At 29.7% G+C, this 57671-nt stretch carries 48 protein-coding genes and 1 riboswitch (1 of these 49 running past the window's edge); of the genes, 9 read left to right on the top strand and 39 right to left on the bottom strand.

All coding sequences use genetic code 11. The features are described from left to right. From FGK85_RS02970 to ribD, 3 genes are all read right to left on the bottom strand, one after another. On the bottom strand, positions 1 to 365 hold the 5' end (the start) of the coding sequence (locus tag FGK85_RS02970) for a bifunctional 3,4-dihydroxy-2-butanone-4-phosphate synthase/GTP cyclohydrolase II (RefSeq protein WP_138203617.1). 835 nt of this gene lie to the left of the window's left edge; 365 of the gene's 1200 nt are visible here — the first part of the coding sequence; its start codon is at positions 363 to 365; its stop codon lies beyond the left edge, outside the window. 67 nt (positions 366 to 432) lie between these two features. Beyond that, a complete protein-coding gene (gene ribE / locus FGK85_RS02965; protein ID WP_138203615.1) occupies positions 433 to 1083 on the bottom strand; it encodes a riboflavin synthase in 651 nt (216 codons plus the stop codon). A gap of 137 nt (positions 1084 to 1220) precedes the next feature. After that, entirely contained in the window at positions 1221 to 2327 is a 1107-nt protein-coding gene (gene ribD, locus FGK85_RS02960) for a bifunctional diaminohydroxyphosphoribosylaminopyrimidine deaminase/5-amino-6-(5-phosphoribosylamino)uracil reductase RibD (RefSeq protein WP_138203613.1), read from the bottom strand. A 265-nt stretch (positions 2328 to 2592) separates the two neighbouring features. Then, positions 2593 to 2706, bottom strand: a riboswitch (FMN riboswitch). Positions 2707 to 2925: 219 nt separating this feature from the next. Between ribD and FGK85_RS02955 the strand changes: the two genes are divergently transcribed. Genes FGK85_RS02955 through FGK85_RS02945 form a run of 3 tightly spaced genes read left to right on the top strand, consistent with a single transcriptional unit; the run spans position 2926 to position 4001 of the window. Beyond that, positions 2926 to 3129 (top strand): spore coat associated protein CotJA, encoded by a 204-nt coding sequence (locus FGK85_RS02955; protein WP_035292850.1) that lies wholly within the window; start codon positions 2926 to 2928, stop codon positions 3127 to 3129. An 11-nt stretch (positions 3130 to 3140) separates the two neighbouring features. Beyond that, positions 3141 to 3416 carry a spore coat protein CotJB gene (locus tag FGK85_RS02950; protein WP_138203611.1) on the top strand — a complete coding sequence of 92 codons (276 nt, stop codon included), beginning with the start codon at positions 3141 to 3143 and terminating at the stop codon, positions 3414 to 3416. 12 nt (positions 3417 to 3428) lie between these two features. Continuing rightward, positions 3429 to 4001, top strand: coding sequence for a manganese catalase family protein (locus FGK85_RS02945; protein WP_138203609.1), 573 nt, complete (start codon positions 3429 to 3431; stop codon positions 3999 to 4001). A 146-nt stretch (positions 4002 to 4147) separates the two neighbouring features. Here the strand turns inward: FGK85_RS02945 and FGK85_RS02940 are convergent, their stop codons facing one another. From FGK85_RS02940 to FGK85_RS02925, 4 genes are all read right to left on the bottom strand, one after another. After that, positions 4148 to 5584, bottom strand: coding sequence for a spore germination protein (locus FGK85_RS02940; protein ID WP_138203607.1), 1437 nt, complete (start codon positions 5582 to 5584; stop codon positions 4148 to 4150). 5 nt (positions 5585 to 5589) lie between these two features. Further along, positions 5590 to 6738: a Ger(x)C family spore germination protein gene (locus tag FGK85_RS02935; protein ID WP_138203605.1), complete on the bottom strand. Its 1149-nt coding sequence runs from the start codon at positions 6736 to 6738 to the stop codon at positions 5590 to 5592. Then, positions 6725 to 7810, bottom strand: a complete 1086-nt coding sequence (locus tag FGK85_RS02930) for a GerAB/ArcD/ProY family transporter (protein WP_138203603.1) — start codon at positions 7808 to 7810, stop codon at positions 6725 to 6727. The genes FGK85_RS02935 and FGK85_RS02930 overlap by 14 nt, the downstream gene beginning before the upstream one ends. A gap of 88 nt (positions 7811 to 7898) precedes the next feature. Beyond that, a complete protein-coding gene (locus FGK85_RS02925; protein WP_138203601.1) occupies positions 7899 to 8612 on the bottom strand; it encodes an adenosylcobinamide amidohydrolase in 714 nt (237 codons plus the stop codon). A 299-nt stretch (positions 8613 to 8911) separates the two neighbouring features. On the opposite strand from FGK85_RS02925, the gene FGK85_RS02920 reads away from it, so the two are divergent. Continuing rightward, positions 8912 to 9829 carry a DMT family transporter gene (locus FGK85_RS02920; protein WP_243122787.1) on the top strand — a complete coding sequence of 306 codons (918 nt, stop codon included), beginning with the start codon at positions 8912 to 8914 and terminating at the stop codon, positions 9827 to 9829. 304 nt (positions 9830 to 10133) lie between these two features. Here FGK85_RS02920 and FGK85_RS02915 read toward each other — a convergent pair whose 3' ends face one another. The 3 genes from FGK85_RS02915 to FGK85_RS02905 form a co-directional block, all read right to left on the bottom strand. After that, positions 10134 to 10889, bottom strand: a complete 756-nt coding sequence (locus FGK85_RS02915) for a TIGR03915 family putative DNA repair protein (RefSeq protein WP_138203599.1) — start codon at positions 10887 to 10889, stop codon at positions 10134 to 10136. Positions 10890 to 10951: 62 nt separating this feature from the next. Further along, entirely contained in the window at positions 10952 to 12256 is a 1305-nt protein-coding gene (locus FGK85_RS02910) for a putative DNA modification/repair radical SAM protein (protein ID WP_138203597.1), read from the bottom strand. Positions 12257 to 12474: 218 nt separating this feature from the next. Then, a complete protein-coding gene (locus tag FGK85_RS02905; protein ID WP_138203595.1) occupies positions 12475 to 13260 on the bottom strand; it encodes a nitroreductase family protein in 786 nt (261 codons plus the stop codon). Between the two features lie 446 nt (positions 13261 to 13706). Here FGK85_RS02905 and helD point away from each other — a divergent pair, with 446 nt between their 5' ends. Next, entirely contained in the window at positions 13707 to 15989 is a 2283-nt protein-coding gene (helD, locus tag FGK85_RS02900; RefSeq protein WP_138203593.1) for an RNA polymerase recycling motor HelD, read from the top strand. A 113-nt stretch (positions 15990 to 16102) separates the two neighbouring features. Here helD and FGK85_RS02895 read toward each other — a convergent pair whose 3' ends face one another. The 13 genes from FGK85_RS02895 to FGK85_RS02835 all read right to left on the bottom strand — a co-directional run bounded on the left by FGK85_RS02895 (position 16103) and on the right by FGK85_RS02835 (position 37453). Continuing rightward, on the bottom strand, positions 16103 to 17806 hold the full coding sequence (locus FGK85_RS02895; RefSeq protein ID WP_138203591.1) for an AAA family ATPase: 1704 nt from the start codon (positions 17804 to 17806) through the stop codon (positions 16103 to 16105). A 164-nt stretch (positions 17807 to 17970) separates the two neighbouring features. Next, positions 17971 to 18678: an ABC transporter permease subunit gene (locus FGK85_RS02890; protein WP_171011311.1), complete on the bottom strand. Its 708-nt coding sequence runs from the start codon at positions 18676 to 18678 to the stop codon at positions 17971 to 17973. 212 nt (positions 18679 to 18890) lie between these two features. Beyond that, a complete protein-coding gene (locus FGK85_RS02885; protein ID WP_102399382.1) occupies positions 18891 to 20066 on the bottom strand; it encodes an ABC transporter permease in 1176 nt (391 codons plus the stop codon). 1 nt (position 20067) lies between these two features. Next, complete coding sequence (locus tag FGK85_RS02880; RefSeq protein WP_102399381.1) at positions 20068 to 20985, bottom strand: ABC transporter ATP-binding protein; 918 nt, start codon at positions 20983 to 20985, stop codon at positions 20068 to 20070. Positions 20986 to 21153: 168 nt separating this feature from the next. Continuing rightward, positions 21154 to 23670: an ABC transporter permease gene (locus tag FGK85_RS02875; RefSeq protein ID WP_171011310.1), complete on the bottom strand. Its 2517-nt coding sequence runs from the start codon at positions 23668 to 23670 to the stop codon at positions 21154 to 21156. A 203-nt stretch (positions 23671 to 23873) separates the two neighbouring features. Then, positions 23874 to 26399, bottom strand: coding sequence for an ABC transporter permease (locus tag FGK85_RS02870; protein WP_171011309.1), 2526 nt, complete (start codon positions 26397 to 26399; stop codon positions 23874 to 23876). A 165-nt stretch (positions 26400 to 26564) separates the two neighbouring features. Continuing rightward, on the bottom strand, positions 26565 to 29081 hold the full coding sequence (locus FGK85_RS02865) for an ABC transporter permease (protein ID WP_171011308.1): 2517 nt from the start codon (positions 29079 to 29081) through the stop codon (positions 26565 to 26567). Positions 29082 to 29230: 149 nt separating this feature from the next. Then, positions 29231 to 31729 carry an ABC transporter permease gene (locus FGK85_RS02860; RefSeq protein ID WP_171011307.1) on the bottom strand — a complete coding sequence of 833 codons (2499 nt, stop codon included), beginning with the start codon at positions 31727 to 31729 and terminating at the stop codon, positions 29231 to 29233. 527 nt (positions 31730 to 32256) lie between these two features. Then, complete coding sequence (locus tag FGK85_RS02855) at positions 32257 to 32442, bottom strand: hypothetical protein (RefSeq protein WP_102399375.1); 186 nt, start codon at positions 32440 to 32442, stop codon at positions 32257 to 32259. A gap of 78 nt (positions 32443 to 32520) precedes the next feature. Next, positions 32521 to 32814, bottom strand: a complete 294-nt coding sequence (locus FGK85_RS02850; protein ID WP_171011306.1) for a CXXX repeat peptide modification system protein — start codon at positions 32812 to 32814, stop codon at positions 32521 to 32523. 20 nt (positions 32815 to 32834) lie between these two features. Then, positions 32835 to 34964, bottom strand: a complete 2130-nt coding sequence (locus FGK85_RS02845) for a radical SAM peptide maturase, CXXX-repeat target family (RefSeq protein WP_138203581.1) — start codon at positions 34962 to 34964, stop codon at positions 32835 to 32837. Between the two features lie 25 nt (positions 34965 to 34989). Then, positions 34990 to 35640, bottom strand: a complete 651-nt coding sequence (locus FGK85_RS02840) for a S8 family serine peptidase (RefSeq protein ID WP_102399372.1) — start codon at positions 35638 to 35640, stop codon at positions 34990 to 34992. After that, the gene (locus tag FGK85_RS02835) at positions 35630 to 37453 is read right to left on the bottom strand and encodes an ABC transporter ATP-binding protein (RefSeq protein WP_171011305.1); all 1824 of its coding nucleotides are present in this window, start codon (positions 37451 to 37453) and stop codon (positions 35630 to 35632) included. Before FGK85_RS02835 ends, FGK85_RS02840 begins: the two co-directional genes overlap by 11 nt. Positions 37454 to 37688: 235 nt before the next feature. Here FGK85_RS02835 and FGK85_RS02830 point away from each other — a divergent pair, with 235 nt between their 5' ends. The 4 genes from FGK85_RS02830 (at position 37689) to nadC (ending at position 41782) form a co-directional block, all read left to right on the top strand. Next, positions 37689 to 38372: an ABC transporter ATP-binding protein gene (locus FGK85_RS02830; protein ID WP_102399370.1), complete on the top strand. Its 684-nt coding sequence runs from the start codon at positions 37689 to 37691 to the stop codon at positions 38370 to 38372. A gap of 368 nt (positions 38373 to 38740) precedes the next feature. Next, on the top strand, positions 38741 to 39652 hold the full coding sequence (gene nadA, locus FGK85_RS02825; RefSeq protein WP_138203577.1) for a quinolinate synthase NadA: 912 nt from the start codon (positions 38741 to 38743) through the stop codon (positions 39650 to 39652). A gap of 5 nt (positions 39653 to 39657) precedes the next feature. Next, positions 39658 to 40965, top strand: a complete 1308-nt coding sequence (locus FGK85_RS02820; RefSeq protein ID WP_138203575.1) for an L-aspartate oxidase — start codon at positions 39658 to 39660, stop codon at positions 40963 to 40965. Continuing rightward, complete coding sequence (gene nadC / locus FGK85_RS02815) at positions 40946 to 41782, top strand: carboxylating nicotinate-nucleotide diphosphorylase (protein ID WP_138203625.1); 837 nt, start codon at positions 40946 to 40948, stop codon at positions 41780 to 41782. The genes FGK85_RS02820 and nadC overlap by 20 nt, the downstream gene beginning before the upstream one ends. Before the next feature lie 99 nt (positions 41783 to 41881). On the opposite strand, the gene FGK85_RS02810 is transcribed toward nadC, so the two are convergent. The 16 genes from FGK85_RS02810 to FGK85_RS02735 all read right to left on the bottom strand — a co-directional run bounded on the left by FGK85_RS02810 (position 41882) and on the right by FGK85_RS02735 (position 57458). Next, positions 41882 to 42331, bottom strand: coding sequence for a DUF134 domain-containing protein (locus tag FGK85_RS02810; protein WP_138203573.1), 450 nt, complete (start codon positions 42329 to 42331; stop codon positions 41882 to 41884). Positions 42332 to 42352: 21 nt separating this feature from the next. Beyond that, positions 42353 to 42709: a NifB/NifX family molybdenum-iron cluster-binding protein gene (locus FGK85_RS02805; RefSeq protein ID WP_138203571.1), complete on the bottom strand. Its 357-nt coding sequence runs from the start codon at positions 42707 to 42709 to the stop codon at positions 42353 to 42355. 12 nt (positions 42710 to 42721) lie between these two features. After that, a complete protein-coding gene (locus FGK85_RS02800; RefSeq protein WP_138203569.1) occupies positions 42722 to 43570 on the bottom strand; it encodes an ATP-binding protein in 849 nt (282 codons plus the stop codon). Beyond that, positions 43561 to 44391, bottom strand: a complete 831-nt coding sequence (locus tag FGK85_RS02795; RefSeq protein ID WP_138203567.1) for an ATP-binding protein — start codon at positions 44389 to 44391, stop codon at positions 43561 to 43563. The genes FGK85_RS02800 and FGK85_RS02795 overlap by 10 nt, the downstream gene beginning before the upstream one ends. Position 44392: 1 nt before the next feature. Continuing rightward, entirely contained in the window at positions 44393 to 44776 is a 384-nt protein-coding gene (locus FGK85_RS02790; RefSeq protein ID WP_138203565.1) for a NifB/NifX family molybdenum-iron cluster-binding protein, read from the bottom strand. Positions 44777 to 45176: 400 nt separating this feature from the next. After that, complete coding sequence (locus FGK85_RS02785; RefSeq protein ID WP_138203563.1) at positions 45177 to 45755, bottom strand: amidohydrolase family protein; 579 nt, start codon at positions 45753 to 45755, stop codon at positions 45177 to 45179. Between the two features lie 246 nt (positions 45756 to 46001). After that, the gene (locus FGK85_RS02780) at positions 46002 to 47390 is read right to left on the bottom strand and encodes a zinc ribbon domain-containing protein (RefSeq protein ID WP_138203561.1); all 1389 of its coding nucleotides are present in this window, start codon (positions 47388 to 47390) and stop codon (positions 46002 to 46004) included. A 780-nt stretch (positions 47391 to 48170) separates the two neighbouring features. Then, a complete protein-coding gene (locus FGK85_RS02775; RefSeq protein WP_138203559.1) occupies positions 48171 to 49037 on the bottom strand; it encodes an amidohydrolase family protein in 867 nt (288 codons plus the stop codon). Positions 49038 to 49126: 89 nt separating this feature from the next. After that, positions 49127 to 49840: an isochorismatase family protein gene (locus tag FGK85_RS02770; protein ID WP_138203557.1), complete on the bottom strand. Its 714-nt coding sequence runs from the start codon at positions 49838 to 49840 to the stop codon at positions 49127 to 49129. A gap of 343 nt (positions 49841 to 50183) precedes the next feature. Then, a complete protein-coding gene (locus FGK85_RS02765; RefSeq protein WP_138203555.1) occupies positions 50184 to 51599 on the bottom strand; it encodes a sigma-54 interaction domain-containing protein in 1416 nt (471 codons plus the stop codon). Between the two features lie 33 nt (positions 51600 to 51632). After that, on the bottom strand, positions 51633 to 52430 hold the full coding sequence (locus tag FGK85_RS02760; RefSeq protein ID WP_138203553.1) for an ABC transporter permease subunit: 798 nt from the start codon (positions 52428 to 52430) through the stop codon (positions 51633 to 51635). Positions 52431 to 52465: 35 nt separating this feature from the next. Beyond that, the gene (locus FGK85_RS02755; protein ID WP_138203551.1) at positions 52466 to 53260 is read right to left on the bottom strand and encodes an ABC transporter permease subunit; all 795 of its coding nucleotides are present in this window, start codon (positions 53258 to 53260) and stop codon (positions 52466 to 52468) included. 4 nt (positions 53261 to 53264) lie between these two features. Then, positions 53265 to 54149: an ABC transporter ATP-binding protein gene (locus FGK85_RS02750; RefSeq protein WP_138203549.1), complete on the bottom strand. Its 885-nt coding sequence runs from the start codon at positions 54147 to 54149 to the stop codon at positions 53265 to 53267. Positions 54150 to 54362: 213 nt separating this feature from the next. Continuing rightward, entirely contained in the window at positions 54363 to 55073 is a 711-nt protein-coding gene (locus tag FGK85_RS02745; RefSeq protein WP_138203547.1) for a pseudouridine synthase, read from the bottom strand. A 287-nt stretch (positions 55074 to 55360) separates the two neighbouring features. Beyond that, on the bottom strand, positions 55361 to 56398 hold the full coding sequence (locus FGK85_RS02740; protein WP_138203545.1) for a magnesium chelatase ATPase subunit I: 1038 nt from the start codon (positions 56396 to 56398) through the stop codon (positions 55361 to 55363). 181 nt (positions 56399 to 56579) lie between these two features. Continuing rightward, positions 56580 to 57458 (bottom strand): vWA domain-containing protein, encoded by an 879-nt coding sequence (locus FGK85_RS02735; RefSeq protein WP_243122786.1) that lies wholly within the window; start codon positions 57456 to 57458, stop codon positions 56580 to 56582. Positions 57459 to 57671 lie beyond the last annotated feature (213 nt).

Genomic DNA, 57671 nt, shown 5'->3' with positions numbered 1-57671 from the left:
TTAAAATCCTCTGAGTTTGCCCCTGTATCTACTAATTTTTTTATAGTTTCCGCTCTTTCATAGGCAGAAATTCCTGTAGATGCTCCCTTAAAATCCACAGACACAGTAAAAGCTGTCTCCTTAGGGTCTGTATTGTTTTGTACCATTGGACTTATCTTAAGCTCTTTAAGTCTCTCCCTAAGCATAGGCACACATATAAGACCTCTGCCGTATTTAGCCATAAAGTTTATACTTTCCCCTGTAACCTTATCTGCAACCATAAGTAGATCTCCTTCATTTTCCCTATTCTCATCATCTACTACTACCACCATTTTTCCTTCTTTTATGTCTTCTATAGCTTCCTCAATAGTATTGAATTTAAACACTTATAACACCCCTTTGTAGTTAATAATTGATAATTTATATTTATTAATAGTTTTAAAATCTAACCTTTTAATAAAATCCATTTTCTTTAAGAAAATCTAAACTAATGTCCTTTTTCTTATCCACAGCCTTATTAAAATTCATGAACTTTTCCACATATTTTCCCACTAAATCACATTCTATGTTAATTTCCTCTCCAACCTTTTTACTTGAAAGAGTAGTTTCTTCTTTTGTGTGTGGAATTATAGAAACCTTAAATACGTCCTCATCCACATAAGCCACAGTTAAGCTTATTCCATCTAGCGCTACAGACCCTTTTGTCATCACATACTTTAATATTTCTTTAGACGCTCCTATGCTTATCCACAGAGCATTATCCTCACTTACAAATTCCTTTATAACTCCAGTGCCATCTATATGCCCACTGACCATATGCCCTCCAAATCTATTTCCTACTTTTAAAGCCCTTTCCAAATTTACTTTTGTACCCTTATTAAGATACTTTAAATTAGTTCTTCTAATGGTTTCAGGCATTACATCTACAGAAAAATTCTCCTTATTAAATTCTGTTACTGTAAGACAAACTCCATTAGTGCTTATACTATCCCCTATCTTTACATCTTCTAAAATCCTTTTACTTTTAATCCTTATAGAAGCAGACTTTTCCCCCTTTTTTATGCCCTCAACCTGTCCAATTTCTTCTATTATTCCTGTAAACAACAGCTATTCACCCCTCTCTTAACATAATTACATGAAAGCCACTATATTTTATGTACTAGTTAGTAGTCCATCTATTTTAGATAAAGTTATTCTATCTATGACACGTATTTTCATTTATTCACCATCATATTCATCTATTATTTACATAGCTTATTATTAATTAATGCCTCTATTAAAATATCTCCTGAAATATTTTTAACCTCTATCTTCCCTAACTCAATACACTCTTTCATAAACTCTACTCCATCACCTTCTACAGGAGTTTTTGCATCTGTTCCTCCTATTATTTTAGGAGCTATGAAACACATAAGCTTATCTACAATCCCTTCCCTTAAAGCACTGTAGTTTAAAGTACCTCCCCCTTCTAAAAGCACACTGTCAATTCCCATTTTCCCTAGTTTATTCATTAAATATTTAAGATCTACTTTTCCATCCTTTCCAGGAGTTTTTATAACTTGAACCCCCTTTTGGGCTAGAGCCATTAACTTTTTATCCTCTACCTCTTGCCCCACAGCCACCACAGTTTTAGCAGCAGAATTTACATTAATCACTTTAGACTCTAATGGTATTCTTCCATGGCTATCTACTATTACCCTCATAGCATCCTTACCACTACCATTATTTAATCTAGTAGTTAACGATGGGTTATCCGCAAGTACAGTTCCTATGCCCACCATTATAGCTGATACTCTATGCCTTAATTTGTGAACATACTCTCTAGATATTTCATTTGAAATCCACTTAGAATCCCCAGTTTTACAGGCTATTTTTCCATCTAAAGTCATGGCAGTTTTCATTATGCAAAAGGGATTTTTAGTAGTTATATATTTTATAAATATCTCATTTACCTTTCTTATTTCATTCTCTAATATACCTACTTCAACTTCTATTCCAGCCTTTTTTAATATGTCTATTCCTCTTCCACATACCAATTCATTAGGATCCTTCATGCCTATAATCACTTTTTTTATACCTTTTTTTACAATTTCATTTGCACAGGGCGGTGTCTTTCCATAGTGAGAGCAAGGTTCTAAAGTAACATACATCTCTGAACCTTTAGGATCTTCATGACAGTTTTTAAAGGCATTTACCTCAGCATGTGGTCCTCCATAAAATTCGTGATAGCCCTCACCTATAATTTTACCTTCCTTAACTATCACTGCTCCCACTAAAGGATTTGGATTTGTACATCCAGCGCCTTTTTTTGAAAGTTCAATGGCTCTCTTCATATATTCTATTTTCAAAAAATCACCTCTTTTAAAACACTGTTGGTAAAATCAAAGGGATGTTTCCACTAGGAGAAGTGGAATTTAAGAATTGTAAACAATTACAATATGATTGACGCTAAAGTCCTTAATCAAATTCAACTAAGTTTCATTCAAGATATGAAATCTTATTAGTTAAATCTCATGGACATTATAAAAACCCTGAAGATAATATATCCTCAGGGTTTAAAATCGCACTAAATAAATCCAATTAAAGAGATGCCATGTAAAGCTATAAAGCATATCTTTCCTTCTCCCATCCAGACTATACTGTCGGTCTTGGAATTTCACCAAGTCAGTCAAAAGACTCGCGGACTTTACCGCCGGTGGGGAATTTCGCCCCGCCCTGAAGGTTTCACCATATTAATTTAAATAAAGTATAACACTGCTATTTTTTCATGTCAATGTATTTTACATTAACTTTTTACATCATGTTTCCTACTTTGTACACTATTTTTCTGCCCCATATGATTTACTTACAACAATATTATAGCTGCTATATACCCAAATAAAATGTTCACAGATATATCTATATATGAATAGTATATATTGTAAATAATAACTGAGGTGGAGGAATATGTATCAATCATTCAATCCATGTATGGACTATATGCCTAATCCAATGGTTAATCCCTATGCTAATATGAAAAAAATAAGGCTAACCAGAGCTTTTATACCTGATCAACCTTATATTTCCTTGTTTCCATTGGATGAAGCCCTAAAAAAGGGAACTTTATTCCCTAATCTTTATATACCTTACCCAATAAAATCTAAGGAATAGGAGGAATTATAATGGCTAAAATGTGTTATGACGACAATGACCGCAGTAAAATGATGAAAAAAATTAAAGAATTAGAATTTGCAGCTGTAGAATTAAATTTATATTTAGATAATCATCCTAACAATCAAAGAGCTCTAAATGACTATAATATGACTACAGATATGTTAATGGATATGAAAGAAACCTATGAAGTAAAATACGGTCCATTAACCAACTTTGGTTATGCCAAAAGTACTCCTTCTTGGAAATGGGTAGAAGAACCATGGCCATGGGAAATAGGGGAATAAGGGGGTTGTCGTATGTGGATATATGAAAAAAAATTAGAGTATCCTGTTAAAATAAAATCTAAAGATTTAAAAATGGCTAAATTTCTTGTAACTCAATATGGTGGACCAGATGGAGAATTAAGCGCTGCTATAAGATATTTAAATCAGCGATACACCATGCCAACAGGAAAAACTAAAGGTTTATTAACAGATATAGGTACAGAAGAACTAGCTCACGTAGAAATCATTTGCGCTATGGTATATCAATTGACTAAAGATGCAACTCCAGATGAATTAAGGGAAGCTGGCTTAGGTGCACATTATGCACAACATGATAATGCTTTATTCCCATCAGATGCTAATGGAATACCTTGGACTGCTGCCTATATTCAAGCCCTAGGGGATCCCGTAACAGATATACATGAGGACATGGCCGCAGAACAAAAGGCTCGTGCAACATATGAGCATCTTATAGATCTTACAGATGACCAAGACGTAAAAGATGTTCTTAAGTTCCTATGGGCAAGAGAAATCGTACACTATCAAAGATTTGGTGAAGCATTAGTGGACGTATACGACTATATAGATAGTAAAAAATTCTTTTAGATCTATAATATATGGAGTAACGTTACTAAAGGTTGCCAGTATATTTATCTCGCGTAACAACAATATATATAAGAATGTATCTTAATGTTAATAAAGGTTGTTGGTGTAGCCAGCAACCTTTCAGTGTTTTTGTAATAAACCATATTTTATTGTCTAGTTTTATCTTTATTTTTTAAGAATTCTGGTCTTTCTCTTTCTAGTCTTATATCACTTAAAAGATAATTTTTTATATCCTTTAAATTAATAGGAGCTGCTGGTGAAGTATAAGGAATACCAAAACTATTATTAGAAGATATAGTTAGCATAATTATTGTTAAAGATACAACAAATCCTACTAACCCAAGTATTCCTGTTATTATAATCATAAAGAATTTCAATATACGTATAGGATATGTAATGCTATAATCTGGTGATATGAATGAAGTTATAGTAGATAATGATACAATTATTACTGTAAGGGCACTTACTAATCCCGCTGAAACCGCTGCTTGACCTATAACTATTGTTCCTACAATACTTATAGCAGACCCTATTTGTTTTGGCAGTCTTAGGCTAGACTCTTTTAATATTTCTGTCACTAATTCCATAATAGTTATCTCTAAAACAGCATTTACAGGTACTGTTATTCGTGAGGCTGCTAACACTAGTATATATTGAGGCGGAAGAATATCTGGATGAAAACTAATTATAGCTATATAAAGAGGTGATAGGATTAATGACATTAAAAAAGAACTAATCCTTAAAAATTTGAGAAATAGAGACATATATATATTTTCATAATAATCATCTTCTGGCTTTAAAAACTCTGGCAAAGTCTGCGGCATTATTAAAGCGATATTACTTCCTTCAACAATTATACAAATCTTACCTCTGAGTATTTCTCCACAGGCAGCATCAGATCTTTCTACCAAACCTACTTTAGGAAATAAATTTTTAGATTTTCCACACAAAAACTTTTGTATATATCCAGATTCAACTATACCATCTACATTTATTTCATTTAGGCTTTCAGTTATCTGGTTTACATATAGCTCATTTGCTACATCTTTTAAATAAATAATAGCTAGACTAGTCTTTGTCCTTTTACCTATAATAGAACTTTTTATTATTAAAGAAGAATCCTTTATTCTGTATCTTATTAAAGATATATTTGAATCAAAATTTTCTGTAAATGCATCTTTAGGTCCTCTTAATACATTTTGTAATTGCGGAGATTCTATGCCTCTTTTTTCAACTTTGTAAGTATTAGCTACAATATACTTTTCCTCATTATCTAAAATTATTATAGAATTTCCCTTTACCACATAGTCTATTAATTTATCTTTTCCACTATTTATAAATATATCATCTAGATATATCACTGAATCAGCTATATCTTCTATGTTAACCTTAGAATTTTTATATTGAATTATGGGTTTTATTATATCTACAGATAATCTCTCTCTATCTGTAATTTGTGGTATATATATTATAAATATTTTACTGCTGGATATAGTTATTTCTCTTACCTTTATTCCTATTTTATCTTTATATTCATTTTTTATATTGTCTATAAAATCATTCCAGCTACAATTATTTTTCACATATATCACCTGCCTTTACTAAGAGCATTTATATCCTTAAGATTTTTATTTACTATATTTGTAACTACATTTATATTAATTTTTGCATTGGGATATTTCTTCAACCAATTTATATTTTTATATTCATTTGGATTTTGTGCCTTAGCATACCTTGCAAAATCAAATATGTCACATTGGTATTCCTTTTGACTTTTATTTAAAATTTTTCTAACTTGTGACTTTATGTCTCTGGCTATATCTATTTCAAAATTCTTAATATCATCATTATTTATAATTTCATTATAATATTGATATTGTAATTTTAGATCAAAATTTAAATCTATATTTATAATAACTTGTTTATTATCACTCATTTCAATACTTATTTTTCTATTTTTTAAATTAGAAATAAAAGAAATAGTATTTTTATCATCCTTATGTATAGTAGTTTCTTCTGTATATATTGTTGGTTTTCCTACTAAAAATATTAATCCCTTAAATAAATCATGATCTTTCTTTCTATACAATACATCTATTAATTTAGCATCCTTCATTATGGCAGCCCCAATACATTCTAAAGAATTATCTTCTACCCCAAAATATGGCATTGCAAATCCAATGTCTTTAAATTGCAGATCAGATATCATATCTCCAACCCTTGTATACATTATATTTCCTGTTTTAAACAAAGAATTTATAATATGTTCTATTAAAAAACCTGCAGATATATCATTTTTTATATTAGTTTGAAATATTTCATAAGGATTTCCTCTACATACCACCGCCAGCACAGTTTTCCTATAATCATAAGTTTCATTTATTCTATTTAAATAAGGCTCAATACCTTCTTTTGCATAATTTTCCCCAAAAACAACCACCCTAGTAGCTCCTAAAAATGTACCATAGGGTCTCTTAGCTTCAAATTCATCTCTAGTTTTTTCAAAATTTTCTCCTTCTGCCATATCTAAATGAATATCGCTTATAGCAGCTTTTCCATCTCCACCATCCCTTGCGTATAATTTGGCCAATTCTGTAGCAAACTGTATTTTATCATATATTTTATCTACACCTATAGATATGACTATGCTTCTCTTATCTATATCATCATAATCCCAGCATCCACTTAATAAAAATGGAAATATTAGCAGTAAAAATAAAATCTTATACTTTCTCATTGTTTTTCACCTTCGTGATAATTAATAATATAGTTGGTATAATCATCGAACACAAAATCCCCAAAAAACCAATGTATTTTATACTAACTGTTACCTGTTCAAAAGTCACGGGTAATTGAGTAATTATAAAAGAAATTCCTATTATAATTAATGCTGTAAAATTTGAATTCTTTGCTTTAAAAAATTTAACTGTAAACAAATTTAGTCCGTACATATAAACAAAAATCGTACAAAAAATACTTAAAATCCATAAAATTATAAATAAACCATCTAGTCTTCTAAAGAATTCTAATCTTTGTATTTCTATCCTTCTTATAGTTGCTATCACTGCATCATTATATTGTACTATATCATTTTCACTCATAACTGAAATACTGGACTCCACGATTAATATATACATAAGACCTATAAATCCTAACATCTGTATTGCCTTTTTAGTAAGCTCTTTATTTTTTTCTTTATTCAATGGTATAAATAAAAATATCTCTACCCCTAAAAAAGGAACCTGAAAACTCAGTCCGGCTTTTAAATATCTTCCAAGTTCTTTAACATTAAATATAGGCATAACATTATAACTCTTCCCTTGTGTTAATATAAGCACATGTAGAACTATTATTGATACAATCACTATAATTCCATAGGTTTGGCAAATAGATACAATTCCCCTTCCGCCCCTTATCAGTGCATAATAAGCTGTTGCAAGGAAAGCTAAACATAAAAACCATATAGGAGTTCTAAGTAATATATTCTTTTCTATCACTTGGCTAGTTGCTCTTACTATTAAACTTGGTACTAATAAAAAATATATCATGTATATCAAATTTATAGTTTTACCTAGAAATTTGCCTATCAAAAATTCATCATATTGAGGCAATATTTTATTATTATGCAAAAAAGCTAATTTTATATTTATTGACACAACAATCATTGCAATAATTGTTGTAATAATTAAACTAAACCATCCTCCAGTTCCCGCTTTTTCAGCCATAACTTTAGGCAAGTCAAGTACTCCATATCCAACCACTGCCCCAAATATTAAAAATACTATTTGCCTATTGCTTAAATCCCACATGCTAATTTCTCCTTTATATTATAGTTATATTATTAACCAATAATATAAAACTTATGTTATAGCATATTGTGTGATTTATAACTAAATTTTAAACATCAAAATAAATCTTCATCAACTTATCTATAGATGCATTAATAGCATTGTACACCGCTGTAGCTAACATCTCTCCAAATAATACATGCTTGCCACAATATCTTATTTGTCGACCTTGTCCATTAAATACAACCACTGAATCAGTGCCTGTACCCGTAGCTATTTTATCACTTACAGGACTTATTACACTTAAATCTTGCATAGCAGCTGCCTTTGCTTCTGTTATCATCATAATACACTCCACCATGGCTTCCTTTGTTAAATTTGCATTGGTTCCAAATATTATATTTATAGTTCCCGGCTTTAGCACAGTTTCATCAAAGTATGGCCAATCAGCCTTATCTCCAGCTCTTCTAGCATTAGAAAGTCCTAAAGTTACAAAACATTGAATCTGAACATCATCTTTTTCTATAAAATATTCCGCAAAGGATTCCATTTTAGCCGCAGTCATCATACCTACATGCTCACCATTCCAATTATGCTCTTGTATGTATTTTTCTATAGTTACTTCTGGTGGTAAAAACTCTCCCCCCTCATCACTTTCATTTTTAGGTACCCTTAAATTAAGTATTCCCTCAGCATAAGTATGTCCACCATTTAAAACTGCTGAACTTAAAATCTCTACTGATGATGGAAATTTTATATGTACATAATCATCTGTTACTTCTAAAGTTAGATTTCCCATGCGTTTGTTTACATTACTACCCATCTTTATCCCCCTATATATGTAAAATTTATTATTAACTTATATGAATCTCTAATTTAGATACTGTATTAACCCTATATAATTATTAACTGGTATTACCAAAGTGTATTTATACAGTTAATATTATAACCTCCTATTAATATAGTGGTAAAGTTTATACGTTAAACATATTCAGATATCCACAAATTCCAATTTAAAGTCCAGTTATATAAATAACCTCGTTTACAAATATAACTATATAGGTATTATTATTCACATCTGATATAATGTATCTATATATTTAGGAAAAAGGAGAGATTTTTTTGAGAAAAACAAAAGATAATTTACTAACCAATACATTTGTAGTAATGGGGCTTGCTTTAATAGCTTGCTTCTTATGGGGAAGTGCATTTCCTTCCATAAAAATAGGCTATAAACTTTTTCACATAGCTAAAGATGACACCTATGGTAAACTTCTATTTGCAGGATATAGATTTTTCATAGCATCACTTATGATTTTTTTATTTTGCTTTGTGTCTAAATACTCTATAAAAGTCAACAAGAAAAACTTTTACAGACTATTGCTTCTAGGTATAATTCAAACCTTTATTCAGTATATTTTCTTTTATCTAGGACTTTCTAACACTACTGGAGTAAAAGGTTCCATAATATCTTCTTCAAATACGTTTTTTAGCGTAATTATTGCACACTTTTTCTATACAGAAGATAAAATGACTTGGAAGAAAATACTTGGTGTAATTTTAGGCTTCTTAGGAGTAATTATTGTAAATTTCCAAAGCGGTGCTTTTTCTGGTGGATTTAAATTTTCTGGTGAGGGCTTTGTTTTAATCTCTAGTTTATTTGGAGCCTTTGCGGGAATTTACACAAAAAAATTAGCAAAGGATATACCACCTTTTGCTGTTTCTGGATATCAGTTATTTACAGGCTCTATTGTCCTTATTTTAGTGGGACTTTCAGGTGGAACACATAACGTAACCTTCACTCCCGTTGGAAGTGTTCTGCTTTTATACATGGCATTTATATCTGCCGCAGCCTTTTCCATTTGGTCCTTATTGTTAAAATATAATGGAGTAGGAAAAGTTTCTGTTTATAAATTTTCAATCCCACTATTTGGAGTATTTTTATCCTACTTCTTACTTAAAGAAAGTTTCTCCGGCTCAAATGTGCTTTTAGCTGTTGTATTGGTTTCTTTAGGAATATATTTAATCAATAAAAAGTAATGAACATTCAAAAGAAATATTCTATACTACAGAGATAAACAACAAAAGTTTATGTACTTTATACATTATTTACAATTAAAATCTAGTACTCATGATTATCCCACAAAAAGTATAATATTACTTGAATTATGAAATTTCTCTGGAATGACTTGCATAAGAAGCGAAGGAACTATTTAAATTTATTGTTCCGAGCTCTCATGGAAGTCATGGAGGAGAATTTTCATAATTCCACCACATTGTACCCTTTTATGGTTTAATCATACTCATGATATATCATCTACAATTAAATTTGACATTATATCCTTTATAGTAAACTATCTTCTGTCTCGATTATATATTTCCAGTACCTTTTAGGCATACTTCTCTTTTGAAGTCTTAGGTTTCTTCTATTTTCAATATTGGTACTTTTAAAGTATTCCTTCCAAAGATTTTCGTAAACACTATCACCTGTACACTTTAATATGTTCTCTCCCTGCTCTATAGTCAAAGGAGTTATTACCCATTTTTCATTTTTATATAAGGAAACTATCTCTCTTTTTCTATCCTGTATCATAAATTGTTCACCTGAAAGTCTTTTGGCAAAATGAGGAGTTATAAGTTGAAGTATATTGTGATCAGGTTCCATAGCCCCATAATATACACCATTTCCAAGCTGCCTAAATCTTAAAAACCCCAGCATTCTATGTTTCTCATCCATAACCTTTTTACAAATTCTATGCATGCTTATTACCACTTCATTATGCAAATGTAAATCCACATCTTTTCCTATTTTAAAACCCATTTTTATATATCTATAAATTAATGTAGATGTGCCTTCTATCTCTGATAAAAAAACATAATACATAATGCGTAGGGCATCTTTAGATATCTTTTTTTCTATGGCATTATAAACCTTTAAATATTTTTCCTCTTCACTATCTATATACCTGGGCTCATATAAAAAACTAGGCGCAAATTCATCCTCAGCAAATATTTCTTCCGGTCTTTCTTTTCTATAATAAGCCTCGTATATTGCCGTAAGTAGCCCTATAAAACTTCCGTCATATACATAACAAACCATAAAATACCTCCTATAGCCTTTTTAAAAGTAAGTGGTAAACATTTTCCCCTATAGCTTCCAATCTATAGCTGACCAGTTATTTTACTATAGTCATTTATCACACTATTATCCTGTAATAATCTATCAAAAAATGAAAGTTGGTAATAATTCCCGTCATTCACATTTTTCTTAGGAATAATTATGTTTTGCCTTATACTCTCCTCTTTAAAACTACAGCTTCCACAATATTTTCCTTCACAAGTTATGAAATATTTTGCCCTTTTTAAAACCACACCTATTTTCTTTAAATCCTCAACTTTTATAGAATGAACCCGCCTTATGGACAATATTCTATTTACAGACCTAACTCCAATACCTGGAATCCTCAAGAGCATTTCCCTTGGTGCTTTATTAATTTCTATTGGAAATAACTCTAGATGTCTTAACGCCCAATCTGTTTTAGGATCTAATTGTAAATCAAAGTTTGGTTTTTTATCATCTAAAAGTTCTTTTGCAGAAAATCCATAAAATCTTAAAAGCCAATCTGCTTGATATAACCTATGCTCCCTTAAAGTTGGGGGAGTGTCTACCTTAGTTATTTTCTTACCATTTCCCACAGGTATATATGCAGAATAGTACACTCTTTTCAAATCAAAATTTTTATATAATCCCTCTGACAACTTCATTATTTGAAAATCACTTTCTGGCGTGGCTCCAATTATAAGCTGACTACTTTGACCTGCTGGAACAAAATTAGGCGTTCTTTTGTAAATTTTTTTCTCATGTTTAATAATTGCAATATTACTTTTTATAAGACTCATAGGCTTTAAAATTTTCTCTTTATTTTTCTGTGGCGCCAAAAGTTTTAAACTTTCACTGGAGGGCAGCTCAATATTTACACTCATTCTATCTGCAAAGGTACCTGCCCTTTTTATCAAAGCCTCATCTGCTCCAGGTATAGCCTTTAAGTGAATATATCCATTAAAATTATGAACATTTCTAAGAGACTCTACTACCTTTATTAAAAGCTCCATAGTGTAGTTGGCATTCTTATATACTGCAGAACTTAAAAATAGCCCTTCTATATAATTTCTTTTATAAAAATTAATTGTTAAGTCTACTACCTCCTCTGGAGTAAAAGCTGCCCTTGGCACATCGTTTGACGCTCTATTTATACAATATGCACAGTCGTATGAACAATAATTTGTAAGAAGTATTTTTAAAAGAGAAATACATCTGCCGTCTGGCGTAAAACTATGACATATGCCACTGTAACTGGCATTTCCAATGCCACCTTTTTTATTCCTTCTATTGCTGCCACTGGAAGAGCAAGATACATCATATTTGGCCGCAGCAGATAATATACTGAGCTTTTCAAACACATCCATATAAAACACCCCACACAATTAATACTGTATATTTTGTTAAAATTTCACATTTAACTTATAAGTATATGATATCAAACATAAGTTCTTATGTAAATAGGTAAAATAAAAAAAATCTCCATTTTTAAAAGTGGAGATTTCATTTCATATATTTAACACATTTCCTCAATTCGTAATATTATCTCATGTGTGATTTTTTTACAAATTAAGTTTTTTGTCAACTAATTTTCTATTTTATGCGTATCCCAAAATTTCAATGCAGCTTCAACAGATCTGTTCATCTCTTTCATAAAATTTGACCCAGATTTCCTTCCATAAATTAGCTGTCCAAAATTATCAGCATTAAATTTATTTCCCTTAACCACAAACTTTTCATTTTCTCTATACATTTCTTTAAATTCTTCTCTGTTTAATCTTTTATATTCCTCATCAAATACAATGTACTTTTTATCAAATCTTGGCTTTATTATTTTTTTAGCATCTTCTTCATAATAGCCTAATGCAAGCATGCATATAGGGAAAGTATAGTCTGGAAGATTTAATATCTCTCTATGCTTTTCATAGTTCTCCATAACATCTCCTATGTAGCAAGACCCTATACTCAAAGCTTCTGCAGTTATTACTGCATTCTGTGCTGCTATTAATGCATCAGAACAGCCTAGTAAAAAGTCTCCCTTTCCTGGCGCTGTATAGTCCATATTATTCTTACGACAATATTCCTCTACTCCGCTGGCCTCATAATAATCATACTGTCTTTGCAAATCTGCAAGAAATATAAGTACTACTGGTGCTGAAGCTATAAATGGCTGATTGTCACAAGTTTTGCTTAAAATCTCCTTTTTATCTTTATCCTTAATTACAAGTATAGAATAAAACATCATGTTTCCAGCAGTTGGAGCTCTCATGGCACTCTCTAATACTTCATTTAAATGTTCTTCCCTTATTTCTTTTTTGTCATATTTTCTAAGAGATGTCCTGTTTTTTATTACACTTAAAACTTCGTTCATAAATACACCCCCAAATTTATTTTTTAAAATAAAAAAAGGCTCTAAAAAATCAATAAACTTTTCAGAAACCTCATTCATATACATAATCATTTACTCTACGTACCTTTATCAAATTCTCTATTGAATTTCATTCTATAAGTGGTACTTTAAACCATATTATATAGTACATCTTCTAAATTATTTTAGGGTATTTATGCCCTATGCTATATTATTTCACTTAAAATTTATATATATACTATATAAAAAAACCGTAAGATTGTCAAGGAAATTTTAGAAATTTCTCAAAATAATGAGTTTTTTCATTTATATATCTTTTGTCACTATACTATGTGTTCTTATTTATTTCCCTTTTAATCTATATTCTAATATAATAGAATATGCCTTGTTAATACCCAACACTAAAATTCTCAGTTCCAAAAAATTTTAGTAAATTGGAGGATACTATTATGCCTGCTTTTGAACATCCAGATTATAAAAATGAGTGTAAAAGACTAGATACAACTCTTAATTACTTAAAAAACTTTGATGAGATTATAAATACACAAAAGGAAAGAATTGATGAAGCTGTTGAATACAGTAAAAGCCATTATAACTCAGACAATGCCGAGCAGTTCAATGAGCTTGTTATAAATGAAGCTCTTCAAGTTAGCATGAAATCTAGACTTAAAAATATAAGTAGAAGTCTTTCTAAGCCTTATTTTGCTAGAGTAGATTTCACTGAAGAAGGTCTAGACAAAATGGGTAATTACTATATAGGTAAGATGTCTCTTTTAGATGAAAAAACCGGAGAATTTTTAATTGTGGATTGGCGTTCACCTGTGGCTAATCTTTACTATGAAGGCAGACTGGGAGAAGCCAGCTATATTTGTCCCGATGGTGACATACATGGAGATATATCTCTAAAAAGACAATACACCATAGAAAATGCTTGTCTTAAAGAAATTTTTGATATAGACATAACAACCAATGACGACTTTCTTCAAGCTGCTCTTGGCTCTAATAAAGACAATAGACTAAAGGATATTGTATCCACAATCCAATCAGAACAAAATCAGGTTATTAGAGCAGATATGTGGAAACCGCTTATAGTACAAGGGGCCGCTGGTGGTGGAAAAACTACTATAGCTCTACATAGGATTGCCTATCTTATGTATAACTATGAAAAAACATTAAAACCAGAAAACTTTATGATAATAGCTCCAAATAGATTTTTTCTAAGTTATATATCAGAAGTTTTGCCAGAGCTTGGAGTAGAGAATGTAACACAAACCACCTTTGAAGACTTTGCCTTTAACGTGATAGGGAAAAATATAGGTAAAAAACCTAAATTAAATTCACCTCATGAAAAACTGTCCACCATAATAGAAAATTACTCAGATAAAAAATCTAAAGAAAATAATAACATTATTGAAGCTTCATGTTTTAAATCTTCATTAGAATTTAAAGAGCTTCTAAATAAATATTTAAAATATATAGAATACCACTATATCCCTAAAGAAGATTTCAAAGTGCATGACTTTGTACTTTTCTCCTACAAAGAAATTCAAAAACTCTTTCTAAGAGATTATAGTTATCTTCCTTTTTCCAAAAGAATTGATGAAATAAAAAAGAGCATGATAAATAAAGTAAAATATCAAAGGGATAAAATATTAGATCGTGTGGATAGGGAGTATGAATGTAAACTAGACAAAGTACGAGCTTCCATGGGTGATTGCCCAGAGAGAAGAGCACAAATAATTGACATTATAGATGAGCGAGATAATCTTCTTTTAAACATCAAAAAAGGACTTAAGACTGTAATAAAAGATTATACTTCAAAAATTCCTAAAAGATCTGTATGGCAATACTATGAAAATTTCTTAATAAATTTATCTAAATTAAATACCGATGAATCTAAGTGCAAACTTATAGATTACATAAAAGATTACTCCCTTGAAAACTTAAAGAATAAGAATATAGAAGTGGAAGACTTATCACCGCTAATGTACATCTCCATATCGGTATATGGTCTCAGTGAAAAAATAAATTTAAGGCACATTGTAATTGATGAAGCACAAGACTTTAGTTTATTTCAACTTTATGTACTTAAGAAAATAGTAAATAGCAGCTCCTTTACAATACTTGGGGACCTATGCCAAGGTATATATAGCTACAGGGGAATCCATGATTGGAACGATGTAGCAAAGTATATATTTACGGATGAAAATTCAAGCCATCTTTGCCTAGAGCAAAGTTACAGAACCACCATTGAAATAATGAATGCTGCCAGTGAAGTTATTGGAGGACTAAATGATCCTCGCCTTCCGAAGGCCAAGCCTGTAATACGTCATGGTGATGAGGTTAAGGTTTTTGAAAAAGACTCTCTTTCAGATATCGCCAAGGATATTGATAATAAAATAATTAAAATGCTCCAAAGTGAATATAAATCCATGGCTATAATATGCAAAACATTAGATGAATGTATGAAACTAAAATCCCTATTAAAAGAAAAGAAAAATGTTTCTGTAATAACCGGCAAAGAAAAGGATTATCCCGGCGGAGTAGTATTAATTCCTTGCTATCTTGCAAAAGGCTTGGAATTTGATGTGGTGGTAATTGCTAATGCATCAAAGGATATGTACACAGAAAGTGAATTAGATGTAAAACTTCTTTACGTGGCCATGACCAGACCCCTACACGAACTTTACATTTATTCTCTTGGGGAAAAGACTAAAATACTGCCAATTTAAAAACAAAGGCTATTACATTAAGTATCTTACATACAATATGGTTGTTCCATAAATTAAAGTACCGAACAACCTATTGTAGTATTTACTTTATAATGTACTAGCCTTTTATTATTCTAAATTTCCTCTTCCACATAAACATCCTTTTTACCAACAACAACTATCAAGAGTTTTTTCATATTATCCAAATTAAAAGTCTTTCTTAATTTATCACTATTTTTATATTTACTAATTTGCTTTAATCCTTCTGATTTAATTTTATCAAATGCATTTCTATCTTTTTCCTTTATATACTTTAGTTCTATAAGCCATTCATAATTTATACTTTCTGCAAAAGCTTTATTCTTGGACAATAATATATCAATGAAGCCCTCTTCAACCTCATACTCGCTATTAGCAATATATATATTGTTCATAAAAATAGATAATATCAAAATTTTAATATGCTTTTCATCAAATTTAACTAAGTCCCTATTAGAAAGACTTTCTAAACTTTTCTTTAGACATTGTATAAATTTATTGCAATTTCCCTTTACAGCCATTTCATTTATTGCGGCTTTAATTTTTTTATTATCTACATCTAGTTTATGTGTCTCCGCAAGTTTTAATTTAAAATACTCCCAATATATTTCCTTCATAGCTATATTAGGAATTACTAATGTAACATCCCCCAGAAAAGATTCTTTAATAGTTAACATTCCCATATAAAAAAGTAATGAAACAAAGTTTTCTTTTCTATCATACATATATTCTAAATTAAATCTTTGAACTAAAGTAGTTTCTATTTGACCTTCAGCTAAAATAGTTTCAATAGTTTCTTCGTCTTTAAAATTAAATGCTAATGTTTCTAATTTCTTATAATCTGTTTTTATATTTAAATCTAACATATTCTTTGGATACTTATTATATCTTACTAGATTATCAAAAAAGTATAGTACCATATTAGGATTAAAAAGACGTTGTTTACTATCTTCACTAAAAAGATATCCATTATAATATTGTTTCATATCATCAATTAAGATATCCCTGCTGAATATATTAAACAAACATAACCTTTCCATTAATGTCTCCAATTCAGGTAGAGTAAACCCCATCATTTCATTGTACATTTTTTCTAATGTAAGATTTTTAGTTATATTAAAACCACTAGTTAAATCATCTAATAATATTGGACTAACTCCCGTCATAAATATTCTATCTACAGTAGTTGTAGTTAGTGCCTTCAACGCTTTATAAAAAGTTCTTATATATCCTTGACTAGAAATTATATCATAATAAAGTTCTTCATTAGTTGTAATCAAATCATTAGCAAAGTTATCATACTCATCTATTAAAACAAATATTTTCTTACCTACATTAGAAGTCATTGACGCAGCAAAATTTATGGCCCCTATAGAATTGTTAAATTGAAGTTTATCATTTTTACAATCTAATATATTATAATATCTAATGAAAAAATCTTTTACTGATTCTATAACCCGCTCATCAAAACTCTCAATAAGCTCCTCTTTTCCCCCAAAAGTTTTTATGTTTGAAAAATCTAATTTTAAAATTAAATAAGAATTTCTTTTTTCTGTAGGATTACTCCCTATATATAAATTTCCAAATAACTCCTCAAACCTATCCTTTTGATTAATATCATAATAATTGCGAAGCATTGACAAAAATAAGCTCTTTCCAAATCTTCTAGGTCTAATAAAAAGTTCATATGATGCATCATTCTCTAACAATTCTATATATTTTGTTTTATCTACATATAAATAGTTTTCCGTTACTACTTTTTCAAAATCTGATTCTCCATATGGGATTTTAACATTCATTTAACTCACCCTTTTTATAATTATAACTTCATTTGTGACCCTTACTTACATTATACCAAATGCAATTAATATTTATCATACTTTTTTATTACCCATTGCCTATTCCACAACTCTTATAGTATAAATATTTTAAGTCATAAATCAATTAATGATACACGTTGTTATTACGCTACCACATCTTTTTTCACAAACACCACATGAGTTATTCCATAGCATACTCCAATCCACACTAAAAGAAGTATAACTGAGAATTTAAATGTTATAAAATCCACCGCCAAATTTTTATTTATACTCCCTTTTATAACGCCTAGACTAGCGTGATATGTCGGAAATAAGAACACTAGCAGTTTATCCAGTACCGTAGCAGGCTTTAATCGCTGTATATAGTAAGCCTTAATTTTCAAATTTATCATAGCATGAGTAAATGCTATAAAAATTAGTGATAGGCCCATAGAAACATTAGTGTTATCAATGATTGTAGCCATGAGAAAACAAAATGCTATGCTAGCAGTTACTCCTAAAACCTGTAGGATTAACATTTTCACAATGAAACTTCCTGCGGAAATCAAAACCCCACTGCCAGCATATGGGACCACTGCCCCCCTTTCCTGTGCAATATACGCGGCTTCTACAACTCTGTATTTTACATCTGTCAAAACTGGCAATGAAGCATCTCCAAATCCAAATATTAATCCCAGTAAGATGAAACTAATAAATTCCAATAATAAAATTATTAAATTTACAGTTACTACAGCCACTATAAACTTACTTAGTATTATCTTCCACCTTTTAATAGGTTTTGTAAGTAACATTTTTATGGTGGCAGGTTTATTTTCTCCTGAAACCACATGAGAGACCATTATCCCAACCATAACTAGGAGTCCAAATTGCCCTAAAACCCTCATTATATCCGAAAGCACATTAACTGCTGTTATCTACATGTACTATTATAAAAAAGCAGAAAATAAAAACTGAGACAATAAGAGCTAAACCTATGAGAAATTTCTTATTTCTTATAAATTTCTTAAACTCAATGCCTATAAGTGTAAACATAAAATTCTCCCAAATCAATATTTTAATAATATTAAACTACAATATCCTTTTTATTGAAGTAGTTAGTGGCTATAGCTATAAAAGCTACTCCATATAAAATACAAATTCCTACTCCCAATTTAATATTTATATTTGTAGCACTTAAATTTAAATTTATAACTCCCTCTATTAAAGAGTTTCCATCTCCATAGGTGGTGAATAAATATGGATATATTTTTGATAAGGACTCCTGCGGCAATATAAAGGTTGCCATATTTAAACAAAATATTATTATTGAACTTACCATTAAACTTGCCACATTGTTTTTAAATAATGTAGATATTAATATTCCAAAGCTACAATATATGAAAATACACATAAGCTGCAAAATAAGTAACTGAATAAGGTATTTATATACTGGATTTATATAAGAACTACCCACAATAGCTGTAACCCTTTCTAATTCATCCACATGATATTTCGTTCCAATAACTACTGGATAGGATGGATTTCCCCCATTAAATACTAATCCTATAATTACAAACATGAAAAATTCAATAATAAAAACCGTTAGGGTAGAAACTAAAAACCCACTTAAAAATTTTGTTATTATAAATCTCACTCTTCCTATGGGTTTTGTTATAGCTAATTTTATGGTGGAATACTGCATCTCAGAGCTTACACTGTCGTAAGTTAATATTATTATTAAAAGTGGTAGAAAAATCACATTAATAAATCCCATAAGGTCTTTCATGGCTCTAAAGGAATAAATTTTGTATAAGGGCTGAGGCTCCATATTCTCCTTAAGTAAATGCTCATTTAGAAGAATCTCTCCGTTTATCCTCTCAACTTCGTTATAATCCATAGCTATTTTGTATTCTTCTCTTTCCTTCTTTAATGCTTTATTTTTGTTTTTAAGCTTTTCTTTCCAATTGTAGTTAGGTTTTTTTATCTCCTCTGAAAGTTCCTTATTTTCTCTTTCCAAGCTCTTTATCTTAAGTTTATAGGTTTTTATTTCCTCCTCTTTAATTCCATCCTCCTTTAATTTTGCCTTATACTCCACTAGAAGCTTTTCGTTGTTCTTAATTTTTATCTGAGGTCTTTCACTTTTCGCATCCCCATATAACCCATAGGTTTTAAAGATAAATAAAACTAACAGTCCTATAATAAAGATTAAATATTTCTTATTCTTTAGGATTTTATAAACCTCTACCTTAAAAAAATCCAAGTTATTTGCCCCCTTTTGCTATTTCCATAAATCTATTTTCTAGATTTCCATGTGCTCTATTAATGTCCAATATCTCAATGCCTCTAGTGGATAGAACAGTAATGAGCATGGAATAGCAGTCCTTGTCAGTAGTTAATATTAATTTATCCTCCAGTGTCTCAATATTTTTAACAAAGCTATTGTCTTGCAGAATATTCTTAACCCTTTCTATATCCTCATGCCTTACCTTAAGCTGAATTTTTTCCTTATCTTTTAAGTGAAGGTTATTTGTAAGTTCTACAGATTTGATCACTCCATAATCAATAAATGCCACCTTATCACAAAGCTGCTCTATTTCCCCTAAAATATGTGAAGATATAAATACTGCAGTGTTATTTTCCTTAACTAGATTTCTAACTATGTTTCTAAAATCCACAATTCCAATGGGGTCAAGTCCATTAGTAGGCTCATCTAATATTAAAAGCTTTGGATTAGGTAAAAGCGCTTGCCCAAGTCCTAAACGCTGCTTCATTCCAAGAGAATATTTTTTAACCTTGTCATCTATTCTATCCTTTAGACCTATTATCTCTATAACTTCATCTATTCTCTCTTTCTTCACGTTACCATAAAGCTTTGCAAACATATTTAAGTTTTCCCTTCCAGTAAAATCTAAGTACATATCTGGATTTTCCACAATACACCCTACAGAACTAATAGCCTTTACAAAATCCTTTTGCACATCATATCCATTTATATAAATATTTCCAGATGTAGGCTTAATAAGTCCCACTATCATCCTTATGGTTGTGGTTTTTCCCGCTCCGTTAGCTCCAAGAAATCCGTATATCTCCCCTTCCTTTACATCAAAGCTTATGCCCTTTATTATCTCCGTTTTTCCAAATGATTTGTGAACATCTTTAAGTTCTAGTACCGCGCTCATAAAACTGCCCCCTTCTTTCTTGAATCTTTTTATATATTTTACCATTAAAGTAATACAACTTCAAAATAATAAACATTTTCAAATAAAATCTCAATATATAACTATAAATATTAAATACACATTAAAAAAAGAGAGTGCAAAGGCAACAACCCTTCACACTCCCTACTTTTATTCTACTCCTCTTATGGAATCCACTATACTATCAGAATATACTTTTCTTGAAGCATTTATGGCTGCAAGAAGGCATATAACTAACACTGCAAGAGATGTACATAATACATTCCATATAGATATTGTCCATTCCATGCCTGCCATTAATACTTTTCTAGTTGCCACGTAAAATAAATAAGTGAATAGGATTCCTAAAGATACTCCCCAAATGGTTGAATATATGCCATAAATTAGCCCCTCATTTCGTATCATAGAGTTCACCTCATCCTTTGCCATTCCTATAGCCCTTAGCATTCCAAATTCTTTTTTCCTAAGCATTACATTCATACTCATTATATTAAATATGTTTATAATACTTACAAGTGCTACAATAAATATAATTGAATATAATATTACAGCAGTTTTAATACGAGATTTTTTTATTTTTTCAAGTTCTTCCTTATAGGAAGTTAAAGATACTCCTCTTGAATTCTTTACTATATCCTTTAACTTGTTTTCCACATAACCATAATCTCCGTGCTTATCTAAGCTTATCCTTACTCTTTGGTAGCCTGGAATATTAAAATTTTCTTCAAGTAATTCATTATCCATGATTATAGTAGTAGTTATAGCACCATCTTGTGGTACAATTGCATCATCTTTAAGTATACCTCCAACTATAAATTTTTGTTCATTCATATATATAGGTACTTTATTTTCATATATTTGTATTTTCATCTCTACGGCATCTCCAACTTTAAAAGTAGTAACATTATTATTATTTAAGTTTTGAGCTAATAAAACCATAGGTTTTTTTTTCAAATTATCAAAATCTACATTTCCTTCTTCTATGCTGTTTTTAAATTTTTCTAAAACCTCTCTATCATACCCTTGTACTTCACACTTAAAGGTATAAATATTCTTATTTAAATTTTCTTTTACATATGAGAATTGTTTACTCCATTTTTTTAGAAGTTTGATTCCCTCTTCAGTAATCTTATTTGATGGTACTATCATAAAATTACTAGTTTCTTTAGATTTTACTACGTTTTTTACTCCTTTTAATTTTTCTATATCTCTTACATATTTCTCCTCTATTGAAGCTCCTTGAAATGAATCATTACAAGCTATAACAAAATCTCCACCCATCTTTTTCTTTAAAGTGCTTGCTGGATCCGAACAATTTATTATATAATTTACCAACATAAAAAGTATTATACTTATACTCAAAGAAACTACAGTAGATATAAACTTTTTTCTATTCCTGTTGATATTAATTCTAGACATATCTCTTGTGAATTTGCTTTTTTCTTTAAGAATAGAGTTTTTTTCCTTTAACCTATTACCTTTAAGCTTAAAATTCCCATTAGAGTTTACAGCTTCTATAGGAGAAACTTTAGAAGCTTTCTTAGCAGAAAAATATGTTCCCAAAAATATTGATATAAAACCAAAAATAAAAGATAGGATAATCGCCTCCTTGGGTATTCTAAATAAATATTTAAAATAATTATTACCAGAAAATAACGTCATAGCTCCTTTAGAAACAAAATTTCCAATAAAAATACTTAAAGGTATAAATATTAATCCTAGTAAAAATCCCTCTCCCATAACTAATTTTATTATGTGTGAACTGGAAGCCCCTATAGCCCTAAGCATCCCAAATTCCTTATTTCTCTGAAGAATAGACGTATTAAATATATTACAAATTAGTATGCTAGATATGATAGATACTATAGTATATAAAACTATACTTATAAATTTTAATATTTTAATATCTTTCATCATAAATTGTTTAATACTATCTATAACAATAGCAATTTTTTCTAGATCCGCCTGTAAAGATAATTTATCAAAACCCTTTTGCTGTTCTATATTTTCTTTAAACTTTACATAAGTAGTAAAATTTCTAAATTTATTTGGTACCTTATCTAAGGCAAAATCTTTACAGACATACGCTTTAGCAGTATTTTTCAATGTGTTATGATTAAATGTGTGATCAAAAGTTCCAACTAGCACAAATTCATTATTTAATTCCAGCTGTTCCTTGCCCTCACCTAATCTAAAGTTTAATTTTATATTATCACCTATTTCAAGATTAGGATTAATTTTTTTAACTACCCAATTTTCTAAAGCTATTTCATTAGGTTTTTCTGGATAACGTCCTTTTAATAATTTAAAATTAAATAAATCTATAGCTTTTTTATCATAACCATTAATATCAATAGAATACTGTGAATCTTTTATTTTACTGTTTCCCATAGAAACAAATGTGGTTGAATTTTCAATAATACTACTATTATTTTTGCACAATTCTTCTGCTTCTTTTTTGTATTGATTTTTATAATCCATAATTACATCATATGCTCCGCCCCTATCATCAATTAAACGAGCCTTTGTATTCTCCTTTAAAGTAGAAAGCATTACACTTAATGAAGTTATTAAAGTTATGGATATTACTATACTCATTGCTACAAAAAAATTTCTTTTCTTATTTTTAACTAAATATTTCGGTATTAGCCCCCAAAAGCTTTTCATATTGACCCCTTCTTTCTTGAATCCTTTATATATTTTACCATTAAAGTAATATAACTTCAAAACAATAAACATTTTCAAATAAAATCTCAATATATAACTATAAATATTAAACACACCTAAAAAAGAAGTGCAAAGGCAATAACCCTTCACACTCCTTATTTGTCTACTCTATAATTCTTATGGATTTTACTATCATTTGATTGCTACTCCTGTATCCTTATGGAATCAATAATACTAGAAGAAAATACTCTTCTAGATGCATTGATCGAAGCTAATATACAGACTCCAACAGTAACTAAAATCACAAGCACTATGGTACCTATAGGAAAACTCCAAGTCATTCCATCTGTAAGACTTTTTCTAGAAATTAAAAAAACTATATAGGTAAAAATTGTTCCTGTTATCCCTCCCCAAAATGCAGAGGATATACCATAAAATATTCCCTCAGCTCTTATCATCTTTTTAACTTCATCTTTTCCAAGCCCTATTGCCCTCATCATTCCTATTTCTCTCTTTCTCAATAACACATTCATACTCATAATATTTACTAAATTAATAATACTAACTATAGCCACCACTCCTACAAAGCTGTACATTATAAGCGAAAACTTTAAATCATTTTTCTTAGCCTCTTCTACTTCTTCTTTATATGATGTTAAATTAACCCCCCTATTGCTCCTATATTTATTTTTCAACTTTTTTTCTACTTCCTCATAATTTGCATCTTTACCTAATGTTATCTTTACCTTCTGATACCCCTTAATTTTAAAATATTTTTCAAAAGCCTTTTCACTGACAATCACCACATTTTTAATTTGCGAATCTTCTGGCATATAATCTTCTTTTAATATGGCCGCAATAGTAAAAGTCTCACTTTTCCTTTCAGTACGATCCTTTTCATTATCATATACATGGCAACTTAACTCTATATGGTCTCCTATATTTAATTTTGTACAATTACTATAATTTAAATTTTGTGCCAAAATAACCATAGGTTTCTCTTGAAGTTCCCGTTCATTAATTTTACCTTTTATTACATGTTCCTTTATCTTCTCTAACTCTTCCTCAGTTAACCCTTTTACTTCTGTTCTAAACTTATACCTCTGATTTTTAAAATCCTCTTGGGTTTTCGAATTTCTATTGCTTTCTTTTGAAAAAAATTTAATTCCTTCCTTCGTTACTGTATCTTTAGGAACTTCCATTGAAACATATGACATTTTTTCCTTATCTGTTTTATCTACACCTTTTATATTTTCAATATACTCTATATCCTCATGAGATAATGCATAATCTGGTTTATCTGCAGGCGTGGATACTACAAAGTCACCTCCCATTTTGCTTTTAATATTCTTTATAGGATCAGAACTATTTATTAAATAAGTTACAACCATAAACATTATTATACTTATGCTAAGTGAAATTACAGTAGTTATAAATTTCTTTTTATTTCTATTTAAATTTAAACGTGCCATATTTGAGGCGAATCCAAATTTTTTACTTATTATGCTATTATCCTGTAAATTACTTTTTATTTTTTTACCCTTTAATTTCAAGTTATTATTTGAATTAATTGCTTCCATAGGGGATATTTTAGATGCTTTTTTAGCTGGAAAATAGCTTCCTAAAATAATAGAGAAAAATCCAACTATAAAAGAAGCTATAATGCCACTTTTGGGAATGTTCATAATTCCCCCCACATCTTTATAACCTGCTATTAATTTAGTAATTCCTTGAATTGTAAAATTTCCTATGATAATTCCTAAAGGAATAAATATACATCCTAAAATAAACCCTTCACCTAGCACAAGTATTTTTATTTTGCTTGGCGAAGCACCTATAGCCCTTAACATTCCAAAATCCCTAGTTCTTTCTGTTATGGACATATTAAATATATTATAAATTATTACACTAGCCACAATACTTATTATTATATAAAGAATAACGCTTATAAAATCAATACCTTTATAAGCTTTAAGTAAAAATGTTTTTGCAGTATTTATGCGGAATTCTATATTTTTATAATCATCATTAAATGCCAGTGAATTACAACTTTTTTCAATAGACTCCTCTGAATTTACATTTAAATACCCTTCATATAAATGTCCTTCATGTAAGATTTCTTTTGGAGGACTTATGCTTTCAACGTAACTTCTAGGAACATATGCAATTGCAGTGTTTTTCAATTGATTGGTATTAAATTTATAATCAAAAATTCCTGAAATTGTAAATTCTTTTTCTATATTAAATTTTTTAAATCTGCCTACAGTTAAGTTTAGCTTAATTTTATCTCCCACTTTATACTTTTTATGCATAGCACTTAAAGCCCAAGCTTCTATGGCTATTTCATTATCTTTTTTAGGGTATTTTCCTTCAAGTAGCTTAAAATTAAGAAATTCTCCTATGTTGTCATCATAGCCATTTACCCTTAAAACGTATTTGGAATTAGGTACCTTATACTCTCCTAATTTACATGATATAGACACTTTGTCTACAAGTGGATCTTTCACTAATTTATTCAGACTTTTCTTATCTTCCGTAAAAAAGAAATTATCATATACACCACCGAAATCATCTATCATTTGCTTATATGATGATTCTTTTAAGTTTTTAATCATTATGCTCAAAGATACGATTAGAGAAATAGACAGCATTATGCCTACTGCCACAAAGAAATTTCTTTTCTTGTTTTTAACTAAATATTTCGGTATTAGTCCCCAGAAACTCTTCATATAGCCCCCCTCTTTCTTAAACTCTTTTATATATTTTAACATTATAGTAATATAAATTCAAAATAATAAATATTTTCAAATAAAATCTCAATATATAACTATAAATATTAAATACACATTAAAAAAAGAGAGTGCAAAAGCAATAAACCTTCACACTCCCTACTTTTATTCTACTCCTCTTATGGAATCCACTATACTATCAGAATATACTTTTCTTGAAGCATTTATGGCTGCAAGAAGGCATATAACTAACACTGCAAGAGATGTACATAATACATTCCATATAGATATTGTCCATTCCATACCTGCCATTAATGTCCTTCTAGTTGCCATATAAAATAAATAAGTGAATAGAATTCCTAAAGATACTCCCCAAATGATTGAATATATGCCATAAAGCAGACCCTCATTTCGTATCATAGAGTTCACTTCATCCTTTGCCATACCTATAGCTCTTAACATGCCAAATTCTTTTTTTCTAAGCATAACATTCATACTCATTATATTAAATATATTTACAATACTTACAAGTGCTACAGTAAATATAATTGAATATAATATTACAGCAGTTTTAATACGGGATTTTTTTATTTTTTCAAGTTCTTCTTTATAAGAAGTTAAAGTTACTCCTCTTGAATTCTTTACTATACCCTTTAACTTATTTTCCACATAATCATAATCTCCATGTTTAGCTAAATTTATCCTTACTCTTTGGTAGCCGGAAATTTTAAAATATTTTTTAAGTAATTCATTGTCCATAATTATAATATTAGTTAAAGAAGCATCTTGTGGCTTCATAACATGATCTTTCAGTATGCTTCCAATTATAAATTGTTCCACATTTCTGTACAAAAACTTTCTATTCTCATACACATCTATATCCATTTCTATTGAATCTTTCACTTTTAAATTAGTAACATGATTATTATTTAAATTTTGCGCTAATAGAACCATAGGTTTTTCTTTAGAATTATCAAAATTTATATTTCCTTCTTTAAGATTATTTCTAAATTGTTCTAAAAACTTCTTATCATACCCTCGTATTTCACAATTAAACTTATAAATATTCTTCTTTAATGCCTCACTTATCTCTGGCTGCAACCTACTCTGCCGTTGTAATAGTTTCATCCCCTCATCAGTAACTTTATCTGGTTGTACTTTAATGAAATTACTGGTTTCTTTAGACTTTATTACGCTTTTTACTCCTTTTAATTCTTCAATATCACTTATATATTTCTCTTCTAATGAAGCTTCTCCAGCCAAGTCGTTACAAGCTATAACAAAATCTCCACCCATCTGTTTTTTTAAAGTATTTGCTGGATCTGAACAATTTATTATATAATTTACTACTATAAAAAGTATTATACTTATGCTCAAAGAAACCACAGTAGATATGAACTTTTTTCTGTTTCTATTTATATTAACTTTAGACATATTCCTTGTGAACTTGCTTTTTTCTTTAAGAATAGAAATTTTTTCCTTAAGCCTATTACCTTTAAGCTTAAAATTTCCACTAGAGTTTACAGCTTCTATAGGAGATACCTTAGAGGCTTTCTTAGCTGAAAAATATGTTCCTAAAAATATTGATATAAACCCAAAAATAAAAGATAAAATAATTGTCTCATTAGGTATTCTAAATAGGTGTTTAAAATAATTGTAACCAGAAAATAAAGTCATAACTCCTTTAGACGCAACATTACCTATAAAAATACTTAAGGGTATAAATATTAATCCTAATAAAACCCCTTCACCAATAACTAATCTTATTATGTGAGAACTAGAAGCACCTATAGCCCTTAACATTCCAAATTCCTTAATCCTCTGAATAACAGAAGTATTAAATATATTACAAATTAATACACTAGATATGATAGATACTATTATATATAAAGCTACACCGATAAATTTCAATGAATTAATTCTATTAATTAATGTCTTCTTAACAATATTCATTCTAACTGTAGCTTTATCGAAATTTACTTGAGAAGATATCTTATAAAACCCCTCTTGCGTCTCTATACCTTCTTTAAATCCCACATAAGTAGTATAACTTTTAAATTTATCTGGAACTTTATCCATGGCAAACTCTTTACAAACATACGCTTTGGCGATATTCTTTGCTACATTATAATTAAATGTATGATCAAAAATTCCAACTAATACAAATTCATTATTTAACTTCAAATCATATTTCCCATTTACTAGTATTGAACTTAAATTTACCTTATCACCTATTTTAAGATTAGGTTTAATTTTCTTAACTACCCAATTTTCTAAAGCTATTTCATTGGGTTTTTCTGGATAACGTCCTTTTAATAATTTAAAATTAAATAAATCTATAGCTTTTTTATCATAACCATTAATATCAATAGAATACTGTGAATCTTTTATTTTACTGTTTCCCATAGAAATAAATGTGGTTTCATTTTCAATAATATCATTATTGCCTTTGATTAATTTTTCCGTTTCTTTTCTGTACTCATTTCTATAATACATAATTACATCATATGAGCCCCCCATATCATCAATTAGGCGAGCCTTTTCATTGTCTCTTAAAGCATATAGCATAACACTCAAAGAAGTTATTAATGTAATAGATAATACTATACTTATTGCCACAAAAAAATTTCTTTTCTTATTTTTAATTAAATATTTCGGTATTAGCCCCCAAAAGCTTTTCATATTGCCCCCTTCTTTCTTGAAATCTTTTATATATTTTACCATTTAAGTAAAATAAATTCAAAATATTAACTGTATTTAAATGATATATAAATATTAAATACACCTAAAAAAAGAAGTGCAAAAGCAATAAACCTTCACACTTCCATCAATTATTCTACAGTTCTTATAGAATCTATTATGCTCCCTTTCACAATCTGCCTTGAAGGAAATATAGATGATAATACACATACCCCAATAGTAGCTATTGAAAGTAATATTAATAGAATAGATGAAAAGCCCCATTTAAGTGCGTTATATCCTATTAATTTATTAACTAAAAATGTTGCTGCGGCAGAAAATATTAATCCTATAGTTACACCTAAAATTACCGAAGCTATACCATAAAAAACTCCTTCATCTATAACCATTCTTCTTATTTGATTATTCTCCATACCAATAGCTCTAAACATACCAAATTCACTTTTTCTCATAAATATATTTGTATTCATAACACTAATTACATTCACTATACTTACTAAAGATGCAATCAATACAAAACTATATGCAACTAAATATATCTCCATTTTTGATTTTTTTGCTTTAGATAACTCTTGTTTAAAAGACTTTACTTGAACTTTAGGATAATGTTTTGTAAAGCTATTAAGCTTTTCGTTTACCTGCTCATAATATCTTGAGCTTGTAATAGATACTTGAATATTTTGATAAGCATTGATTTTAAGATATTTTTCTATAGCATCATTACTCATAATAATTTTATGTCCTATATCCTCACTATATTCTTTATCTAAAACTCCTGCTATAGTAACCTTTTGTATTCTATCTTCTATATATTCTCCTTTATTACTGTACCTAGAGATAATTATATTTATTTTATCTCCTGGCTTAAAGTTTGTATATTCTCTCTCTGGCAAAACTACTAATGGTTCTCTATCCATATTATCTAAACTTATTTTTTTTCCTTTAACATGGGATAATATTTCTTTCAAATGTATACGATCATATCCGGTTAATTTTTCTCCTATAAAATAATATTCTCCTTTTTTAAAACTCTTTTCTGTATATTTATTTCCTTTACTTAGATTTTCTAAATATTTAATCCCTTTATCAGTTATATTTTCTTTTTTAACTTCCATAGTAACATCTTCTATTTCTTTAATTGCATTTACACTTTTTATACCCTTTAAATTTTCAATATCTTTTATATGATTTTTTTCTAAAGAGTCATTATAATTTCTAGATGTATTCACTATAGAAAAATCCCCACCTAGATTTCTTTTTATCTCATTTACAGGATTATATATTCCAGTAAAATAATTTACTAATATAATTAAAGTTAAACTCATACCTATTGATATTATTGTAGTTACAAATTTCTTTTTATTTCTCTTTAGGTTTGTATATGCCAATTTACCTGTAAATCCTAGTTTATTATATACTCTACTATTTTTATTATTTTTTATAGTTGCACCGTTCAACTTAAGATTACTATTTGAATTTATAGCAACCATCGGTGATATTTTAGAAGCTTGTCTTGCTGGGAAATAAGAACCTACTAATATAGAAATAAAACCCACAATTAAACAACATATAACATCCTGTTTATATACTTCTATAGTCATAAGTCCATATCCTGATATTATATTGACAAGAATTGATGTTACTATATATCCAGTTGCAATACCTATAGGTATAAATATAATTCCTAAAACAATACCTTCGCCTAATATTAAAGTTATTATTTGATTAGGTTCTGCCCCTATAGCCCTAAGCACTCCAAAGTCTTTTATCCTCTCTATTATAGAAATATTAAATAAATTATATATTAATACGCTTGCCATAATTATGATAATTATATATAAAGCTATATTTATTGTTTTTATGAACTTCATAAAAGATAAAAAGCTTTTTTTATCATAATTTAATAACATACTCTCGTTATAGGAATCATTTTTAAAACTTAAAGAATTAAATCCATTTTCCATATCTATACCTGACTTAAAAATTAAATATTCTTTATAGTTTTTTGCTATATCAGGCAGCGATTTTTCTACATATTCCCTAGTAACGTAGGCCTGTGCACTTTTTTCAACATTAAAGTCAAATATGTAACTAAAGGTACCTACTAATATAAATTCATTGTCCCTTTCAAAAGCCTGATTTTTCATGGCAGTTCTGTAATCTAACTTAGAAGGTATTTTTATTTTGTCTCCTATTTTTGTATTAGAAGGTAACTTATTAACCACCCACTGTTCTAGAGCAATTTCATTTTCTTTCTGAGGATATCTTCCTTCTATTAACTTAAAATTTAATATATCCCTTGACATTTTATCATATCCAGTAATATTCATTTGATATGAAGAACCCGGTATTTCAGCTTTCCCTAGTTCTAAAGATATAGTGTACTTGTCTATATTTTCATTTTTATTTATATCCTTTAACTTTTTAAAATTAGGTGATGATATAGTTACATCTTGTATTCCACCTATGGAATTTTTCACATACTGCCATTGGGCTTTTTCAATTTTTCTAGTAATAATCCCTATGGATGTAATTAAAATTGTAGATACTATGAGCCCTATAGCTATAAACCATACTCTTTTTTTACTTTTAAACATGTATTTAGGTATTAAAGAAAAAAAGCTTTTCATTCTTGCACCTTGTATAATGAACATGTAGTAAAAATTCATTATACTTTTCCTTTCTTAAAGATTTTTACTATAATTATTATAAAACGCTATGGTTTAGTGTCTTTACCTATAGCTAGACTATTTTATTTGAAGCTCTAACCACTGTCTTATGCTTATTTGTTTAATTAGTTAGATAACTCATTAGTTTTTATATAGAACAAAAATACATTTATCATGACATTTATGGAGTATAGCGGATTAATACTATAAAGACCCTAATTACTGCTTCGAGAACTATTTCTATGAGAGATTATATTTTTACTATATGTCTCACTAAGAAACAAGCAGAAGGTAAATACTTTTACGTTGCTATGAGCCATGTTGCTAAAAAACTACTATTTTGGGAAAGCACTTTTTCATTGTTGTATATATATCATAAAAATCTATGCAATAATTAAAAATAACATTGCATAGATTTTATTTTAATATCAGCAATCACATCATTACATACTGTACTAGATGAATTAGTCCATCTAGTATATCAAAATCTATTTTCCAAATATTCTAAAAGCTCCTCCTGTACATCCACCTCTACATGAACTTACACAACTTACTGCACACTCGGCACTGCAACCATTATTACAAGTGGTTGCACAATACGCCATACAATCATGATAATAACCTTTTACATCATTATTTTTTATTTTTATTTTTTTTGAAATTAAGTTTTTCACCAAAATACCCTCTTTCTATATTATTTATTTTACTTGCTGATATTATAACCTTATATAGAAATGTTTTATTAATAATAATTACATCATATGCAAAACTACATTATTCGTTTTAAACTCTATAACCCAATAACCAGCATCATCTTTTTTCCACTTATATTTGCACGACTTTTCTTGCCACCACTTTTTAATTCCTTTTTGAGTTTTAATTTCCTGTGCACATACCTTTCTTAATAACAAAACCCTTGTCCCTTCATCTATATCTAAATCATCCTTGCACAACTTTAATTCTCTTAAACTATCCAATCTCTCATTTAATATTAGTATTTCTTTTTTCTCAGATTCTGTTACTTGTCCTACTACTTGAGATTTCATTTTATCCCTCTTTTCTTCCATTAATTTTCATATAATATTTTATCTAAAGGATCTACATATTCTAACTTTTCTATAATGCTTCCAGCGTTTATTAATCTTCTTTTTACTAATTTACTTTGTAACTTTCTAGTAGCTTCTCTTTCATAATGACTTATGTTACATTGTATTTTGGGTGAAACATTATACTCTTCAGTTAATTTTTTATTTAAATATCTACAAGCCTTACATTGATAAGCATCACACTTCCTACAAATTGGTGCGTTTTCTATTGATAGTAAGCATTCATCCTTATTTAAAATTCCTTCTTCTAAACTTCCTATAGAATCTTCTACGTCATCATAATAAAATGCTGGACATATATAGAACTTACCATTTGGTGCTAATGTTATGGTTTTAGTTCCTGCTGTACATTCATTATGAGAATTAAAATTAATTCTATCTGTGATAACATTTACCTCCAAAGGTTGATTATCCACATACGTTTTTTGAATAACTTCTACAAGGCTATTTAGCTCCTCCTTATACAATTCAATATGTTTTCGGTTCCAACTATCTATATCTTCCAAAACCAAATTTATTCTTATATAGTCTTTTGGCAAATTCTTTATATATGTTGTTATATTTTGTATATTATCTTTGTTTATAAGTAAAATGCATGTGTCTGAATTCTTGTTTATTTTAGAAACATCATTATCATAAATTACTATGGACTTTTTATTTGCTTCTTTAGAATTTGAATCTACCAAAGACATATAAAAACCTTTGTTTTTTATGGGTGTTTCACCTTTTTCCCCCATAAAAACTATTTCAAAATCATTTTCACTGGCAAATTCCATTGCTCTATCAATTAATTCCATGCTCATTTTATTTTTAGTACCTTTTTTATTTCTATATGAGCAGTGTGGAGTTATATCATCTTGGAGCATTACTAGCATATATTTTTTGTCTTCAACATTTTCGTATTCTCTTCTTAGGGATGGATTTCCAGTAAGCTTTTCGTATTTTGCCCAAAATCTTTTATTTGCCCTAACTGTAGCCTTATGAAGCTTACATATATGTGTACTCCTTTTATAAATAGAACCTGAATCATCATAATTGAATCCCGTACACCATGCACATCCTGTAGCTACTTCACAGTTAATACATTCCTCTTTACTTTGATCTTGCAATGTCAGTGCATCAAATGTCCTCAATTTATCCTTGTTTATGCCTTTTTCTACATTTCCAATACACCTTCCGTTTCTTTTCTCCAAAGCAAAGTCTACAAATCTTATGCATGGAAAGAAATTTCCGTCACAATCTATGGCTAACATTTTACCTGCACCGCAAAAGTTTCTTTCCAACGATTCCTTTCTTAAAGGATTACCTATGGATGGATCAAAAAATCTAACATAGTATTCATTCCATAATTTATTTTCTAATATATAGTCCCCAAGTTCATCTAATTGCTTTTCTAGTATTTTATCATCCCCCTCTTGCCATACATCTTCAAATATAACATTAGCAGCAACTTCCTTTATGCCATTGTTCCACAAACTTATAATACTATCCTTAAGATATGGTAAATCATTATGTGAAAATGTAGCTTTTGTACTTTCATTAGGAAACTGCTTTAACCATAAAGGAACATTTTTCATTACATCATCATATGAACCTTTTCCACTGGGATATACCCTCTGCAAATCATGTTTTGTTTTATTTCCATCTATACTAATCCCTATGGATAAATGAGATTTATTCTTCTTTATAAAACTTTGTACTTTTTCCGTGTGGTATAAAAGTCCATTTGTAGAAAAGCTAAATCTATATGAATCAAACCAAGGGTGATCTAACATAAACATTTTCATTTTTATGTAATCACATACTTTATCTATTAAATCAATTTCTAAAAAAGGTTCTCCTCCTATAAAGTCCCAAACCACAGACCCCTCGCTAAATTCCTCTCTATTAGAAAGTATATAATCTATACATTTTTTAGCTGTTTCGAAAGTCATCTTTTTTCTATGATTTTTTCCTGTCATATAACAATACTTGCAAGCTAAATTGCAATCTTCTGTTACACATAAAGTAATATTTTTAACCTTCTTATCTTCATTATTTCCCTCCCAACTCTCAAGAAGCTGACCCATTTTAATGTCTTTATTATCCATATACTCACGCCCCCACTAAAATTTATTAAAATATTATATTTTTATTACCATTTTTAACATACTTACAAAAATAACCTGTTATATATGCAGCAGCTATACTTGTACCCCTAATTTTCTCTTGATTTTTTTTATAACACAATTCCTTTGGCAACTTGTATGGTGCATAATAAAAACCATCTTCATATATATGCCAATTTAGATCCTCTACTTCTTTACCCCTAACCCCTATGACACCCTTTAAATAAGCTGGATAAGATTTTAATCCATAATTATTAGCTGCTGAAATTACAATGATATTGTTTTTTCGCAATTTTCTTACTATTCTTTTTAAAGGAAACCAATATTTAAACTTAGTAGTTCCTAAACTTAAATGTATAATATCAGGATTATATTTTGTAGATTCTTCTAAAGCTTTTAAAAGCACCCTCCCATCAGTTGTAAGATTTTTATCTAGTATATTTATATCTATCAATTCTACATTGTCATATATATATTTAATACAACTTGCTACTAAAGTGCCATGATCATTGTTAGCCACAGATTCTTCAGTTTTTTCTATATACCCTTTAGAATTTATTTTTATAGATATAGCTTCAATTACATTATCTTTTAAATTGTTTTTACTCCTATCTATACCACTATCAATAATCACAACTCTAACTTTATTATTTATCATCCTTGCTCACCCCAGCACTGGTTTCTGCTAATACTTTTAATTCCATATCCTCTCTTAACAAATCAAATTCGTGACTATATAAATCTTTATAAACTAGATTATTTTTAATCAAATACTCATGAGATCCTTGTCCAACTATTTTTCCCTCATCTAATACAATAATTTTATCAGCGTTTCTAATCATTGATAGATTATGAGTGATTACTATAACCGTTCTATCTTTAGAAATATTATTTATAGCTTCACTTATTAAATATTCTGCCTCTGCATCCATAGCAGCAGTAGCTTCATCTAAAAGGATAATGGGTGTTTTTCTTAGCATGCACATAGCAAGTGCCAATCTTTGTTTTTGCCCACCAGATAAATTACTAGCCTCTTCATTAATTACCGTATCATATTCTTCATCTAACCCCATTATATATTCATGCATAAAGACTTGTTTACAAACTTGTTCAATTTCTTCTTCTGTTGATTTTGGATTAGCTAGTTTCATATTTTCTTTTATAGATAAATTAAATAAAAAAGGTTGTTGTTGTACAATTGAAATATTTTTTCTTATAGATTCTTCAGTCAAATCTCTTATATCAATTCCATCAATCAATATCTCTCCATGATTAGGTTTATAAAAATTTAAAAGAAGATTAAATATAGTGGATTTACCACTACCATTTCTTCCCACTATAGCTGTAAGTTGATTCTTTTGGACATTGAATTTAATATTTTTAAGTATTTTCTTATTATTTTCATAAGAAAATTCAACACTTTGAAACTCTATATCCCTATAAATATTTTCTATACACTTATCCCCAAATTTCTCTTTAGGAAAATCAATATTATCTATTAAGCCAAATATTCTTTCTAAGGACACCAGAGCCTCCTGTATATTTGAGTTTATTTTAGTAACTGAAATGAGTGATTGAGAAAATTGCCCTGAATAAGACACAAATGCTATAAAATACTGTATACTTAATGTATTTTTAGATATAAAATATATTCCCAATGCTATAACTATTAAATCATCTAAATAATTTATAATACTTGAAATTACAAAAGACAAATTTCCAGTGATACTTATTTTTATCTCTTTGTATTTTATCTTTTTTGAAATATCTTTATAATTAATACAACTCTTTTCTTTTAATCCATATGCCTTTATATGTTTTATACCTATCAAAGCCTGCTGAAGGATACTAAAATATCTATCATTTAATGTCTTAATTTCTCCGTTAATATTTCTTAATTTTTTACCAAATGTAACAAAACATATATATGAAAATGGAAATACTGCTAAAACTATAAAAGATAGAATTATGTTTATTTTAAATATTACAATACCTAGAACTATAATTTTCAATATATCTATGATAATGTTAACCAAATCATTTGTTATAATGCTACTTAATGTGAATATATCTCCTTGAAGTCTTGATATAAACTCTCCAACATTGTTCCTATCAAAAACTTTCATAGGTAAATTCAACATTTTACTATACATGTCCACTTTTAAATCATAGGACAAATCATTACTTAAAATAGTCTGATTATAATTTTTAACAAACTGACTAGTAGATTCTAATAAAAAAACTACTAACAAATAAATAAGTTTATTGAAGATAGATTTATAATCTTTATAAGCTAAACATTGTACAATACTACCCCATATCAAAGGTTGAACTATCCCTAGTAATATTATTATGATAGTAAACATTAAAAATATAAAAAATCTCATTTTATATGGTTTTACATAATTAAAAGTTCTCTTTAATAGTGTTACATCATTTTTAGAGAGAAACTTTTTCTTAAATTTATACATATCTGTCTCCTCTTTTAAATAATATACTACTGTCATATATAAATTATCATTTTATACTATTATTGTCAAATTTATATTATTTTGAATTTTATAATTATTTATGGTATATTATTAATATATTTACCATAAATGGTGTAATTTTATCATAAGTTAGTATCTATTACACAATAATACCGTAATACTTTATAATTACATAGGTAATCTCAAAAATACATTTTAAATAGGGGGCTTTACCATGGAAATTTTAAAAACAGAATATCTTCAAAAAACTTATGGCTTTGGGGAAGCTGCTGTTAAAGCACTAAAGCCTACAGATATCGGCATAAAAGAAGGAGAATTTACTGCTATAATTGGGCCTAGTGGCTCTGGAAAAAGTACTCTTTTACACCTCCTTGCAGGTCTTGACAAGCCATCTGCTGGACACGTGCGTATAGATGGTCATGATATACATGAAATGAGCGAAAAGGAGCTTTCAAGATTTAGAAGGAGAAATATAGGTTTTATATTTCAATTTTTTAATTTAATTCCTATATTAACTATTGAAGAAAACATAAAACTTCCTCTTCTTATGGATGGCAAAAAAATTGATGAACAATATATACATGAGCTTATAAAAACCTTAGGACTAGAGGACAGAAAAAAGCATCTTCCAGGAGAAATATCTGGAGGTCAACAACAAAGAGCCTCTATAGCTAGAGCCCTTGCCACTAAACCTAAAATAATCTTTGCAGATGAACCTACTGGAAATCTAGACACTAAGAATAGTCAAGAAGTTTTGGAGCTTTTAACCATGTCCATTAAAAAATATAATCAAACTCTTGTAATGATAACTCATGACCCTAAAATAGCTTCCCTTGCAGATAGAATTATAACCCTTAGAGATGGAGAAATAGTGGATGATAAAAGGGTTACTGCATGAAGAGTTTTTTAGGTAATAATGGCAAAATACTTAATGTAACCTCTAATAGCATAATATCATCCATTAGAACATTAGAGTAATGTGGACTTTTAATATTCCATAGGCTGCTTATAAATATATCTATAAGCAGCTTTTTTTATTTCTAAAAAAAACTTCATTATGACTATGGTATTTAACTATTCCAAAAACTCATAAAATAATTATTGCAATATTTTTAAATTATTGAATTGTATATATTGCAATGATATACTATTTACAAAGTTGTTATATTAACCTATCCACCAATCATCAGCTCTTCAATCCTTTATATAAAAGGAAGTAACAGCTGACGATTATGGAATAAAACAATTGAGGGAAGCGGGGTAAAAATGGAAAAGGATATTAAAGACCAAATTTTAAAACTTAAGAAGGAAAAAAATGCAATAATTCTTGCACACTATTATCAAATACCAGAAATTCAAGATATTGCTGATGCAGTAGGCGACTCCTACTATTTAAGTGAAATTGCAAGAGATTGCAAAGAATCTGTAATAGTTTTCTGTGGTGTAAAGTTTATGGCGGAAAGTGCTAAAATTTTATCTCCTGAAAAGACAGTGTTATTTCCAGTGCTTGATGCGGGATGTCCTATGGCTGATATGGCCAATACTGCTGATTTAATAAAATTAAAAAATCAGCATCCTAAAGCTTTAACTGTGTGTTATATAAACTCATCTACAGAAGTTAAAGCTCTTTGTGATGTATGTGTTACTTCATCCAGTGCTCTAAAAATAATGAAGAAAGTTGACAACCAGGAAATTATATTCCTTCCTGATAGAAACTTAGGTGGTTACATAGCAGAACAATTCCCAGACAAAAAATTTATTTTATGGGAAGGTTTCTGCCCAACTCATGAAAAAATAGAAAAAGAAAGTATTTTAAAATTAAAAAATTCCTTAGAAGATGTAAAAATTCTTGTACATCCTGAATGTAATAAGGAAATAAGAAACATAGCAGACTACATAGGAAGTACTTCTGGGATTATAAAACATGCCACTGAAAGCACTAATAAAAACTACATAATAGTAACAGAGGAAGGCGTTCTTTATGAATTAAAGAAAAGTAATCCTAATAAAAACTTCCATGTTATAGATAGCGGCATGATTTGTAATAATATGAAGAAAACCACTCTTGAAGATGTATATGGTAGTCTTTTAAATATGCAAAATGAAATTATATTAGACGAAGATACAAGAATTAAAGCTCATAGGGCTTTAATGAATATGCACGAAATGGCTAGGTAAAAATTATGGAAATGAATGTAGACGTTCTAATTGCAGGCTCCGGGGTTTCAGGTCTATATTGTGCCTTAAACCTAAATAAAAACTTAAATGTACTACTTATTTCAAAATCAAAGCTTACAGACACCAATACTTATTTAGCACAAGGTGGAATCGCAACAGCTAGAAGTAAAGATGATATTCCAAGCTTTATTGAAGATACTTTAAAAGCAGGTAAATACAAAAATAAGCTTGAGTCTGTAAAGGTATTAGCAGAAGAATCTATAGAAAATATAGACAATATCATGAATATAGGTATGAACTTAGATAAATCAGAAAATAAAATTTTATATACTCGTGAAGGTGCTCACAGCATAAATAGAATAGTTCACAGCAAAGATCACACTGGTGAAATAGTTGCAGATACTTTAATAAATGAGGTAAAAAAGCATAAAAACATAACTATATATGAGGACACCTATTTATGTGATTTAATTAATATAAATAATAAATGTGAAGGTGGAATAATATTTAAAGATGGAAAGCAAATAAACATTCATTCTAAAGTTGTAGTTTTGGCTACTGGAGGTATTGGTGGATTATTTAAAAATTCCACTAATCAAAGAATAATGACGGGTGACGGCATTGCCATAGCTTTAAGAAATAATGTTAAACTTGAAAATCTTCAATACATTCAATTTCACCCAACGGCTCTTTACGAAAAAAATACAGATTCCAAACGCTTTCTTATTTCAGAAGCAGTTAGAGGTGAAGGCGGTCTTTTATTTAATTCTAAAGGTGAGAGATTTGTGAATGAACTATTGCCTAGAGATGTGGTGTCAAAAGCTATATATGGTGAAATAAAAAAATTTAAAGTGCCTTATGTTAACTTAGATATTTCCTTTAAGGACAAAGATTATATTGAAAATAGATTTCCATCCATATATAACCATTGCTTTGAGAAAGGCATAAATATAACTAAAGAGCCTATACCTGTATCCCCTGCTCAACATTATTTTATGGGAGGCATATCAGTGGATTTGTATTCAAAAACTTCCATGGAAAACCTATATGCCGTAGGGGAAATTAGCTGTACTGGCGTTCATGGTGCTAACAGACTTGCTAGCAATTCCCTTTTAGAGGGATTAGTATTCTCCAGAAGAGCTGCTATTTCTATAAATAATAAAATAGATAATATAAAATTACATAAAGCTGAAAATATAAAAATCTTTACAAAATGTGAAGTTGAAAATTTAAAGAAAGAAAACAGAAAAATTGTAATACAAGAATTAAAAAGAAGGTCGGAGGATTTACATGATGAACTATTTAAGTATTGATGAAGCTATATTATCTGCTTTAAAAGAAGATGTAACTAATGAAGATATAACAACTACATCTGTAATAGATGAAAATTCTAAGTCCATAGTAGATTTGTTTGCCAAGGAAGATGGTATAATAGCAGGTCTACAAGTTTTTGAAAGAGTTTTTACTCTTTTAGGAGATGTAGAAGTTAAATTCTATAAAAAAGATGGAGATAAGGTAGAGTCTAAAACACTTATAGCTACTATAGAAGGAAATACTAGAAATATTTTAATAGGCGAAAGAACTGCCCTTAATTTTCTTCAAAGAATGAGCGGAATTGCAACCATTACAAGAAAATTTGTAGATAAGCTTCAAGGCACCGAGGCTAAACTTCTAGACACTAGAAAGACCACTCCAAACATGAGAGTATTTGAAAAATACTCTGTAAGAGTAGGCGGAGGACATAACCATAGGTTTAATCTTTCCGATGGAATACTTTTAAAGGACAACCACATAAGTGCCGCAGGTGGTGTTAAAAATGCTGTGAAGGCTGCAAGAGAAGCCGCATCCTTCGTAAGAAAAATCGAAGTTGAAGTTGAAAATCTTCAAATGCTAGAGGAAGCATTAGAGGCTAAAGCAGACATTATTATGTTAGACAATATGGATTTAGAAACCATGAAAAAAGCCGTAACCATGGTAAACGGCAGAGCTTTAACTGAAGCTTCAGGTAATGTAAACTTAGACACCGTAGCTTCTATTGCCGCCACAGGAGTTGACTATATATCCACTGGCTATATAACACACTCTGCTAAGATTTTAGATTTAAGTATGAAAAACTTGAGAAATATATAAAATTTAATCCCCAGTCACTAATCTCTAATCTCCTTAGATTTATCCTTTTGAAATTAATTATTAGTAACTGGGGGTTCTATTATTCACTATCATTTACTTTTATTTATCTTTATATTGTCCATTACACCATCTCTTACAAAATCCAGCTTTTTTACTACACATTACTTCTTCAGAACCACATTCAGGACATTTATGTTTATCCTGTTCATAATTTACTTCATAAGTAATGCCACAGCTTTTACATTTAAATTTACAATGCCTTGTAGTGTAGTTTCCCCCACTTATGCTTATAGCCTTTCCTTCAGTTAGTGCTATAGCAACCTTTTTTCTTGCACTATCTATTATATTTTGAAAAGTTTGGCGTGAAACCTGCATTTTTTCAGCACAATCTTCCTGCTTTAATCCCTCTATATCTTTCAGTCGCATAGCTTCAAGCTCTTCCACTTTTAAAACTACTTCTTCTATTTCACATTTATGTTTTCCCTGTGGAACAAAATACGTATCCTTGGGGAAAAACTCTACATTTCTGAATTTTGTTGGTCTTGGCATTTTAACTCCTTCCTGTAGAAGCTATTCGTTACAGTGTCCCTCATGATCATGTTCTCTACAAACACTTCCTGTAGATTTTAGTTCACCTTTTACATAACTCTCTATAACTTCATCACAAATTCCCTGAGCTCCCACAACTACCTCTATATTATTTTCTTTAAATAATTCTTGGGCTGTTTCTCCCATGCCTCCTGCTATTATAACATTTACTCCTAAATCCCTCAAGAATACTGGCAAAAATCCTGGTCTATGTCCTGGATTTGGTGCAAAATTCTTATTTGTTATTTTACCATCTTCCACATCATATATAGTAAACCCTTCGCAATGTCCAAAATGTCCACTTACATATTTTTCTTCACTAGAAACTGCTATTTTCATAATCTATTCCTCCTAAAATATAATATTTTTTATATTAATCCACATTTTATTAATAGCTTTATTAGCTTTACTTTCTTTATAATAAGTTATCGGTTTTAATTCATTTATGGATTTCATTACAATGTCATCATAAGGTATTTTGCCTACTATACTCAAACTCTTATTTTTTATGAAATTTTCTATTTCATAAGTTATTTTTTCATTTATATCAAATTTATTTATACATACCATAGTTAATATGCCAAAATGCTCACAAAGTGAAACCACTCTTTTTAAATCTTCAAGCCCTGACTTAGTTGGCTCTGTGACTATTAGCACCGCATTGCTGCCTGTTATAGAAGATATAACGGAACAACCTATTCCAGGAGAACCATCTACAATAGTAATTTTACTTTCATTTGAAAACTCTTTAGCATTCTTTCTTAAAAGACTTATTAGTTTTCCAGAACCATCGCTGCCTATCTCCATATCTGCCCTAGAAATGATATCTCCTTTTACATCTGTTATATAAGCTTCCGCAGCCTTGTCATCCTCTAAATTTATTGCCTTCTTAGGACATATAAAAGTGCAGGCTCCACAACCTTCACAAGCAAAAGGATCAATTTGAAAATTTTCTATAGCTCCAAATCTACATACTTCTGCACACTGTCCACATTTAATGCATAATTTAGAATCTATATATGCCTTTTGTCCTCCTATAAAATCTTCTTTTCTTATATCTTTTCCTTTATAAAAAAGATGAAAATTAGCCGCATCCACATCGCAATCAACCCTTATCACATCATTTGCAAGCTCTGAAAGTGCTGTAGCAATAGTAGTCTTACCTGTTCCACCTTTTCCGCTCAAAACCACTAATTCCACTTTAATGCCTCCCTTGCCCTTTGGGATAATTCAGTAAAAACTTTCCTGTACTTTGGATTTTTATAAAGTTCTTCTCCCTCTGAATAAATTTTAGCTATTTCCCTACTGTAAGGAATGCAGCCTATTATATGAATTTCATCTTCGCTACAATATTTTTTTATTATATTTTCTTTTCCATCATCTCTATTTATGATTATCCCAAAAGGTATATTAAACCTTCTTACTAATTCCACAGCCCTTTTTAAATCATTAAGTCCAAATTCTGTTGGCTCTGTTACAAGTATAGCTCTATCTGCATATTTTAAGGAATTAACCACATTGCAAGATGTTCCTGGAGGGCAATCCATTAAATTAACACCCTCATCAAGTTCTTCAAGTAGTTGCTTTATAATTGGTACTGCCATGGGTTCACTTATATTTAGAATTCCCCTACTACATTTTATACCATCTACGGTTCCCTCTTGAATACTTCCTATTTGTCTCTTTTTATAACTTAATGCTCCAGCTTTACACACAATTTCACAAGCCCCACAGCCATGACATAGTTTTTGAAAAAGCATTATATCATCTTTAACCTTTGCTAAAGCATTAAATTTACAAGCATACACGCATGCTCCACAGGATATGCACTTGTCATCATCTATAAAGGGGTATTCCACCATAACTTCATAAGTTTTATCTATTTTAGGCTTTAAAAACAAGAATCCATTTGGCTCCTCCACATCACAATCAACATAGTTCGCCTTTAGAGCCAAGGCCAGATTAGTGGAAACTGTTGTTTTTCCCGTACCACCCTTCCCACTTAATACTGCTATATTCAATTTATTTTCCTCCTCTAAAACCATTTCCCATACCATTATGTGCTGGTGCGGCTGTTTTTAACTCTGAAAGCTCACCATTTTTGTGTTTTTTTAAAACTTCACTTATAGAAATACCTTCACTTTTATATACCTTGACGTCAGCTTTTTCTATAATTTCAAATGCATTAGGTCCAAGATTTCCTGTAATTATAGTATCTATTCCCTCATCAATTAATTGCTGTGCTGCTGCTATACCTGCCCCACCACCAGAGATTTTACCACTGTTTTCTACAACCTTTACTTCTCCATTTTCAGTATCATGTATTTGAAAGTATTCACATCTTCCAAATCTTACATCTAGCAAGTCATATACTGCCTTTCCTGATGCAGAAACTGCTATTTTCATAATTCCTTACCTCCTTAATTTTAAAGTTATTGGCATTTGCTAATTATATATTACATCTACTTTTTATTATTGTCAAATGCCAATAACTTTTTTTTAAAAAATAGGACTGTTGCATTAAAGAATTTATTCTTAGTGCAACAGTCCCATATTTACTTTATTTTAATAATGCTATTTGCCTAAACTAAAAATATTCAAATTCAGTTGGCTGGGTAACCTCTACATTTAATAGCATTTACAACTGATGTACCTGTGCCTGTAGTGGTATAAAAGCCTTAGAATTAGAATAATAATATAGTAACTGCTAATTCTAGGGCTTTATACTCTATAAACTACTTTTTAATCACTTTAATAACTATGCAATTTATTGCACTAGTTTTTACTTTATCTATATTCTATTAAACTACTCTTTAAAGTTTTGGTAGCATAGTCCAAATGGCTTAGTTTTTATATATTTTCCTTGGCCCATCTCTCCAGTAAACTTGCCATTTTCAGCTGTAAGTTTTCCTCTTAAGAATACTTTTTCAGCTCTTCCTATTTGCTCCATGCCCCCAAAAGCAGTATAATCTGTACCTTCTAAACTGTTCTCTACAGTGATAGTTCCCTTCCAATTAGGATCAAATATAACTATATCTGCATCAGAACCTACTTCAATTTGTCCCTTTTGTGGGTATAATCCAACTATTTTTGCTGGAGTTGTAGCAAAAAGATCTACGAATTTTTCACGACTAATTCTTCCCTTTTCCACTCCATATGTCCACAATAATCCCAGACGGTCCTGTACTCCTGGGCAACCATTTGGAATCTTACTAAAATCGCCCATTCCTTTGCGTTTTCCTTTTTCAAATCCACCTTCAACAGCACAGTGGTCTGAACCAACAGCTAGTAGCCAGCCTTTGTTTACAGCTTGCCACAAAGCATCTAAGTTCTCTTGCTTTCTTAGTGGAGGAGAGCATACATATTTTGCTGGTTCTAAAAACATGTACAAATGTACTCATATTAGATAATTCGCACTTATCACACCTTATGGTGGCTTAAAGTCTTGGATGTACCAGTACATTTATTTAATACAAAGTAATTTGCATTAAATAAATCTCCTACAACCGTATTTTAAAATTTTACAATGAAAGAATTATTTAACCCTCATTTCTGATAAAATGCATGCTCTATTTTCATAGGGTACATACATTTGTGATTAAATATTCTTTTATATTTATATTAATTTAAATTAACTAACTCTATTTTCTAAAATCTCTTTAACTTTTTTATAATTTGTATATAACGTAATTTCTTTATCATATTTTCTTTTTAATATATTTTTACTTGCATTAGTATCAGCATGAATTTCACCACATTTAGGGCAAGTAAACACATCACCATCTCTTTTACCAAAACTTCCACATACATTACAAACTTTACTTGTATAAGCTGGATTAATATAAGTATATTTAATACTATTGTAATCACACTTATACTCTATTCTGTATCTTATATACCCCTTTATCCACCTTGATAATTTACGTTTTACTGATTTAGGATATCTATCATTCCAATTAACAAAATCTAGATTTTCCATAACTATTTCAGTAGGCTTTTCTATATTTATTAATTGATTTAGTGAATAATTTATATAGGATTTAACAGTTTGGTCATGCTTCTTTTTATTGTGATTATATTTTACTTTACCTAAATTGTTTTCTTTTATGGTATTGGCTTTTTTTATACTACCTTGTTCTAAATATTGATTATATAAAGCCCAAAATCTATTTCTATTTTCATTAGCTTTATTTAATCTCTCAGTTTCTTTAGATAACATTTCATTTAAACCTTCACCATAAAATTCATCGCTTGATACTGCAAATAAATATCTATAACCTTTATCTATTCCTATAATATTTTCTTTATTATGATTTACCTTTGTTTTAATTTTTAAAGGACAATGAATTTCTATTTTATTATCTATTCTTTTAACTGTCATAGTTCTATCATATTGATTGTTATCAGTTAATTTAATAGATAATCTTTTGCCTTTCTTAGTAGATGTAATATTTATACATCCATCTTTATACCTATATAAACCTGTATCAATAGAAAATGATCTTCCGCTTTTAGAATATGGTACCTGTCCTTTATATCTTCTTGAATATCTTTTAATAAGATTATTTAAATATCTATAATTTAAATTCTTATCTTGAAATACTTTAGGAATTTCAAAAGATTTATTAGTTAATACTTTATAATAATAATCATTGAATTTAAGAATATAATTTATATAATGCCTATCTTCATTTGATAAATTATTATTTGTTTTACATTGCTCTTTAACTCTATTCTTAATATTAGTCCACTGAGCTTTAATATTTCCAAAGGCTTCACTTAAAGCTAATTTCCAATATCTCGCAGGTAAATTCCATTGTTCTGCAAATTCTGTTTTTACCCACTCATCTCTTATTTGCCTATCTTTTTTTAATAATGGGATACTATTAATTCCGCTATACCTTGAATATACATAGTTTTTTACATTTCTATATTTGTTTCCTATAAATGATAATTCTTTTATTGTTTTATTATCTAATTCATAGGAATATTGTTTTACTGTTTTAATCATAGTACCCATTATTGTTCACCTCACTTGTATACTGCACTGTTACATTATAGTATACCCATTTGAACTCTTTTATTTTCGATATTGTAAAATTTTATGAGGTGATATTCAAAAATGGATTTAAAGAACAACATTTTGTAAATAATTACGTTTATACTTTAATTGTTAAAGATTTAGAAAATAAATAGATTATAAAATTTTAAAATACGGTTGTTTTAATAAATTATCTAATGCACATTTGTATTATTTTTAGAGTGTTCACATAAGGTCGTTACTCCTATGCAGTTCTTTTATCCAGAGACTTATCTGCCGTAACACTCCCACTTCTAACAAAGTGGCAGTTAACGGCAGCTACGTCCCTGGATAACGATCTCTAACCTTCAGTTGGAGTTAAAACTCCATCTGAAGCTAAGAGCTCTGTTTATGAACTTCTTATACTTTCATATAAGCACAGACTATATCACAATCCTAATTATTTAGGACCCTCCCCATTTCCCCTCACTTGAAGGTACGAGATTACTCTCTAGTCGTTGAGCCTTTTCCTTTTCGGAACTTGGTTGCTGATTACCCATTGTCACTGTGTTTAGGATTTAACCTTGCACTATCTACATTATTTTTTCTACTTTCGTCACCTTCACGCTTAGACTTGTTTCATTCTTACGTTGTGGTTAATGTAGCTTTAGGGACTTCCAGCAATTAAAGGAGTTTTGGATGCTTTTTTAAACATCACTCTACACTCTTTACGAATGTAGGGAGCTTTTTAATAAAATATATACATTTAACTATAATTGTCTATATATGTTTATATTTTATACAACTATTAGTTGCTCCTTCAAAATCAGGTTTAGCTAAACATTCTTCTGTTAAAGTAAGATAATGTGTACAAGTTTCCCCGTATACAGGTACTCCTGACATATTAGCATCTCTAACTGCTTCCATAGCCTCTTTGCAAGATACATGTACGATAAATATAGGTGAATTAGCCATTTTTGCAAGATAGATGGCCCTATTAGTAGCCTCTGCTTCAACTAGAGGAGGTCTTGAGTCTGCATGATATTTAGGATCAGTTTTTCCTTCAGCTACAAGTTTCCTTTGAAGAGCATCTACTATTTCACCATTCTCAGCATGAACCATAATAGTAACGCCATATTTCTTTGCCACTTCAAGGGCTTTGAAAATAGTAGAGTCATCAACCATAAAAGGAGTGCCTTTATATGCCATGAAGAATTTCAATGTAGAAATGCCCGCTTCTGGTAATGTAGGTATTTCCTCGAAAATCTTCTCTGTAGGATCCATTACCACACAGTGGAATGAATAATCTGCCGCAGATACACCTTCAGCTAATTCTTCATTGTGAACTTTTACAGCTTCCTTAATACTTAATCCCTTTGGCTGTGGCGCAAAGTCAACAATAGTAGTAGTTCCACCAACTACAGCTGCATTGGAAGTTTCAAAAGTTAAGGATCCAAAGGAACCATAGTGTACATGCTCATCTACTCCACCTGGAAAAACATATTTACCAGCTGCATCTATTATTTCATCAGCACGTTCATCAAGTCCTGTGCCAATAGCAACGATCTTTTCACCTTCTATCAAAATATCAGCTTTATATTCATTTACTGCTGATATTATAGTGCCATTTTTTATTAAAGTACTCATATATTGTCCTCCTTTCTTATATTTAAAGGGACACCCTGATCTTTTCCTGAAATAGGTGTCCCTTTTAAGTATTAGACTACTTTATTTCATTATCTTCTATATACTTTTGGATCTATACCTTCAAGATATTTAACTACATTTTCTAAAGGTTCAACGTCAGCAAATTTAGCGTCCATATCAAATAGGTTCCAAGCGATAACTCCTGGTACTCTGTCACCTATAGTTCCTTCAGGAATTATAGTTTTAAATCCATATCCTGTTGAATCCATAACTGTATGTCTAACACATGCACAAGAAGTAGCTCCCATTACTATTACAGTATCAACGCCTAAATAATTTAAAGTTTGAGCTAAATGTGTGCCAAAGAAGTTACTTGCATATTTTTTATGAATAACTGGTTCTTCTGGTCTTGGTTTAAGTTTAGGATCTATTTCTAACCATTCTGTGTTAATATCTAGTGTATGCATAGGAATTTTTTCATCCCATCTAGGTAAATCCCATTGTTTTTCTCCTACATATCCAGTAGTTGTATGGAAAATAGGAACTCCTGATTTTCTTGCAGCTTCTAATACTTTAAGTGCATTAGCACATACTTCTTCAGAATTATCACATGTAAATGGATGGCCTTCTGACATCCAAGCTTTTGCCATATCTACAGTTGTTACTGCTGGGGCTTTACCATAGCCCATTCTAGTTTGGAATCCTCTTTCTTTGTAGATTTTTCTTGCTTCTGCAAAGGCCTTGTCTAATAATTCTTGATCAAAGTTGTATTGTCCACCATTGTCCTTGTAATTGTTTGCCATTAAATATCCCATCCCTTCATATTTTAATTTTTGTTTGTACTTATAAAATAATTGCTCTTCAAAGATTTTATAAGCATCACATAACTATTAAATTTAACTTCCCCACTTTTACGTTAATCAATAGTTATGTCTATATCTATTAGCAATATCTATGCCAACTTATTCCATATGCATTTTATAGCCTTATAGACTTTTTCATATTAGGGATGGTGTTGCAAAAATGCAATCTTAAACACTTTTTCCCATTTCAAGTGTATATTTCCCAATATGTGGCAATATTGCACTTCAAACTTCTACCATTGCATATTTGCAATGCTTTTTTATACAATTCTATATTTATAATTTATTTAGTATAAATATCTTCAATTTTATATTTTTTAATCTTTCTCCATAATGTTGAAGTATCAATTCCTAGTACTGATGCTGATTTTTTTACAGTAGGATAGTTTTTTAATGTAGATATGATTATGTTTTTTTCTAGTTGAGCCATCATGTGGCTTAATTTTGCAGAAGATTTTTTGTTATTCAAATCCTTATTTGTAAGTACTTTTTCTGTTAAGAGTTGAGCTGGAAGATGTTCAATGCCAATATCCCCCTCAGAATCTATTATAAATAAATATTCAATTAAATTTTGAAGCTCTCTTATATTCCCTGGCCAAGAGTAATTGCTCATAATTTCTATTACTTCTGGCGCAATGGTAATATTTTTTTTATAATGTTTATTAAGATTTTCAATAAAATGAGATATTAATAAAGGTATATCCTCTTTTCTTTCCCTCAGTGAAGGTATTTTAATGGGAATAACATTTAACCTGAAAAAAAGATCCTCTCTAAAATTACCTTTTTTAACTTCTTCCAAAAGATTTCTGTTTGTTGCAGCTAAAATACGCACATTTAATTTTACACCTTTGCAGCCGCCAACCCGTACGAATTCTCTTTCTTGTATTACTCTCAATAGCTTAGACTGAACTGGTAACGGTAGTTCCCCAACTTCATCCAGTAAAATAGTTCCCTCATTAGCAAGCTCAAACATACCAATTTTACCCTTCTGCGCTGCTCCAGTAAAAGAACCTGGCTCATAACCAAATACCTCTGATTCAAACAATTCACTTGGAATAGCTGCACAATTTACTTTTATAAAAGGACCATTTTTTCTACCACTTTGCTGATGAATAAACTTTGCCAATACCTCTTTTCCTGTACCCGATTCGCCATTAATCAGTATAGTACTATCAAAAGAAGCTGCTTTTGCTGCCAGCTGGAGAGTTTGTCCCATTGCCTTGCTTTTAAAGATAATTCCCTTATATTGCATTTGAAGTTTACGCAGTTGCTGTAGCTGGTTAGAATACTTTTGCGTAAGCTTTTTAGTTTCCGTTAATTCATTTTTTAATCTTATAAGTTCTGAAACATTTCGTGTATTACAAATAACCCCTATTATATTTCCCTGTTCATCATATATTGGACTAGCAGTAGTCAAAGCGCTCTTTCCAGTAACATACTTATGTATGGTAGACACTGTTTTTCTTTCTTCTAGCACATCCAATGACGCTGCTACATTAAAAAAATTTTCTTGTAAGAGGTTATTAAGATTTTTACCTATCATTTGTCCTTTTTTTAACCCTGTGGTAATTTCATAGGCACTGTTAACGTACACTATGTTTCCCTTATCATCTGATATCAATATTCCGTCTGATGAAGACTCCAGTGCCCCTAGCAAAATCTTCTTATTATTCAAGCATAAAGAATCTGAAATTAGCATTTTAAATCCCCCTTTATACTTTTTAAAATGTTTTTATACATTTAAATCTCTTTTTTCGTAAAAAACATATGTTAAAATAACTAGTAGCATAATAATCATAAAAGATAAAACTAAATATACAGTTTCAAATCCCCTACCATACATTAAATTTTTAGCATCATAATATTTATAGGGTGTTATATATTTTAGTTTTTCAAGATTTTCATTCATATCAATTGCCATAGATAATATATAAGTGGTCATCAATATACCTGTAGTTAATTGGGCAGCATTTTTAGCCCTATTGCTTATGGCAGCCATACCCGTTCCCAAAAACATAAACATAAGCTGTAATATAAACATTCCAATCATTAATACCCCTATATCATTAGCTACTGCCTCTCCCTTTCCATAGTTTCCTACAATAATAAGTGAAGAGATAAGTGTTACAATATTTAGTATTAAAATATTAGATAAAGCCGCTAATATTTTGCAGGTAATAATTTTATTTCTTGATATAGGTTTTACAAATAAAAATTCTGAAGTTTTATCCATTTCTTCCTTAGAAATAATCGTTGCCCCAAGTATAGCAGCATGTATGGTTGACATTATCACTAAGTATAAAAAAAGCACTCCATAAAATCCACTAGCCTTTGATAAATCAAATAACCCAGCTCCAACTACAGACTGCAATGCTTTGGGCATCTTAGCAATAATTCCACTCATATCTTGCCCTGTGGATGATAAACCACCATATTTAGCCATGCCAGCTCCAACCATAAATACCATGCCAATACACCATATAATAAGAGCTTTTCTATGGGCTTTCATCTCTCTAATATATAAATTCATAGCTTCTCCCTCCCTTTTACCCAATTGAACTATTCTTAAACTGTCTGTATATCTCTTTTCCAATATATATAATAGCTAGCTGATATAGTTACCATAATAACTAATACTGCTAAAACAATAAATGAAACTTCATACTGACCATTTTTTATAATGTATGCCGTATCAAAATATTTAAATGGAGTTATATACCTCATTACCTCACTTTCAATAACGCCTTGAAACATACCTATAATAAAAAAAGCAAATACAGCACTTAAGGAAACTGAAATAACAGATTTAATTTTAGGGACAACTACAGCTATAAAAATCCCTAGGGACATGAATACTAATTGAATAAAAAATAATGTAATAGAAATCATATTGAATATTTTGATGCTATAGATGTGTTCTTTTACAATGGAGACCATGATACTAGCGGTAATTAAATACACAATATTAGTAATAACTATAGATGTGAATGCTGCGAAAAGCTTAGAAGTAATTATTTGTTTACGTGTAACTGGCTTTGTGAAAAGAAAATCTGCTGTTTTTTCACGTACTTCTTTGGATAAGATTGATATGCCTAAATTCATTGCCTGAATTGCACCGCATAAAACCACATATAAAAATATATAAGAATAAAAATTTAGAAAGGAAGAAATGTCTCCTGAAAATCCAAAAGCCTTTCTTACTGGCTCTGGAAACCCCTGTAATAACCTTTGAAATTCTACAGCTTCCTTCGAAAAAGTAGGATACATACTTAAAAAGAATATAGTCAATGCACATAAGGAAATTGTCCATATAAATGTTGATTTTCTATAAGCTTTTAGTTCGTGTAAAAACATATTCATGAATCTATTCCCCCTTTTCATAATAGTGCATGAATATTTCTTCAAGGTCCGGCTCTTCTATCCATATATTAGATATTTCTATCTCGGAAAGCTTTTTCATAATAAGATTAATATCTCCTTTAAATATAAAACTAACTACTTCATCTTTTATATCTAGTGCATTTACTCCTTTTATATTAAAATAATCCTTTTCTATATTATTTAAAGTCTCAATTTTAAATCTTTTATAGTTATCCGCCTTTAGTTTGCTGATTTTTTCAATTTTTATAATTTTACCTTCTTTAATAATGGCCACACGACTGCATAATTTCTGAACTTCATTTAAAATATGAGAAGAAAATAAAATAGTTGCCCCTTTTTTATTTTCTTCTTTTAATAAATTAAAGAATTTTTGCTGCATAAGAGGATCTAAACCGCTGGTAGGTTCATCAAGTATAATAAGCTTAGGTTCATGAAGTAATCCTTGAACTATCCCCACCTTCTTTTTATTTCCAAAGGATAATTCATCAATCCTTTTGTTAAGATCTAAATTCATTATTTGGGCTAATTCCTTTATTCGCTTACTACAATCTTTTTTGTAGAAACTAGCTGAATAATTTAAAAGCTCCATGACCTTCATGTTATCATAATAAAATACTTCTGCTGGAACATATCCTATTTCCTTTTTAATTTCCGAAGCAAACTTTACACAGTCCTTTCCAAAAACTGTAGCACTTCCACTGGTGGGATATATAAGAGACAATAGCGTTCTAATGGTGGTTGACTTTCCCGCACCATTAGGCCCTATAAATCCAAAAATCTCCCCCTGCTCCACATTAAAGCTTACATCTGTAATGCCCCTCTCCTTACCATAATTTTTAGTAAGATTTTTAATTTCTATAACATTCATTCACAAGCCCCCTTTTACTTATAATCTCTCATATAACCTTAATACCACTAATCAATAATTTATTAACGTGACTTTGATCCATTATTTTAAACTCTCTATTAGATAATCATCAAAATTACAAGTAATAAATATAATACATAAAATATCAATTAGTGTATATTTTCTCCATTGGATTTATAAACCCTTTAAGCTTTTTTAATAAAAACTTATATTTTATACCTCATCCTTATTTCTTAGTTTCCTAACTTCTTCTTTTGTTAAGTTTCTCCACTTTCCTACTGGTAGTCCCTTTAATGTTATATTAGTAATTCTTACACGCTTTAAGTCTATAACTTTATATCCAAAATGTTCACACATTCTTCTAATTTGACGATTTAATCCTTGAGATAAGGTAATTTTAAAGGTTCTATCCTTTAACTTAATCACCTTACACTGGTTTGTTACTGTATATTGTTTCTTAACGGGATTATATATTTTTACTCCATTTCTCATTCCGTTTATAAAGGATGAATTAATTGGCTTATCCACTGTTACAATATAGTCCTTTTCATGATTATTCTGCTCTCTTAAAATCTCATTAACTATGCTTCCATCACTGGTAAGAAGAATTAAACCTTGTGAATCCTTATCAAGCCTTCCAATAGGGAAAATCCTCTCTGGATGATTTACAAAATCAATAATATTTCCTTTTATATGTCTCTCTGTGGTGCAAGTAATTCCTACAGGCTTATTTAAAGCAATGTAAACATGTTTTTTCTTACTTTTTAATGTTTTTCCGTTTACTTCAACCTGATCTTCCTCATCTATAACTTGACCTATAACTGCAATTTCTCCATTAACTTTTACTTTTTTATTCTTAATTAATTCATCTGCTTCTCTTCTAGAACAAAGCCCAGTAGAACTAATAAAATTATTTAGTCTCATAAATATCTCCTTCTAAAAAATATAATTAACTACCACTTATTGTAAAACACAGTGGCTACCTAGTCAATATACATTAATTATATCATTAACTTTTAGATAATTTTTATTAAAAAGTCTTTTTATCAAAAAAATAAAAAGCACTGATCTTTAAAGTGAGCCCCTTTCGTTAAGTTTTTGAGCCAACAAAATGGGTTCACTTTATTTAATGAACAGTGCTTTTAACTTCTAAATGTGGTTGTCCACAATACAATTAATACTCTCTCTTTTTTGTTCATTGTACTTTTCCTTTAGTCAATATTTTCATTTATTTTTTGTTCTATTATATCCATATCCATTTCACAATCTTCAAAAGGTCTTCTTCTCATTCTATGAGGTAGTACATATGTAGCAGCTTCTTTTAAATCATCCTTTGTAACTTTTTCTCTCATATTATAAGCAGCAATAGTCATTGCTGTTTTAATCATTACTATATCAGCTCTATGCCCATCAACCCCAAGAAAAGTAGAAATTTTTGCAGCTGTTTCAAGAAGTTTATCATCAAAACTTACCTTAGGAAGAAACTCCATAGCCTTTTGTATTTTGTTTGCTAGTTCTAATTGCTCATGATCAAAAGATTTTGCAAAAACTTTTGGATCCTTTTCAAAATCTAATCTTCTTTTAATAACTTCTACTCTTTGTAAAGTATCACTTTCTCCCTTAACATCTACAACTAACCCAAAACGGTCTAGAAGTTGTGGCCTTAAGTCACCCTCTTCTGGATTCATAGTCCCAACTAATGTGAATTTAGCAGGGTGAGTAAATGAAATCCCTTCTCTTTCAATAGTATTAACCCCCATAGCTGCAGAATCTAGTAATATATCTACAACATGATCATCTAGTAAATTTACTTCATCAACATATAAAATATTTTTATTAGCTTGGGCTAATATACCTGCTTCAAACTTCTTTTCTCCTTTTTTAATAGCATATTCTATATCAAGAGTTCCTACTACACGATCTTCCGTAGCACTTACTGGAAGGTCTATTACTCTCATTTTTGATTTTACTACATTAAATGGTTTATTATTTTTTATTCTTTCTGAGCATTGACAACATGCTTGTTCAATATTTGATGGATCACAGGAAAATTTACATCCTTCCACTTGAGTACGCTCTGGTAATAAATCTGCCAATGAACGTACCGCTGTAGATTTCGCTGTTCCCTTTTCTCCTCTTATTAATACCCCTCCTAGGGAAGGATTAATAACATTTAAAATTAATGCTAATTTCATTTTTTCCTGTCCCACAATTGCTGTGAAAGGATATATATTTTTTTCTATATTCATAAAACTACGCTCCTTTTCTATAGTTACAAAATTAATTTAATTATTCAGCTTTTTTACATAACTTTACACATATTATAATTTTAAAATTCAGATTATCCACTGCGGTTATTTTTTCATACTTCTTAGTTAATTCATTAATAACTATCAACTTTACCTTTTCTCCTCGTATAATATTTAATTTTTATAAAGACAATGTTACTGCTGCTACAAGACTCTGAGCTTGAAGATCCTCTATTTCAAAACGGTCTGCATTCATTGCTTCTGCTACCTTCTCTGCAAGGTTTAATTTAATAAAGCTTGCATCTGTATCAATAACAATTGACTTTATTTTTTCTGCTGCAATTTTCTGTGCAGAATTTATTGCTTCTGCAAAAGCATCTGTTCCATTGCTGCTATAAGTAGCCTTACCATCAGATACTAGTACAATTACAGGAAGCATATCTTTATCCTTTATTTTAGCTGCTTTAATAACCTCATATGCCATATCAATCCCTGCTGCTAAAGGTGTTCTACCGCCTGTAGGTAGTGTACTCAACTTCTTTTCTGCTAACTCTACACTTCTTGTAATTCCTAAAAGTAACTCAGCAGAATGATTCTTAAAAGCAATCATTCCTACTTTGTCCCTTTTTTGATAGGCATCATTAAGTAAAGAAAGAATTGCCCCTTTTACAGCCTTCATTCTTTTATTGGCCCCCATGGACCCACTGGAATCAACCACAAAAATAATAGTATTTCCAGTTCGTTTTTCTCTTACTTTAACTCTTATATCTGATTTTTCTATTACAACAGCTCTTCCCTTTTTCTCCCTTTGCAACTGATATGGAGCTGCTGCACGAAGTGTAGCATCGATAGCAATGTCGTTTATTTGTCCTTTTATAGGATAACGATAACGTACATACCTTCCTTGTTTAGATGATGTTTTTACAAGACTACGTTTACCGCTTCCCTTACTTATGGAATTATTACTCTTTTCAGCTAACCACCTGGATACTACAAAGGTTTCCCCAGCAGATTGTGCGTAAATTATTTTTAATGCAATATTTTGATAATTAGCTTTCAAAAATAACTTATGTTTTATATTAAATCAATAAAATAAGGCTTTTTAAAACTATTTTAAAGGCATATTTTTGATTTTTTTATTAAAAATACAGAAGTTTAGCGCTTAAAAATTTTTTGGGCGTGAGCCCGCTGATTTATAATGAATGATTGAGGGTTAGGTTAAAAACCATAAATTCTGATTTTTGCTGGAAATTTTAGAGAAAAAATTTGCATA

Source organism: Haloimpatiens lingqiaonensis (assembly GCF_901447495.1).
Taxonomy (GTDB): domain Bacteria; phylum Bacillota; class Clostridia; order Clostridiales; family Clostridiaceae; genus Haloimpatiens; species Haloimpatiens lingqiaonensis.
Note: the sequence above shows the minus strand (reverse complement) of the source record. Positions and strands in the feature narration are given on the sequence as shown.

Excerpts from the sequence above, each read along its gene's own strand:
- FGK85_RS02955 (WP_035292850.1), top strand. The coding sequence starts at position 2,926 with ATGTATCAATCATTCAATCCATGTATGGACTATATGCCTAATCCAATG.
- FGK85_RS02950 (WP_138203611.1), top strand. The coding sequence starts at position 3,141 with ATGGCTAAAATGTGTTATGACGACAATGACCGCAGTAAAATGATGAAA.
- FGK85_RS02945 (WP_138203609.1), top strand. The coding sequence starts at position 3,429 with ATGTGGATATATGAAAAAAAATTAGAGTATCCTGTTAAAATAAAATCT.
- FGK85_RS02935 (WP_138203605.1), bottom strand. The coding sequence starts at position 6,738 with ATGAGAAAGTATAAGATTTTATTTTTACTGCTAATATTTCCATTTTTA.
- FGK85_RS02930 (WP_138203603.1), bottom strand. The coding sequence starts at position 7,810 with ATGTGGGATTTAAGCAATAGGCAAATAGTATTTTTAATATTTGGGGCA.
- FGK85_RS02925 (WP_138203601.1), bottom strand. The coding sequence starts at position 8,612 with ATGGGTAGTAATGTAAACAAACGCATGGGAAATCTAACTTTAGAAGTA.
- FGK85_RS02915 (WP_138203599.1), bottom strand. The coding sequence starts at position 10,889 with ATGGTTTGTTATGTATATGACGGAAGTTTTATAGGGCTACTTACGGCA.
- FGK85_RS02910 (WP_138203597.1), bottom strand. The coding sequence starts at position 12,256 with ATGGATGTGTTTGAAAAGCTCAGTATATTATCTGCTGCGGCCAAATAT.
- FGK85_RS02905 (WP_138203595.1), bottom strand. The coding sequence starts at position 13,260 with ATGAACGAAGTTTTAAGTGTAATAAAAAACAGGACATCTCTTAGAAAA.
- helD (WP_138203593.1), top strand. The coding sequence starts at position 13,707 with ATGCCTGCTTTTGAACATCCAGATTATAAAAATGAGTGTAAAAGACTA.
- FGK85_RS02895 (WP_138203591.1), bottom strand. The coding sequence starts at position 17,806 with ATGAATGTTAAAATCCCATATGGAGAATCAGATTTTGAAAAAGTAGTA.
- FGK85_RS02890 (WP_171011311.1), bottom strand. The coding sequence starts at position 18,678 with ATGGTTGGGATAATGGTCTCTCATGTGGTTTCAGGAGAAAATAAACCT.
- FGK85_RS02880 (WP_102399381.1), bottom strand. The coding sequence starts at position 20,985 with ATGAGCGCGGTACTAGAACTTAAAGATGTTCACAAATCATTTGGAAAA.
- FGK85_RS02875 (WP_171011310.1), bottom strand. The coding sequence starts at position 23,670 with ATGAAAAGCTTTTGGGGGCTAATACCGAAATATTTAGTTAAAAATAAG.
- FGK85_RS02870 (WP_171011309.1), bottom strand. The coding sequence starts at position 26,399 with ATGAAGAGTTTCTGGGGACTAATACCGAAATATTTAGTTAAAAACAAG.
- FGK85_RS02865 (WP_171011308.1), bottom strand. The coding sequence starts at position 29,081 with ATGAAAAGCTTTTGGGGGCTAATACCGAAATATTTAATTAAAAATAAG.
- FGK85_RS02860 (WP_171011307.1), bottom strand. The coding sequence starts at position 31,729 with ATGAAAAGCTTTTTTTCTTTAATACCTAAATACATGTTTAAAAGTAAA.
- FGK85_RS02850 (WP_171011306.1), bottom strand. The coding sequence starts at position 32,814 with ATGAAATCTCAAGTAGTAGGACAAGTAACAGAATCTGAGAAAAAAGAA.
- FGK85_RS02845 (WP_138203581.1), bottom strand. The coding sequence starts at position 34,964 with ATGGATAATAAAGACATTAAAATGGGTCAGCTTCTTGAGAGTTGGGAG.
- FGK85_RS02840 (WP_102399372.1), bottom strand. The coding sequence starts at position 35,640 with ATGATAAATAATAAAGTTAGAGTTGTGATTATTGATAGTGGTATAGAT.
- FGK85_RS02835 (WP_171011305.1), bottom strand. The coding sequence starts at position 37,453 with ATGTATAAATTTAAGAAAAAGTTTCTCTCTAAAAATGATGTAACACTA.
- FGK85_RS02830 (WP_102399370.1), top strand. The coding sequence starts at position 37,689 with ATGGAAATTTTAAAAACAGAATATCTTCAAAAAACTTATGGCTTTGGG.
- nadA (WP_138203577.1), top strand. The coding sequence starts at position 38,741 with ATGGAAAAGGATATTAAAGACCAAATTTTAAAACTTAAGAAGGAAAAA.
- FGK85_RS02820 (WP_138203575.1), top strand. The coding sequence starts at position 39,658 with ATGGAAATGAATGTAGACGTTCTAATTGCAGGCTCCGGGGTTTCAGGT.
- nadC (WP_138203625.1), top strand. The coding sequence starts at position 40,946 with ATGAACTATTTAAGTATTGATGAAGCTATATTATCTGCTTTAAAAGAA.
- FGK85_RS02810 (WP_138203573.1), bottom strand. The coding sequence starts at position 42,331 with ATGCCAAGACCAACAAAATTCAGAAATGTAGAGTTTTTCCCCAAGGAT.
- FGK85_RS02805 (WP_138203571.1), bottom strand. The coding sequence starts at position 42,709 with ATGAAAATAGCAGTTTCTAGTGAAGAAAAATATGTAAGTGGACATTTT.
- FGK85_RS02790 (WP_138203565.1), bottom strand. The coding sequence starts at position 44,776 with ATGAAAATAGCAGTTTCTGCATCAGGAAAGGCAGTATATGACTTGCTA.
- FGK85_RS02785 (WP_138203563.1), bottom strand. The coding sequence starts at position 45,755 with ATGTTTTTAGAACCAGCAAAATATGTATGCTCTCCTCCACTAAGAAAG.
- FGK85_RS02780 (WP_138203561.1), bottom strand. The coding sequence starts at position 47,390 with ATGGGTACTATGATTAAAACAGTAAAACAATATTCCTATGAATTAGAT.
- FGK85_RS02775 (WP_138203559.1), bottom strand. The coding sequence starts at position 49,037 with ATGAGTACTTTAATAAAAAATGGCACTATAATATCAGCAGTAAATGAA.
- FGK85_RS02770 (WP_138203557.1), bottom strand. The coding sequence starts at position 49,840 with ATGGCAAACAATTACAAGGACAATGGTGGACAATACAACTTTGATCAA.
- FGK85_RS02765 (WP_138203555.1), bottom strand. The coding sequence starts at position 51,599 with ATGCTAATTTCAGATTCTTTATGCTTGAATAATAAGAAGATTTTGCTA.
- FGK85_RS02760 (WP_138203553.1), bottom strand. The coding sequence starts at position 52,430 with ATGAATTTATATATTAGAGAGATGAAAGCCCATAGAAAAGCTCTTATT.
- FGK85_RS02755 (WP_138203551.1), bottom strand. The coding sequence starts at position 53,260 with ATGAATATGTTTTTACACGAACTAAAAGCTTATAGAAAATCAACATTT.
- FGK85_RS02750 (WP_138203549.1), bottom strand. The coding sequence starts at position 54,149 with ATGAATGTTATAGAAATTAAAAATCTTACTAAAAATTATGGTAAGGAG.
- FGK85_RS02745 (WP_138203547.1), bottom strand. The coding sequence starts at position 55,073 with ATGAGACTAAATAATTTTATTAGTTCTACTGGGCTTTGTTCTAGAAGA.
- FGK85_RS02740 (WP_138203545.1), bottom strand. The coding sequence starts at position 56,398 with ATGAATATAGAAAAAAATATATATCCTTTCACAGCAATTGTGGGACAG.